The 55,922-nt window shown below is 70.0% G+C and carries 54 protein-coding genes (1 of these 54 cut by a window edge); 32 read left to right on the forward strand and 22 right to left on the reverse strand.

Annotation, left to right across the window (positions count from 1 at the left end):
• A protein-coding gene (locus tag ABFX55_RS20980) for a TetR/AcrR family transcriptional regulator (protein ID WP_346123447.1) crosses the window boundary here: on the reverse strand, positions 1 to 23 show its start. 568 nt of this gene lie to the left of the window's left edge; the window shows 23 of its 591 coding nt (coding positions 1-23); the start codon lies at positions 21 to 23; its stop codon lies beyond the left edge, outside the window.
• 87 nt (positions 24 to 110) lie between these two features.
• On the opposite strand from ABFX55_RS20980, the gene ABFX55_RS20985 reads away from it, so the two are divergent.
• Both ABFX55_RS20985 and ABFX55_RS20990 read left to right on the forward strand, forming a co-directional pair.
• Complete coding sequence (locus ABFX55_RS20985; RefSeq protein WP_346123449.1) at positions 111 to 1,145, forward strand: saccharopine dehydrogenase NADP-binding domain-containing protein; 1,035 nt, start codon at positions 111 to 113, stop codon at positions 1,143 to 1,145.
• The gene (locus ABFX55_RS20990) at positions 1,142 to 1,975 is read left to right on the forward strand and encodes an NAD(P)H-binding protein (RefSeq protein ID WP_346123451.1); all 834 of its coding nucleotides are present in this window, start codon (positions 1,142 to 1,144) and stop codon (positions 1,973 to 1,975) included. The genes ABFX55_RS20985 and ABFX55_RS20990 overlap by 4 nt, the downstream gene beginning before the upstream one ends.
• On the opposite strand, the gene ABFX55_RS20995 is transcribed toward ABFX55_RS20990, so the two are convergent.
• Positions 1,915 to 2,868, reverse strand: a complete 954-nt coding sequence (locus ABFX55_RS20995; protein ID WP_346123453.1) for a LysR family transcriptional regulator — start codon at positions 2,866 to 2,868, stop codon at positions 1,915 to 1,917. The genes ABFX55_RS20990 and ABFX55_RS20995 overlap by 61 nt on opposite strands.
• Before the next feature lie 72 nt (positions 2,869 to 2,940).
• Here ABFX55_RS20995 and ABFX55_RS21000 point away from each other — a divergent pair, with 72 nt between their 5' ends.
• On the forward strand, positions 2,941 to 3,786 hold the full coding sequence (locus ABFX55_RS21000; RefSeq protein ID WP_346123454.1) for an NAD-dependent epimerase/dehydratase family protein: 846 nt from the start codon (positions 2,941 to 2,943) through the stop codon (positions 3,784 to 3,786).
• Entirely contained in the window at positions 3,777 to 4,619 is an 843-nt protein-coding gene (locus ABFX55_RS21005; protein WP_346123456.1) for an aldo/keto reductase, read from the forward strand. Before ABFX55_RS21000 ends, ABFX55_RS21005 begins: the two co-directional genes overlap by 10 nt.
• Positions 4,620 to 4,658: 39 nt before the next feature.
• Here ABFX55_RS21005 and ABFX55_RS21010 read toward each other — a convergent pair whose 3' ends face one another.
• Positions 4,659 to 5,024, reverse strand: coding sequence for a YybH family protein (locus tag ABFX55_RS21010; protein ID WP_346123458.1), 366 nt, complete (start codon positions 5,022 to 5,024; stop codon positions 4,659 to 4,661).
• Positions 5,025 to 5,095: 71 nt separating this feature from the next.
• Between ABFX55_RS21010 and ABFX55_RS21015 the strand changes: the two genes are divergently transcribed.
• The gene (locus ABFX55_RS21015; RefSeq protein ID WP_346123460.1) at positions 5,096 to 6,013 is read left to right on the forward strand and encodes a LysR family transcriptional regulator; all 918 of its coding nucleotides are present in this window, start codon (positions 5,096 to 5,098) and stop codon (positions 6,011 to 6,013) included.
• Between the two features lie 285 nt (positions 6,014 to 6,298).
• Here ABFX55_RS21015 and ABFX55_RS21020 read toward each other — a convergent pair whose 3' ends face one another.
• Positions 6,299 to 9,439: a discoidin domain-containing protein gene (locus tag ABFX55_RS21020; RefSeq protein WP_346123461.1), complete on the reverse strand. Its 3,141-nt coding sequence runs from the start codon at positions 9,437 to 9,439 to the stop codon at positions 6,299 to 6,301.
• A gap of 207 nt (positions 9,440 to 9,646) precedes the next feature.
• Between ABFX55_RS21020 and ABFX55_RS21025 the strand changes: the two genes are divergently transcribed.
• The 3 genes from ABFX55_RS21025 (at position 9,647) to ABFX55_RS21035 (ending at position 12,792) form a co-directional block, all read left to right on the forward strand.
• A complete protein-coding gene (locus ABFX55_RS21025; RefSeq protein ID WP_346123463.1) occupies positions 9,647 to 11,428 on the forward strand; it encodes a DUF5107 domain-containing protein in 1,782 nt (593 codons plus the stop codon).
• A gap of 174 nt (positions 11,429 to 11,602) precedes the next feature.
• Positions 11,603 to 12,664, forward strand: coding sequence for a magnesium and cobalt transport protein CorA (locus tag ABFX55_RS21030; RefSeq protein ID WP_346123465.1), 1,062 nt, complete (start codon positions 11,603 to 11,605; stop codon positions 12,662 to 12,664).
• The gene (locus ABFX55_RS21035) at positions 12,661 to 12,792 is read left to right on the forward strand and encodes a hypothetical protein (RefSeq protein ID WP_346123467.1); all 132 of its coding nucleotides are present in this window, start codon (positions 12,661 to 12,663) and stop codon (positions 12,790 to 12,792) included. The genes ABFX55_RS21030 and ABFX55_RS21035 overlap by 4 nt, the downstream gene beginning before the upstream one ends.
• A gap of 39 nt (positions 12,793 to 12,831) precedes the next feature.
• On the opposite strand, the gene ABFX55_RS21040 is transcribed toward ABFX55_RS21035, so the two are convergent.
• Positions 12,832 to 13,806 (reverse strand): VWA domain-containing protein, encoded by a 975-nt coding sequence (locus ABFX55_RS21040; RefSeq protein ID WP_346123468.1) that lies wholly within the window; start codon positions 13,804 to 13,806, stop codon positions 12,832 to 12,834.
• 179 nt (positions 13,807 to 13,985) lie between these two features.
• Here ABFX55_RS21040 and ABFX55_RS21045 point away from each other — a divergent pair, with 179 nt between their 5' ends.
• The 5 genes from ABFX55_RS21045 (at position 13,986) to ABFX55_RS21065 (ending at position 18,282) form a co-directional block, all read left to right on the forward strand.
• Complete coding sequence (locus ABFX55_RS21045) at positions 13,986 to 14,243, forward strand: hypothetical protein (protein ID WP_346123470.1); 258 nt, start codon at positions 13,986 to 13,988, stop codon at positions 14,241 to 14,243.
• Positions 14,244 to 14,658: 415 nt separating this feature from the next.
• Complete coding sequence (locus ABFX55_RS21050; RefSeq protein ID WP_346123472.1) at positions 14,659 to 15,078, forward strand: YciI family protein; 420 nt, start codon at positions 14,659 to 14,661, stop codon at positions 15,076 to 15,078.
• Positions 15,075 to 16,358 (forward strand): RNA polymerase sigma factor, encoded by a 1,284-nt coding sequence (locus tag ABFX55_RS21055; protein WP_346124105.1) that lies wholly within the window; start codon positions 15,075 to 15,077, stop codon positions 16,356 to 16,358. Before ABFX55_RS21050 ends, ABFX55_RS21055 begins: the two co-directional genes overlap by 4 nt.
• Positions 16,359 to 16,548: 190 nt before the next feature.
• On the forward strand, positions 16,549 to 17,622 hold the full coding sequence (locus ABFX55_RS21060; RefSeq protein ID WP_346123474.1) for a lytic polysaccharide monooxygenase: 1,074 nt from the start codon (positions 16,549 to 16,551) through the stop codon (positions 17,620 to 17,622).
• Positions 17,623 to 17,712: 90 nt separating this feature from the next.
• Positions 17,713 to 18,282, forward strand: a complete 570-nt coding sequence (locus tag ABFX55_RS21065; protein ID WP_346123475.1) for a hypothetical protein — start codon at positions 17,713 to 17,715, stop codon at positions 18,280 to 18,282.
• A gap of 577 nt (positions 18,283 to 18,859) precedes the next feature.
• On the opposite strand, the gene ABFX55_RS21070 is transcribed toward ABFX55_RS21065, so the two are convergent.
• Entirely contained in the window at positions 18,860 to 19,762 is a 903-nt protein-coding gene (locus ABFX55_RS21070) for an RNA polymerase sigma-70 factor (RefSeq protein WP_346123477.1), read from the reverse strand.
• 90 nt (positions 19,763 to 19,852) lie between these two features.
• Entirely contained in the window at positions 19,853 to 20,458 is a 606-nt protein-coding gene (locus ABFX55_RS21075) for a response regulator transcription factor (RefSeq protein ID WP_346123479.1), read from the reverse strand.
• 32 nt (positions 20,459 to 20,490) lie between these two features.
• Here ABFX55_RS21075 and ABFX55_RS21080 point away from each other — a divergent pair, with 32 nt between their 5' ends.
• A complete protein-coding gene (locus tag ABFX55_RS21080) occupies positions 20,491 to 22,392 on the forward strand; it encodes a sensor histidine kinase (RefSeq protein ID WP_346123481.1) in 1,902 nt (633 codons plus the stop codon).
• A gap of 36 nt (positions 22,393 to 22,428) precedes the next feature.
• Here the strand turns inward: ABFX55_RS21080 and ABFX55_RS21085 are convergent, their stop codons facing one another.
• On the reverse strand, positions 22,429 to 23,766 hold the full coding sequence (locus ABFX55_RS21085; RefSeq protein WP_346123483.1) for an MFS transporter: 1,338 nt from the start codon (positions 23,764 to 23,766) through the stop codon (positions 22,429 to 22,431).
• A gap of 335 nt (positions 23,767 to 24,101) precedes the next feature.
• Between ABFX55_RS21085 and ABFX55_RS21090 the strand changes: the two genes are divergently transcribed.
• Positions 24,102 to 24,272, forward strand: a complete 171-nt coding sequence (locus ABFX55_RS21090) for a CGNR zinc finger domain-containing protein (protein ID WP_346124106.1) — start codon at positions 24,102 to 24,104, stop codon at positions 24,270 to 24,272.
• 630 nt (positions 24,273 to 24,902) lie between these two features.
• Here the strand turns inward: ABFX55_RS21090 and ABFX55_RS21095 are convergent.
• On the reverse strand, positions 24,903 to 26,006 hold the full coding sequence (locus ABFX55_RS21095; protein ID WP_346123485.1) for an epoxide hydrolase family protein: 1,104 nt from the start codon (positions 26,004 to 26,006) through the stop codon (positions 24,903 to 24,905).
• Entirely contained in the window at positions 26,003 to 27,085 is a 1,083-nt protein-coding gene (locus tag ABFX55_RS21100) for an alpha/beta fold hydrolase (protein WP_346123487.1), read from the reverse strand. The genes ABFX55_RS21095 and ABFX55_RS21100 overlap by 4 nt, the downstream gene beginning before the upstream one ends.
• A gap of 169 nt (positions 27,086 to 27,254) precedes the next feature.
• On the opposite strand from ABFX55_RS21100, the gene ABFX55_RS21105 reads away from it, so the two are divergent.
• From ABFX55_RS21105 to ABFX55_RS21115, 3 genes are all read left to right on the forward strand, one after another.
• Positions 27,255 to 28,688 (forward strand): vanadium-dependent haloperoxidase, encoded by a 1,434-nt coding sequence (locus ABFX55_RS21105; RefSeq protein ID WP_346123489.1) that lies wholly within the window; start codon positions 27,255 to 27,257, stop codon positions 28,686 to 28,688.
• A 112-nt stretch (positions 28,689 to 28,800) separates the two neighbouring features.
• Positions 28,801 to 29,595 carry an SAM-dependent methyltransferase gene (locus ABFX55_RS21110; protein WP_346123491.1) on the forward strand — a complete coding sequence of 265 codons (795 nt, stop codon included), beginning with the start codon at positions 28,801 to 28,803 and terminating at the stop codon, positions 29,593 to 29,595.
• Between the two features lie 47 nt (positions 29,596 to 29,642).
• On the forward strand, positions 29,643 to 30,107 hold the full coding sequence (locus ABFX55_RS21115; protein ID WP_346123493.1) for a GNAT family N-acetyltransferase: 465 nt from the start codon (positions 29,643 to 29,645) through the stop codon (positions 30,105 to 30,107).
• A gap of 102 nt (positions 30,108 to 30,209) precedes the next feature.
• Here ABFX55_RS21115 and ABFX55_RS21120 read toward each other — a convergent pair whose 3' ends face one another.
• Positions 30,210 to 31,817 carry a 5-guanidino-2-oxopentanoate decarboxylase gene (locus ABFX55_RS21120; RefSeq protein WP_346123495.1) on the reverse strand — a complete coding sequence of 536 codons (1,608 nt, stop codon included), beginning with the start codon at positions 31,815 to 31,817 and terminating at the stop codon, positions 30,210 to 30,212.
• A 41-nt stretch (positions 31,818 to 31,858) separates the two neighbouring features.
• Between ABFX55_RS21120 and ABFX55_RS21125 the strand changes: the two genes are divergently transcribed.
• The 4 genes from ABFX55_RS21125 (at position 31,859) to ABFX55_RS21140 (ending at position 37,063) form a co-directional block, all read left to right on the forward strand.
• Positions 31,859 to 32,737 carry an Lrp/AsnC family transcriptional regulator gene (locus ABFX55_RS21125; protein ID WP_346123496.1) on the forward strand — a complete coding sequence of 293 codons (879 nt, stop codon included), beginning with the start codon at positions 31,859 to 31,861 and terminating at the stop codon, positions 32,735 to 32,737.
• A gap of 88 nt (positions 32,738 to 32,825) precedes the next feature.
• Positions 32,826 to 34,430: an amidohydrolase gene (locus tag ABFX55_RS21130; RefSeq protein WP_346123498.1), complete on the forward strand. Its 1,605-nt coding sequence runs from the start codon at positions 32,826 to 32,828 to the stop codon at positions 34,428 to 34,430.
• A gap of 29 nt (positions 34,431 to 34,459) precedes the next feature.
• On the forward strand, positions 34,460 to 35,737 hold the full coding sequence (locus ABFX55_RS21135; protein WP_346123500.1) for an MFS transporter: 1,278 nt from the start codon (positions 34,460 to 34,462) through the stop codon (positions 35,735 to 35,737).
• Positions 35,738 to 35,893: 156 nt separating this feature from the next.
• Entirely contained in the window at positions 35,894 to 37,063 is a 1,170-nt protein-coding gene (locus tag ABFX55_RS21140) for an amidohydrolase (protein ID WP_346123502.1), read from the forward strand.
• 59 nt (positions 37,064 to 37,122) lie between these two features.
• Here ABFX55_RS21140 and ABFX55_RS21145 read toward each other — a convergent pair whose 3' ends face one another.
• The gene (locus tag ABFX55_RS21145) at positions 37,123 to 37,500 is read right to left on the reverse strand and encodes an STAS domain-containing protein (protein WP_346123504.1); all 378 of its coding nucleotides are present in this window, start codon (positions 37,498 to 37,500) and stop codon (positions 37,123 to 37,125) included.
• A 269-nt stretch (positions 37,501 to 37,769) separates the two neighbouring features.
• On the opposite strand from ABFX55_RS21145, the gene ABFX55_RS21150 reads away from it, so the two are divergent.
• From ABFX55_RS21150 to ABFX55_RS21160, 3 genes are read left to right on the forward strand one after another with little or no spacing between them, the layout of a single operon-like run.
• Complete coding sequence (locus ABFX55_RS21150) at positions 37,770 to 38,144, forward strand: hypothetical protein (protein WP_346123506.1); 375 nt, start codon at positions 37,770 to 37,772, stop codon at positions 38,142 to 38,144.
• A 6-nt stretch (positions 38,145 to 38,150) separates the two neighbouring features.
• On the forward strand, positions 38,151 to 38,333 hold the full coding sequence (locus ABFX55_RS21155; RefSeq protein ID WP_346124108.1) for an ANTAR domain-containing protein: 183 nt from the start codon (positions 38,151 to 38,153) through the stop codon (positions 38,331 to 38,333).
• A gap of 17 nt (positions 38,334 to 38,350) precedes the next feature.
• On the forward strand, positions 38,351 to 39,088 hold the full coding sequence (locus ABFX55_RS21160) for a GAF and ANTAR domain-containing protein (protein WP_346123507.1): 738 nt from the start codon (positions 38,351 to 38,353) through the stop codon (positions 39,086 to 39,088).
• Between the two features lie 104 nt (positions 39,089 to 39,192).
• On the opposite strand, the gene ABFX55_RS21165 is transcribed toward ABFX55_RS21160, so the two are convergent.
• The 3 genes from ABFX55_RS21165 to ABFX55_RS21175 all read right to left on the reverse strand — a co-directional run bounded on the left by ABFX55_RS21165 (position 39,193) and on the right by ABFX55_RS21175 (position 42,240).
• Positions 39,193 to 39,699, reverse strand: a complete 507-nt coding sequence (locus ABFX55_RS21165; RefSeq protein WP_346123509.1) for a DUF4097 family beta strand repeat-containing protein — start codon at positions 39,697 to 39,699, stop codon at positions 39,193 to 39,195.
• A gap of 328 nt (positions 39,700 to 40,027) precedes the next feature.
• A complete protein-coding gene (locus ABFX55_RS21170; RefSeq protein WP_346123510.1) occupies positions 40,028 to 40,396 on the reverse strand; it encodes a hypothetical protein in 369 nt (122 codons plus the stop codon).
• The gene (locus ABFX55_RS21175) at positions 40,393 to 42,240 is read right to left on the reverse strand and encodes a hypothetical protein (protein ID WP_346123512.1); all 1,848 of its coding nucleotides are present in this window, start codon (positions 42,238 to 42,240) and stop codon (positions 40,393 to 40,395) included. Before ABFX55_RS21175 ends, ABFX55_RS21170 begins: the two co-directional genes overlap by 4 nt.
• Before the next feature lie 215 nt (positions 42,241 to 42,455).
• On the opposite strand from ABFX55_RS21175, the gene ABFX55_RS21180 reads away from it, so the two are divergent.
• Positions 42,456 to 43,391, forward strand: a complete 936-nt coding sequence (locus ABFX55_RS21180; protein ID WP_346123514.1) for a TrmB family transcriptional regulator — start codon at positions 42,456 to 42,458, stop codon at positions 43,389 to 43,391.
• Between the two features lie 454 nt (positions 43,392 to 43,845).
• Positions 43,846 to 44,793 carry a sulfotransferase domain-containing protein gene (locus ABFX55_RS21185; RefSeq protein WP_346123516.1) on the forward strand — a complete coding sequence of 316 codons (948 nt, stop codon included), beginning with the start codon at positions 43,846 to 43,848 and terminating at the stop codon, positions 44,791 to 44,793.
• A 670-nt stretch (positions 44,794 to 45,463) separates the two neighbouring features.
• Here the strand turns inward: ABFX55_RS21185 and ABFX55_RS21190 are convergent.
• Entirely contained in the window at positions 45,464 to 46,033 is a 570-nt protein-coding gene (locus tag ABFX55_RS21190; RefSeq protein WP_030925166.1) for a dihydrofolate reductase family protein, read from the reverse strand.
• Between the two features lie 1,072 nt (positions 46,034 to 47,105).
• Between ABFX55_RS21190 and ABFX55_RS21195 the strand changes: the two genes are divergently transcribed.
• A complete protein-coding gene (locus tag ABFX55_RS21195; protein ID WP_346123518.1) occupies positions 47,106 to 47,831 on the forward strand; it encodes a GNAT family protein in 726 nt (241 codons plus the stop codon).
• A gap of 31 nt (positions 47,832 to 47,862) precedes the next feature.
• Here ABFX55_RS21195 and ABFX55_RS21200 read toward each other — a convergent pair whose 3' ends face one another.
• Complete coding sequence (locus tag ABFX55_RS21200) at positions 47,863 to 48,054, reverse strand: hypothetical protein (protein ID WP_346123519.1); 192 nt, start codon at positions 48,052 to 48,054, stop codon at positions 47,863 to 47,865.
• 295 nt (positions 48,055 to 48,349) lie between these two features.
• Between ABFX55_RS21200 and ABFX55_RS21205 the strand changes: the two genes are divergently transcribed.
• Positions 48,350 to 48,961, forward strand: a complete 612-nt coding sequence (locus ABFX55_RS21205; RefSeq protein WP_346123521.1) for a DUF6461 domain-containing protein — start codon at positions 48,350 to 48,352, stop codon at positions 48,959 to 48,961.
• A gap of 379 nt (positions 48,962 to 49,340) precedes the next feature.
• On the opposite strand, the gene ABFX55_RS21210 is transcribed toward ABFX55_RS21205, so the two are convergent.
• Entirely contained in the window at positions 49,341 to 49,871 is a 531-nt protein-coding gene (locus ABFX55_RS21210; RefSeq protein WP_346123523.1) for a hypothetical protein, read from the reverse strand.
• Between the two features lie 248 nt (positions 49,872 to 50,119).
• Between ABFX55_RS21210 and ABFX55_RS21215 the strand changes: the two genes are divergently transcribed.
• Positions 50,120 to 50,326 (forward strand): hypothetical protein, encoded by a 207-nt coding sequence (locus ABFX55_RS21215; RefSeq protein ID WP_346123525.1) that lies wholly within the window; start codon positions 50,120 to 50,122, stop codon positions 50,324 to 50,326.
• Positions 50,327 to 50,333: 7 nt separating this feature from the next.
• On the forward strand, positions 50,334 to 51,371 hold the full coding sequence (locus ABFX55_RS21220; protein WP_346123527.1) for an AbiJ-related protein: 1,038 nt from the start codon (positions 50,334 to 50,336) through the stop codon (positions 51,369 to 51,371).
• 112 nt (positions 51,372 to 51,483) lie between these two features.
• On the opposite strand, the gene ABFX55_RS21225 is transcribed toward ABFX55_RS21220, so the two are convergent.
• Together ABFX55_RS21225 and ABFX55_RS21230 are read right to left on the reverse strand one after the other, a co-directional pair.
• Positions 51,484 to 53,109, reverse strand: coding sequence for an FAD-dependent monooxygenase (locus ABFX55_RS21225; protein ID WP_346123529.1), 1,626 nt, complete (start codon positions 53,107 to 53,109; stop codon positions 51,484 to 51,486).
• 83 nt (positions 53,110 to 53,192) lie between these two features.
• A complete protein-coding gene (locus ABFX55_RS21230) occupies positions 53,193 to 53,792 on the reverse strand; it encodes a TetR/AcrR family transcriptional regulator (protein ID WP_346123531.1) in 600 nt (199 codons plus the stop codon).
• Between the two features lie 106 nt (positions 53,793 to 53,898).
• On the opposite strand from ABFX55_RS21230, the gene ABFX55_RS21235 reads away from it, so the two are divergent.
• Positions 53,899 to 54,267: a DoxX family protein gene (locus ABFX55_RS21235; RefSeq protein ID WP_346123533.1), complete on the forward strand. Its 369-nt coding sequence runs from the start codon at positions 53,899 to 53,901 to the stop codon at positions 54,265 to 54,267.
• Between the two features lie 156 nt (positions 54,268 to 54,423).
• Here the strand turns inward: ABFX55_RS21235 and ABFX55_RS21240 are convergent, their stop codons facing one another.
• Together ABFX55_RS21240 and ABFX55_RS50140 are read right to left on the reverse strand one after the other, a co-directional pair.
• Positions 54,424 to 54,585 carry a helix-turn-helix domain-containing protein gene (locus ABFX55_RS21240; RefSeq protein ID WP_346123535.1) on the reverse strand — a complete coding sequence of 54 codons (162 nt, stop codon included), beginning with the start codon at positions 54,583 to 54,585 and terminating at the stop codon, positions 54,424 to 54,426.
• 753 nt (positions 54,586 to 55,338) lie between these two features.
• The gene (locus ABFX55_RS50140) at positions 55,339 to 55,848 is read right to left on the reverse strand and encodes a hypothetical protein (protein ID WP_487047398.1); all 510 of its coding nucleotides are present in this window, start codon (positions 55,846 to 55,848) and stop codon (positions 55,339 to 55,341) included.
• Positions 55,849 to 55,922 lie beyond the last annotated feature (74 nt).

The following is a 55,922-nucleotide window of genomic DNA, read 5'->3' on the forward strand; positions in this document are numbered from 1 at the left end:
TCGGCCTGGGTGCGGCGGCCCATCGTGCACTCCCCCATTGACTTACGTACTCGCGGTACGTAACTTCGACAGAAGTTACATACCCTCAGTATGAAACATGGAGGTGAGTTGTGTCCTCACCGCACATCGCCGTCTACGGCGCCACCGGTCACACGGGACGTCTGGTCGCCGCCGAGCTGCGCGCCCGAGGCAGGGAGGTCATCCTGGCCGGTCGCGACGGCGCGGCGCTCAAGGCGCTGTCCGACGAGCTCGGCGGCGCCCGCGTCCACCAGGCGGCTCTGGACGACCCCGCCGCGCTACGGGCGCTCGCGGCGCAGGCGTCCGTCCTGATCCACTGCGCGGGTCCCTTCACCGAGACGGGCAAGCCTGTCGCGCAGGCCGCGGCCGAGGCCGGCTGCCACTACGTCGACCACGGCCTGGAGCAGCACCACACCCGCTGGATGTTCGAGGCCATGCGGGAGCCCGCCCAGCGCGCGGGCATCACCATGGTCACCGCGATGAGCTTCTACGGCGGGCTGGGCGACCTGCTCGCCGGCGCCGTGGCCGAGGGCCTGACCGGCATCGAGCGGGTGACGGTCGCCTACGCGGTGACCGGATGGCGGCTGACCACGGGGGCGAAGAAGACCGCCGAGCTCCTGTTCGCCGACACCCAGCGGATCACCTACACCGACGGCGCCTTCCACATCGGCTACGTCGAGCCGCGCAACGCGGTCTTCCCCTTCCCTCCGCCGCTCGGACCGCGCACGATGATCGCGCCGCTCCCATCGTCCGACGTGGTGACCATCCCCAGGCACGTCGAGGCGCTGCGCGTGGAGGCGCAGCTGACCGCCGACACCTTCTCCGAGGAGCAGGTCTTCAGCAGCGAGCACATCGACGCCGAGACCAGAGCGGGCTCCGACTTCACCGTGGCCGTCCAGGTGATCACCGCGGACGGCGGCAGGGCGGGGCAGGTGCGCGGGCACGACCTGTGGCGCGCCAGCGCCGTCGCCTCGGTGGAGGCGGCCCTGCGCCTGGCCGAGGGACGGGGTCCCGGGTCGAGCGGCGTCCACGGCCCCGCCGAGGCCTTCCCCGCCGAGCCGTACCTGCGCGATCTCGAACGGCTCGGCCTGTTCACTCTCAGCATTCAGGGAAGGGCGGAACGATGATCCTCGTCACGGGCGCGGCAGGAGGGCCGCAGGGCTCGACAGGACGGCAGGTCGTGGAGCTTCTGCTCGAGCGGGGCGAGGCCGTGCGGGCGTTCGTCCACTCCGACGACCACAGGGCGGAGGAGCTGCGCAAGCTCGGGGCCGAGGTGGTCGTCGGCGATCTGCGCGAGATCTCCTCCGTACGGCCTGCAGTACGCGGGGTGCGGCGAGCCTTCTTCACCTATCCGGTGACGGCCGGCCTCCTGGACGCCACGGGCGTCTTCGCGGCGGCGGCCAGGGAGGAGGGCGTGGAGCGGGTCGTCGAGGTGTCCCAGCTGGACGCCGGCCCCGAGGCCGGCACGCCGCGGATGCGCCGCCACTGGGTGTCGGAGCAGGTCTTCGACTGGGCGGGCGTGGGCGCGGTGCACCTGCGGGCGGCGGTCTTCTTCGAGAACCTGGCCGTCGTGGCCGCCGCGGGAGAGGGCGGGGAGCTGGCCCTTCCGCTGGGCTCGAGGGACACGCTGCTGCCGCTCGTCGCGGCCGCCGACGTGGCCAGGGCGGGGGCGCGTCTGCTGCTCGAGCCGGGCCCCGTCGACCCGATCTGCCTGCTCACCGGGCAGATGGCGACCATCGGCCAGGTGGCGGACGCCATGGGCCTGCGCTACGTCGATCTCCCTCCAGAGCAGTGGGAGGAGCGCGCGATGGCCGTCTACGGCGACCCTTACGCCGTCGAGCACCTGTCGCACCTGTGGGCGATCTTCAGGTTCATCGGCTCGGCCGACCACCCGCTCTACCGGGTCACCATCGAGCGGCCTGTGACCCTGGAGGAGTTCGTCCGCTCCAGCACCTGACGCTCCACGATCTGCCGCGCGGCCTCGCGCAGCGCGCCGGTCATCGCCTCGACCAGCGGCGAGGGGTGCCTGCGCGAGGCGGCCACCCCGACGTACCTGGCCGGGCGGGGCGGCCTGACCGGCACGAGGGTGAGGTCCGCGGCGCCGGGATCGAGCCCGAGCTCGGGGACCAGGGTGACGCCCAGCCCCGCCGCGACCAGGGCCTGGGCGAAGAAGTAGTCGGTCGTGCTGCCCGAGACCCGCAGCTCGAACCCTGCCATGGCCGCGTAGCGGCGCAGGAAGCCCTCGGTCCTGGTGCATCCGATCACCCATGATTCGGTGGCGAGCTCGGCCAGGTCGAGCTCGTCTCGCCTGGCGAGCGGGTGACGGGGCGGGAGGACCACCGACATGGGATCGTCCATGAGCGGCGTCCACTCCAGGCCGGACGAGTCGGGCAGCGGCCCGTCGAAGTGGTAGGCGACCGCCAGATCGGCCCTGCCCTCCCGCACCAGCGACAGGCTGACCTCGGGCTCCCCCTCGACGACGTTGACCTCGACCTCGGGATGGGCGGCGACAAAGCCTTCCAGCGCGGACGGCAGCAGGCGGCGCCCGCCGCTGGTGAAGGTGGCGACGGTCAGCCTGCTGCGTCCTGTCGTGAGCCTGCTGATCTGCTCGCGGGCCCTGTGGAGCTCGGCGAAGATCGCCTCGGCCGACTCGACCAGCAGCCGCCCCGACTCGGTGAGCACCACGCCGCGGGTGCTGCGCTCGACCACCGGCGCGCCGACCGCGCGCTCCAGCGCGGAGATCTGCTGGGAGACCGCCGACGGTGTGAACAGCAACGCCGCGGCGGCCTTGCTGAAGCTGCCCTGCCTGGCCACCTCCCGCAGCACCCGCAGGCGCGCCACGTCGATCATCAGTTCTCCTTAAAGCGGGTTAAGCAGGCTGCCACTTCTGCTTAAGACCATAGCCGGGCAGGCTCGGTGCCCATGAGAACCGTCTGCGTCATCGGGGGCAGCCGATACTTCGGCCGCCACCTGATCGAGTCCTTGTCCGCCGTCGCGGAGGTCACCCTGGTCAACAGGGGGTCCATGCCGGCGCCCCCCGGGGTCGAGCACGTGGTCGCCGACAGGGACTCCGCCTCCGCCATGACGGCCGCTCTGGGAGCCCGCGCGTTCGACGTGGTGATCGACCAGGTCTGCTACACCCCCGACCAGGCGCGCACGGCCCTCGAGGTCTTCGCGGGCCGTACCCCTCGCTACGTGATGACTTCGACGATCGAGGTGTACGCCGACCTGGAGCACAGCGGGCCCGTGGCGGAGACGACCGTGGATCCGCTGGCCGTGCCGGTACGGCACGGCCAGCGGGAGTACGCCTACGGCGACGGCAAGCGGCAGGCCGAGGCGGTCCTCGCCCGACAGTCCGCCTTCGACTTCGTCAGCGTGCGCAGCACCCACGTGCTCGGCGGGCATGACTTCACCGGACGCCTCGCGCACTACAAGGAGCGCATCGCGGACGGCAGGCCGGTCGCCGTCCACGCCGACCCGAAGCCGACCTGCTTCGTCAACGACAGGGAGATCGCCGCCGTGCTCGAGTGGGCGGCGGGCGCGGACTTCACCGGCGCCGTCAACGCCTGCTCCCACGGCGAGCTGGACATCCTCGCCCTGTGCGAGGTCATCGCCGCGAAGGTGGGCAGGCGGCCGGTGTACGAGCGGGGCGAGTCGCCGTACTCCTTCCAGCGCTACTACGCGATGGACAACAGCCGCGCCACGAGCCTCGGCTTCACCTTCTCGCACGTGAGCGACTGGCTGGAGGAGGCCGTGGCATGCGCCTGATCGGTCAGCACGAGGTCAGCGCGATCGGGATGGGCGCCATGCCGCTGTCCATCGAGGGACGTCCCGACCGCGACAGGGCCCTGGCCACCGTCCGCGCCGCGCTCGACGCGGGGATCACCCTGATCGACACCGCCGACTCCTACCACTGGCACGCCGACGAGGTCGGCCACAACGAGCGGCTCCTCGCGGGCTTCGCGCGGGAGGCGATGATCGCCACCAAGGGCGGCAGAGGCCGTCCCGGCGACGGGTCGTGGACGGTGAACGGCACGCCCGGCCACCTCGTCCGCGCCTGCGAGGCCTCACTGAGGCGGCTCGGCGTCGAGGCCATCGACCTGTACCAGCTGCACAAGCCCGATCCCGAGGTCCCGTGGGCCGACTCGGTCGGCGCCCTGCGCACGCTGCTGGATCAGGGAAAGATCCGCATGGCGGGCATCTCGAACGTGACGGCCGAGCAGATCCTGACGGCCCGCGAGATCCTCGGCGAGAGGCTCGTCTCGGTGCAGAACCGGTTCTCGCCCGCCGCACGGGACAGCGAGCCCGAGCTGCGCCTGTGCGCGGACCTCGGTCTGGCGTTCCTGCCGTGGAGCCCGCTCGGCGGCATCTCCCGCAGTTCGCTGGACGGGCCTTCGGCCGACGAGGGCTCTCGCACGCCCTTCCACGAGATCGCCCGCGAGCGCGGGGTGAGCCCGCAGCGCGTCTGCCTGGCCTGGCTGCTCACCCTGTCGCCCACGCTCATCCCGATCCCCGGCGCCAGCCGCCCGGAGACCATCCGCGACTCGGCCGCCGCCACGACGCTCACCCTGACCGAGACCGAAATCGCGCGCCTCACGTAGCGGGCCTGGTCCACATCGGGTCGCCTGGCCGTCGGGAAATCAGCGGGCAGGGGGTGTGAACTCGGGCTGATCGAGGAGGCGTAGCCAGCTGCCGTCGGGCTGGCGGCGGACGACCTGGGCGCGGGCGCCCGCGCCGTCCCTCGGCGGGGTCGAGGTGAGGGCGAGGTCGCCGCTGATCAACGTCGGCAGCGGCTCCTCCGGCTCGAAGCGGGGACGGTTGGCCAGCACCTTCGCCCACAGCTCGCGGATCGCCTCACGACCCACCGTCTGGCTGCCCGGCGGGTAGGCCAGCACCGCGTCCTGCTCGTACAGCGCGGCGACTCCCGCCGCGTCACCCGCGTTGGACCGTTCGACGAACAGCCTGGTGATGTCCTCGGGCCTCATGGCCTTCTCGTATTCCGTCATGTCTCCAGCCTCGCCCCTCTCCTGGCCAGAAGTCCAACAGATAGAACTGCTGGGAACTAGAATCTGTGCTTATGGAACTGCGGCAGCTGGAGTACTTCGTCGCCGTCGCCGAGGAGCGGAACTTCACCAGGGCGGCCGAGCGGGTGCACATCAGCCAGTCGGGCGTCAGCGCCCAGATCCGTCAGCTCGAACGCGAGCTCGGCGCCGAGCTCTTCGACCGGTCGGCGCGCACCGCGACCCTCACGGTCGCAGGCAAGGCCGCGCTCCAGCACGCCCGCGCCGCGCTCGCCGCCGCGGGCGCGCTCGGCCAGGCGGTGGACGAGGTGAGCGACCTGATCAGGGGCAGGCTCACGGTCGGCATGGTCATCGGCTGCACGATCACGCCGCTGTTCGACGCCCTTGCGGCCTTTCACCGGGCACATCCGGGTGTGGAGCTCTCGCTGCTGGAGGACAACTCCGACCGGCTCGTCGAGGGGGTCCGGGCGGGCGCCCTCGACCTGGCTCTGATCGGCGCCGCGACCGCCACCCCCGAGGACCTGGAGGCGCTGACGATCATCGATGAACGCCTCGTGGCCGCGGTCCCCGCCGGGCACCCTCTGGCGGAACGGCAGGCGATCAGCCTGCGTGACCTCGGCGCGTACCCGATCGTGTGCATGCCGCCAGGCACCGGCCTGCGCACGGTGTTCGACCGCGCGTGCGCCGCGCAGGACCTCCACCCCGCGATCGCACTGCAGGCCAGCGCCTCGGACGCCATCGCCGACCTCGCCGTCCGAGGGCTCGGCGTCGCCGTCCTCAGCGAGTCGATGGCCGCGCACTACCGCGACCGGCTCACCGCCCTGCCCCTGGACGACGTCGAGACGCCCGCTCTGCTCGCCCTGGTCTGGAAGAGCGCCCACGGCCCCGCGGTGCGTGAGTTCCTCCGGTACGGCAGGCGGGCCTTCGCAGGTCCGGGCGCTGCCGATCGCGCCGGCCGAGAGGCCTCGTCATGAACTCCGTGACCGGTCTGCTCGGTGACCAGGAGCTCGAACGCTCGTCGGTCGTGGCCAACTGCCTGATGAACCGCGAGCGCCGCCTGCCCGGCTACAACCGCGAGCTGGGTCTGGACATCGCCGGCCACCTCCGCGCCCGAACCGCCGAACGGGCCGCACCGCCGCCGATCCCGTCGCGCCGCCGGCTGGGGCTGCTGACCGGGCGCGGGCGGCTCTCACCTGCCCGCGCCCTGGGCTCACATCGACCAGTAGGCCATCGCCGTGCACGTCCTGTTCATGGTTCTCCTAGTGGACCTCGAGCTCGGCGAGCTGCATGTGGTACGGGGCGTCGCGGTGACCGGTGCCGACGACCCTGACGTGCCGCGCGGTGACGGGCGCGAAGGAGAAGGCCTGCGCGCTCGCGCCTGGCCTCGGGTACCCGGTCCTGGTGGCGACCGTCGTCCAGGAGGAGCCGTCGGCCGAGACCTGGACCGTGAAGTCCGTGGGGAAGCCGTTGCCGGTGTTCTCGCCGTCCGACCTGGCGTGGAGGTCGACCCTGGAGACCAGGCTCGGGCCGCCGAGGTCGACGGCCGCCCATTCGGTACGGCCGGCCGTACCGGGCAGGCTGCTCCAGCCCATCGAGTACCAGAGCGCCGAGCGCGCGCCGTCGGTGAGGTTGGTCCGCAGCCATCCCTCGTCGGTGTACTCCACCGAGCTGGACGCGGTGACCGGGCGGCCCGCCGCGAGGTTGCCGCCGACGGCCTCGATCTCGGCCAGCTGCATGTGGTGGTTGCCGTGCTGGTCGGGCCTGAGGTTCGTCCCCGTCACCCTGATGTGGCGGACCGAGGCGGTGGGGAAGGGGAAGGTCTGCGCGCCCGCGCCGGGCCGGGGGAAGCCCGTCCTGGTGGCGACCGTCGTCCAGGAGGAGCCGTCGGCCGAGACCTGGACCGTGAAGTCCACGGGGAAGCCGAGGCCGGTGTTGGAGCCGTCGGACCGGGGATGGAGGTCCACCCTGCTCAGGGGTCTGGCGCCGCCGAGGTCGACCTGGATCCACTCGGTGTGGTTGCCGCCCATGTTCGCGGTGGAGCTGCTCCATCCGATGCCGGCGCGGGCGCCGTCCACGACGGCGGGGGTGGTCCAGCCGTCGCCCTCGTAGGAACTGGAGACGGTCACCGTACGGCCCTCGGCCGGGTTGGTCTCCGGGTTGACCCGCACGTTGTCGAAGCGGGCGCTCGCGCCGCCGGTCACCAGGGCGAGGCCGCCCACGGGGTAGGCGCTGTCGGTGACGGTGAGGATCTTCCTTGCTCCCGCGTGGACGGTGAGGGTCCCGCCGCGCGCCGCCACCCGCAGCCTGGTCCACTGGCCCGAGACGTAGCCCGGCACGGCGGCCGAGCCGAGCGTGACGCCGCTGCGGTAGACGAAGACCTGGCCGTTGTCGCGCAGCGCGACCAGGTAGCCGGTGTCCATGTCGGTGGCGTTGAGGTTACGCACCATGAGCCCCGCCCAGTTGGTCCTGCCCCCGCTGGCGTTCACCCCGGTGATCCGCAGGTCGACGCCCGCCACCACGTCGCGGTAGGCCCTGCCCTCCAGCGCGGCCGTGATCCCCCAGTTGGCGGAGGAGTCGGACTGGACGTACTCGCCGCCGCTGACCGACCAGGTGTCGGCGCCGTGCCGCCAGCTCTTCTCGCCGGCGGCGAAGTCGTCGGCGTAGGGGAAGCTCAGGTCGGGCCCCTGCGAGACGAGCGCGTCGAGGATCTGCCTGTGCCGGTTGTCGACCTCGAGGCCGGACTGCTCGTAGGAGGTCGAGTCGGTGATCAGGGTGTTGGCGATGGCCCGTGCGGTGACCGGCTTGGTCCTGGCCAGCAGGTTCAGCAGTTCCACGTCCTCGAGGCCGTCGAGCTGGGTCTCGCTCCTGACGCTGTCGTAGATGTCGTAGGCCGCCTTGTTCGGCCTGACCAGCCAGTTGTCGCCGGTCTGCCAGTCGTCGAAGGTGTCCGATGGCCGGTTGAGGTCGCTGAAGTCCCACCAGAAGTTCCAGCCCCAGTGCAGGTAGCCGGTCCCGCCGATCTTCCAGGTGAGCCAGGGGGTGAGCCTGGTCGAGGCCAGGTGGTAGGAGATGAAGCGGTTCATCCGCTTGTCCTGCGGGACGATGCAGTTGTAGAGCCACAGGTCGGCCCCGCTCAGGCGGCGGCGCTGGTAGTAGCCGACGTTCCCGTCGTAGAGGCCCGTGTACGGCGTCGCGGTGGTGAGGTCGCCCTCCATCGCGGGCAGCACGGCCAGGTGCGCCTCGTTGGTCAGCGGGTTCGGGAAGTACTCGCGGTACTTGGCGTAGACCCACTTGGCGGCGTTGACCTGGTTGGCGGTGGACGGCTCGTCCAGCGCGCTCATGTAGAACAGGTCGGTCCACCCCTTGGCGTCCAGGTGGGCCTTGAGCGCGGGGAAGAGCTGGGCGAGGTAGGCGTTGGTCTCGGCGGTGTCGGGGTCGGCCAGGACCCGCTGGACGACGCCGTTCACCTTCTTGATCATGTCGAGCTTGACGACGTCGTTCGGCAGGCCCTCGAGCAGGTGCGGGGTGTAGATGTACTGCATCGCCCCCGCGTCGACGAAGGTCTGGACGAACCTGTCGAACGTGGCCCAGCCGAAGGTGTAGTCGCCCGCCGCGTCCACGGTCGTGTCGGGGATGAGCAGGGCCTGGAAGTCGGCGAAGATCACGTTGTTGCGGTGCTTCGCGTGGTTGGCCGCGATGTTCTCGATGACCCGCCACCAGTTCGCGTCGAACATCTGCACGCCGTACTGGGCGGGGATGGCCCTGACCGTGCCGTTGTAGTCCCAGCCCGCCGAGGTGAACCAGTTGTTCATCTTGAAGGTGGACCGGTTGGCGGGCGGGATCGTGACGCCGTAGACCGTGACCGCGACGTTCACCACGACGTCGCCCGCGCCGCTCTTGACCGTGGCGGTGCCGGTGTACGTGCCGGGAGCCTGTGAGGCGGGGACCCTGACGCTGTAGTGGTAGGGCAGGGTGAGGTTCGCGGCGAGAGTCTGCGGCGTGTTCTCCACCAGCGCGTCGTAGTAGGCGGTGCCGCCGTCGGGCGGGCTCTGGTGCACGCCCACCTTGGAGATGCGCGGGTGGTTGTACTCACGCCTGACGGTGACGGCCGACGCGGGGATCACCGCGCCCCCGGGGCCGCTCAGCGCGCCTGCCGTGACCTGGACGCCGGTCAGCGGCGTGTCCGACCTGACCAGGATCTGGGCGGCCTCGGTCTCGCCGCGGGCCGCCCAGAGCGCGACCGAGGAGGAGGCGCCCGACGGTCGGACGGTCGAGGAGAAGGCCCGTTCGGCCGCGCTCTGCACCCAGACGGACAGCGCGGCCGCATGAGCGGGAACGGCCAGGAGCGTGGAGATGATGAGAAGGGTTACCGCTGCTGACAGGGCCGGTCTGATTGCCATCCAAGGCTCCTCACGAGATCCCCCGAGGACGCATATAAAACGTTTCAAACCGCTGGACCGGACGGTAGACCTGCGCAGAGCTGTGGTCAATAACCCGTCTTCGGACCGTTATACGCACCGCTGACCCCGTTGACAGCGCCCCGTCCGATCCTTAGCGTTCGCGGCAGCGTTGCTTAAAACGTTCTCCACGAAGGAGCCGGGACCGGGATGAAGCTCGTCATCGCCGACGCGGGGCCGGTCAGCCCGCTGCCGATCCTGCGGCCCCCCGCCGTGCCGATCACCGACTTCGGCCACCCGCCCTCGCTCCTCCCCTACGGGGCCCGCGACTCCTACAAGCGCGACCCCGTCGAGCGCGAGGTCCCCGCGATCACGCTGGAGAACGAGCACCTGAGGGCGGTGTTCCTGCCGGGGCTCGGCGGCCGCCTGTGGTCGCTGGTCGACCTGTCCACCGGCAGGGAGCTGCTGCACCGCAACCCGGTGATCCAACCGGCCAACCTCGCCCTGCGCGACGCGTGGTTCGCCGGCGGCGTGGAGTGGAATCTGGGCACGACCGGCCACTGGGCCCTGACCTGCGATCCCCTGCACGCGGCCTGGGTGGACGCGCCGTACCCCGTGCTGCGGCTGTACGAGTACGAGCGGATGCGCGGGCTGGTGGTCCAGATCGACGCCGCCCTGCCGCCGGGCTCTCGCGCGCTGGTGGTGTCGGTCGCCGTGCGCAACCCGCGCCCGGAGAGTGTCCCCGTCTACTGGTGGTCCAACATCGCCGTCCCGCAGACCCCCGGCACCCGCGTCCTCGCGCCCGCCGCCCTGGCCGACCACTTCGGCTACGCCCACCGCCTGACCACCGTCCCCTATCCGGGCGATCCCGACGTCAGCCGCCCCGGCACCTGGGGGGCGGCCGCCGACTACTTCTTCCACGTCACGTCGGAGACCCCCTGGATAGCCGCCGTCGACGCCGAGGGCCATGGCCTGCTCCACACCTCCACCCCCAGGCTGCGGGGCAGGAAGCTGTTCGGCTGGGGCACCTCCCCCGGGGGCGACCACTGGCAGCGCTGGCTGTCGGGCCCCCGCTCCCCCTATCTGGAGATCCAGGCCGGCCTGGCCAGGACCCAGCTGCAGCACCTCGCCCTGCCCGGTCACACCACCTGGACCTGGACGGAGGCCTACAGGCCCCTCGCCCTCCCCGAGCCCGACGCCCCGTACGACCGGGCCCGCGCGGCCGTCGACGCGCTGGTCCAGGCCTCGGGACAGCCGGCGACCGGCCCGTGGACCGAGCGCCCCGTCACGGACGTCATCCACCGAGGATCCGGGTGGGGCGCGCTGGAACGCAGGGCAGGGGGGCTGCCCGCGTCGGCGGCCACGCCCTTCCCCGACGACACGCTCGGCGCGGAGCAGGCCCCGTGGCTGGCCCTCCTGGAGGAGGGCCGGCTACCGGGCGAGGCGGAGTGCGTCGTCGGAGCGCGCTGGCTGGCCCTGCTTCGTGAGGCGGCGGACCCGCACAGCCGCTACCACCTCGGCCTCAACCTGTGGTCCACCGGCGACAGGGCCGCGGCCCTGGACGCCTGGGGCAAGGCGCTGGCCGAACGGCGCGACCCCCTCGTGCTGCGCGCCGTCGCCGAGGCCCACAGGATCGACGGCGACGATGCCACGGCGGCGGCGCTGCTCCTCGAGGCGCACGCGCTGGCGCCGGCCGTGCGCCCGCTCACCGTCGAGACCCTCGCCGCCCTGCTCGCCGCCGGCCGTCCCGCCGACGCTCTGACGCTCATCGACCGCCTGACTCCTGGCGATCGCGCCCACGGCCGCATCCGGCTCCTGGAGGCCAGGGCCGCCCTGGCCGCCGGCGAGCGCGACAGGACCGGACGCATCCTGCGGGAGGGCCTGGTCGTCCCCGACCTCCGGGAGGGCGAGGACGCCCTGGACGAGCTGTGGTTCGCCTACCACGGCGAGGAGCGCGACCTGCCCGCGGAGTACGACTTCCGCATGAGCTGACGGCAGGTGGGCCAGGGGTGCGTCCACGCGGCCGCCCGCCGCGACCCGCGACCAGACGGGCTGACGAGCATGCCCGGTCCGGCCCCGTCCTCTGCCCGAGGAGGACGCCATCATGGCCTCCCGGTGGTGCCCCCTGCCAATTCCCGGGTGTCGATTCCGCCCCATGCGTGACAGGTGTTCGAGCGCCTTCCGCATCGGCCGCAGGAGGACGAGGGAGGGGGCGGGTGCGCGAGAATGCCGGATGTGATTGTGGACAAAGCGATCTACTGCGACAGCGTGCGCGAGACCATCAACGGCGACATCAGCGATGCGGTCACCGCCGCCCGTGCCCGGGGCGACTGTTTCCTGTGGATCGGCCTGCACGAGCCCACGCAGGAGGAGTTCGACCTGATCACCAGCGAGGTGAAGCTGCATCCGCTGGCGGTGGAGGACGCCATCCACGCCCACCAGCGACCCAAGCTCGAACGCTACGACGACACTCTGTTCGTCGTGCTCAAGCCGCTGCTGTATGTGGAGGAGAGCTCCGACATCGAGGTCGGCGAGATCAATCTGTTCCTCGGCCACGACTTCGTCATCAGTGTCCGCCACGGCCAGGCCAACCCGCTGAGCGGGGTACGCCGCCGCATCGAATCCGACCCCGATCTGCTGGCCGCGGGCCCGGCCGGCGTGCTGTACGCGATCTGCGATGAGGTCGTCGACGCCTACTCGCGCATCTCCCACGAGGTCTCAGGCGATCTCATCGCTCTGGAACACCGGGTGTTCAGCGGCGAGCACGCCGATGTCACCGCCGACATCTATTCACTCAAACGCGAGGTGTTGGAGTTCCGCACCGCCCAGGACCCGCTGATCCCGGTGCTGGAAGAGATCGTCAAAGGCCGTGTGGAGCTGTGTACAGCCAACCGGGAGCAGTTCCGCGATGTTCTCGATCACCTGCTGCGCGTGGATGCCCAGGTCGATGAGCACAACGAGCTGCTCACCAGCGCCTTGAGCGCCCATCTGGCCTTGGTGGGCCGTGAGCAGAACACGGTGGCCATGCAGCAGAACGCCGACATGCGCAAGATCTCGTCGTGGGCGGCCCTCATCGCCGTCCCCACCATGATCGCGGGGATCTACGGCATGAACTTCGACTACATGCCCGAGCTGAACTGGCTGCTCGGCTATCCCTTGAGCCTTGCCGTCATGGTCGTCGCCGTGCTATTCGTCCACCGGCTGCTGCGCAAGAGCGGGTGGCTGTGAGGATCTCCAGGTTCTTCTCCCGCAGGCTCTCCCCGAGCAGGCTCCTGATCGCCGTGATCACCGCCTGGATCATCCTGCTGACCATCATCATCTTGGTCGACCCCCGCGGCTCCGGCCCCGGTCGATGAGGTCACCGCCGAGGATCGGAGGTCGATGTGAGGCGTGCATCAGTCGTCACGGGCAGGGCGGCGGAACCTTGTCAGCGTGATCGGTGCCAGCAGCGACAGTGCGGCCAGCGCGAACGTCGGCACCAGCGTCCAGCGCAGCACCACGTAGCCCACCTCCTGGACTTTCGTCATGGTGCCGAGCGAGCTGCCGATGCTGCGATACACCTCATTCAGGGAGCCGGAGCTCTGGGCGTTGTAGGCCCGTCCAGCGGTGCCCTCGGCCAGGGTGCGTAGCGTTTCGGCGTTCGGCGGGACCGGTATCGAGCGGCCGTCGATCTCCACGACGCCGTCCGGGGTGCCGAAGGCGATGGTGGAGACCGGCACCTTGCTCTGGGCCGCCTCCTGGATGGCTTCGAGGACCGTGCGGCCGGCAGTGTTGTCGCCGTCCGACAACAGCACGATGGCCGCGGGCGGTGGATCACTGGCCGCCTGCTGGTCAAAGGAGCGAAGAGCGTCCAGGCTGGAGAAGACCGCCTCGCCGATGGCGGTGCCGGCGGCCGGCTGGAGCGCGTCGATCGCGCGTGCCACCGCCTGGTGATCCGCCGTGGGTGAGACCCTCACGGAGGCGGAGCGGGCAAAGGACACCAGCGCCACGTTGAAACGTTCGGGCAGGCGGGTGATGAACGTCTTGGCCGAAGCCTTGGCAGCCTGCAGCCGGGACGGCGGGATGTCGGTTGCGACCATGGACAGCGACACGTCGATCGCCACGATGATCGTCGCCCGATCCCTGGGTACCTGGACCGTCGTGGCCGGGCGCGCGGCGGCCACGATGAGCAGCCCCATCACCAGGGCGAAAAGCCCTGCCGTGAGATACCGTGCCCAGGTCGCCCGGTTGGGCGCGAGCAGATCCAGGAAGCGCAGGTCCGTGAAGCGCGCGGCATAGCGGGGCCGGAAGAACTGGGCGACGACGTACCCGGCCACGGCGACGGCCAAGACCACGAACAACCACAGCCATTCGGCTGCCTGAAAGCGCACCTGCCCTCCCCCGAAGACAGCACCGGCAGCGCCGGGCACTCACCCCCGAACTACTCCTTGGGCGCACCTGTGACGTACCGGACAGCCGCAGATCTACCCATCGCTCAGCGCCCGCATGCGCACCCTCGGCATGCCTGCCGATCGCCCACACGTTGCCGGGACCGTGGGCGACGACCCGGGTGAGTCTGATCGACGGGATGCTCGGCCAGGGGCAGCACGGCGGCTGGGGCTTCGGGATGACGGTGCGCACCTACCGCGGCGACTACGCCCCCATCGGCCAGTTCGGCTGGGACGGCGGAGCCGGCACCACCACCTACGCCGACCCGCACAACCAGCTCGTCGGCATCCTGCTCACCCAGACCGGGATGTCCACCCCGGATTCGGCGCGGGCCATCCACGACTTCTGGACCACCCTCTACCAGGCAATCGACGGCTGACCCTCCTACCTGGTCGAGGCCGGTCCGGCCTTCGAGCGCCCACCCTCGTTGATCGTGTTCGGGAAGGGGTCGATTCTCGACATGATCAACAAGGTCTCCGTCAGGCGCCGCCGAGCGAGCCGAGAGCACCGATGCTCAACCGGGCGCTCAGATCGACGCACCTCGCCGTAGGGGCGGACGTGCAGTCAGAACAGCGGGCGCCCTCGGCCTGCTGACTCCCTTCCCCCCCTGAACGAGGCCGCCCCAACTTCTGAACATGGCCGCCTACGCGTGCGCGGTGTGCAGGGCGCGGTGCAGACTCTTCTTCTCTACTTCTTTTCGGATTTCTTGCCCGCGATGTCGATCCGGCGGTTCCGCCGTTCGACCCATGGGTGAGAGGGTCCGGACGGGACCCGCGACACCGCAGGAGAAGACCGTGAAGTACATGCTGATCATGCGCGCCAGCGACGAGGCCTACGCCGCGTTCCAGGACGTCGACTTCAACGAGATCATCGAGTCCATGGGCCGGTACAACAACGAGATGATCTCGGCCGGCGTGCTGGTCGCCGCCGAGGGTCTCGATGACGCGTCACAGGGTGTCGTCGTGGACTACTCCTCCGAGCCTCCCGTCGTCACCGACGGACCTTACGGTGAGACCAAGGAGCTGTTCGGCGGCTTCTGGATCCTCGACGTCGCCTCGAAGGAGGAGGCCGTCGAGTGGGCCAAGCGGGCGCCGATGAGCGGTCCAGGGATGAAGGCCGAGATCCGCCGCGTCACCAGTATCGACGAGTTCCCGCAGGACAACGAGTGGATCCAGAAGGAGCGGGCATGGCGGGTGGCGACCGGCCAGCTGTGAGCGATCCGTACGGCGGTCGCCAGGCAGTCGTGGCGGTGTGGCGGATCGAGTCCGCGCGCATCGTCAGCACACTCGCCCGCTTCACCGGTGACTTCGCGCTGGCCGAGGACCTGGCCCAGGAGTCACTGGCCGAGGCGCTCGTGGCCTGGCCGCGAGACGGCGTCCCGCGCAATCCCGCGGGGTGGCTGCTCACCGTTGGCAGGCGTCGCGCGATCGACGCCTTCCGCCGCCGCTCGGCCCTCGACGAGAGATACGCCGCCCTCGCCCGGCACCTGGGCGAGGGCGGCGTCACCTCCGGCCATCCGGTGGACGCCGCACCGGACACCGACCTGCTGTGGGATCCCGACCACGTCGATGACGACCTGCTGGCGCTGATGTTCATCGCCTGCCACCCGGTGCTGTCGCGCGAGGCCCAGATCGCGCTCACGCTCCGCGTCCTCGGCGGCCTCACGAGCGACGAGATCGCCAGGGCCTTCCTCGTGCCGACCGCCACGGTGCAGGCGCGCATCATCCGGGCCAAGAAGACGCTCGCGGCCGCGCAGGTGCCGTTCGAGGTGCCGCCGACCCACGAGTGTCGCAAGCGGCTCGGCCCGGTGCTCAGTGTGCTGTACCTGATCTTCACGGAGGGCTCGACCGCCTCGTCCGGACGGGAGTGGATCCGCCCCGACCTGGCTCGCGAGGCGGTAAGGCTGACCCGGATCCTGGCGCGGCTGGTCCCTGACGAGTCGGAGGTGCACGGCCTGCTCGCGCTCCTCGAGCTCACCGCCGCCCGCTTCCCCGCGCGCCTGGACGACGACGGGGAGCCGGTCCTGCTGGAGGATCAGGACCGCCGGCGCTGGGACCGGGCGGCGATCCGGCGCGGGCGGGCGGCCCTGGTTCAGGCAGGGCGGGTCGGCCGTGGGCTCGGCGTCTACGGCGTGCAGGCCGCGATCGCCGAGTGTCATGCCGTCGCGCCGTCCGTCGAGAAGACGGACTGGGAACGGATCGTGCTGCTCTACGAGGCGCTCGGCAGGCTGGCTCCCTCGCCTGTCGTCGAGCTCAACCGGGCGGTCGCGGTCTCCATGGCCCAAGGCCCTGCGGCCGCGCTTCCCCTCGTCGACGACCTGGTCGCGGCGGGCGGCCTGTCCGGCTCTCATCTGCTGCCGAGCGTGCGCGGCGAGCTGCTGCGCCGCCTCGGCAAGCTCGACGACGCGCGGCGTGAGATCGAGCTCGCCATACGGCTCTGCGCCAACGAGCGCGAGCGCGGCCTGCTCCAGCGCAAGCTCGCCGCCCTGGCCTGACCGCCGGTCAGACACCCGCGCCATGCCTGCCGCGCACGGCCGGACCAGCGCTGGCCGATGAAAGTTTCACCGCTCGTTGTCGGCGAGCGTGAGGCGTGTTTCAATTCCACCGCGAGTGCCGTGTGGCCCTGACACACCGGGCTGTCGCCGTGCTGTCCGACGGCGTCGCACTCGAAAGGGCATCTCAGTCTTGCGGAAACTCCGGCACCTGGCCGCACTGGCCTGCACCGTCCTCCTGGCCTCGTTCCTGGTCGGCTCCTCGCCGGCCCAGGCCCACGGCGTCACCATGTTCCCCGGCAGCCGTACCTTCCTGTGCTGGCAGGACGGCCTGCGGGAGAACGGCTCGATCCAGTCCTACAACCCCGCCTGCGGCGCGGCCGTGGCCCAGAGCGGCACGACACCGCTGTACAACTGGTTCGCGGTCCTGCGCTCCGACGGCGGTGGCCGTACCACCGGTTTCATCCCCGACGGCCAGATCTGCAGCGGCGGCAGCGGCGGCCCCTACGACTTCACCGCCTACAACGCCGTCCGTGACGACTGGCCGCTGACCCACCTCAGCGCCGGCTCCACCATCCAGGTACGGCACAGCAACTGGGCCGCCCACCCCGGCTCGTTCGTCGTCTCCATCACCAAGAACGGCTGGAACCCCGCCGCGCCGCTGAAGTGGTCGGATCTGGAGGTGCTGACCAGCGTCGCCAACCCCCCGCAGTCGGGCGGGCCTGGCGGGCTGAACTACTACTACTGGGACCTGCGACTGCCCTCGGGCAAGAGCGGGCGGCACATCGTCTTCACCCACTGGATCCGCGCCGACAGCCAGGAGAACTTCTACAGCTGCTCGGATGTGGTCTTCGACGGGGGCAACGGCGAGGTCACAGGGGTGGGCCCAGGCCAGACCCCCTCACCCCCGCCGACGGTCACTCCCACGACGACCCCGACGCCCACGCCTTCGCCCGGCGGCTGCACGGCCACCTGGCGGGCCGTCGACAACCCGGGCTGGCCCGGCCACTTCCAGGCGGAGGTCACGGTGAAGAACACCGGATCCAGCACGTCCAACGGCTGGCGCGTGCAATGGGCCTATACCGGAGGACAGGGCTTCGAGGGCGCGCCTTGGAACGGCGTGCTGACCTCGCAGCCGCCTGACGTCTCGGTGAGCAACGCCTCCTACAACGGGCGGCTGGCGCCGAACGCGACGGCGGCGTTCGGGTTCAACGCGACGGGCGGCGTTCCGTCACCCGCTCCCGCCCTGACCTGCACCACCTCCTGACCCGGCGTCCCGTGGGCCCCCTCCCCCGGGGCCCGCGGGACCGCGGGACCGCCTCCCCGTCAGTTCAGCCGCTCCAGCAGTGAGGATCACATGAGACGAACCCTCCGCCTGCCGTACGCCGGGCAGGTCAGGACGCGGGCCGCCGCGCTGGCCGCGGCGTCGGCGGCCGTCCTGGTCGCCGTTGCCGTGACCGTCGTGGCGCTGGCCGTGAACGCGGGCGAGTTCGGCCCGCCCGAGCTGAAGCGGGCCCTGGCGCTGCGGGTGACACAGGTGCTCGAACAGGCCACGCTGCAGGAGCACCGCGAGCACGGACACCACTTCGGCGAGCACGACGGGCAGGTGGTCTGCGCGGTCGCGCCGTTCGGCGTCCACCCCGAGGGCGCGGTGAAGGTGGCCGAGGTGCGATGGGTCTACGCGCACCACATGTGCGCGGTCACGGGCGCGCGCCAGTCGTGGGCGACCTCGGTGCGCGCCGCGGGCCCCATCGCCGTACGGCTGGCGGGCCGGCCCACGGTACGGGTGCCCGCCTCGGGCGGGGACTACGCCGATCAGGTCAGGGCGCTGGTGCCCGAGCGCTGTCACGAGGCGGCGCTGGCCGGGTTCGCCGACGACGAGGCGATCGAGGAGGCGCGGCGCAGGTTCGACGGCAGACGCGGCTGACCGCCTTCGCGGTCAACCGCGCCCCGCTCCCGGGTCCTGGTGCGAGTGCTGTGGCCGCGGCCCTCCCTTCCTCCTTGTGGGAGCGATCCCATAGAACCGCCGGGAAGGGCAGGAACGTCAACCCCCGGCCGAGAAACCCGCCGTCCGCCGTGAATCTTTCAGCGGGGCGAAGGGCGCCTATCCCGCGAGCACCGGCAACAGGACCTGTGACCAGATGGCCACCGACTTCTTCCAGTTCACCCTTCCTGGCGGGCTCTCCATCGCCCTCAACAAGTACGCGGGCCATGGAACAACGGCTCACCGCTGCCCCGGCACTACATCGTCATCCACGGCTACGGCGGCCGGCAGCACCCTGACGCCGGCGGCTACCTGGCCTCGAACTTCAAGGTCCTGGACCCATGGGACGGCGTCGAGCACGAGATGTCCCTCGACGACCTCATGGCCGCCACCCACCTGGCGGTCAGCCAGGGCGACTATTTCGTGGCCAGGACCTGACCCACGGGCTCGCGGCAGGGCGAGGGTGTCCGGCACCCACGCCCTGCCGTCCCAGGGCCCTGCGGCGGCGAGCCGCCTGCGATCATGCGGATCGTTCGGGCCCCTCAGGGATTCGGGAGAGCTTGTCGGGGTTGCTGACGACGTAGATGTCGCGCACCTGCTCGCCGTCAGGGGTGAGGTCGACGACCATGACGGCGAACGGCGCGTTCCGGGCGAAGACCACCGCGGACGGGTCGCCGTTGACGTCCCTGTACTGGATGTCGAGACCCTCGGCCTGTTCGGCGGCGCTGGAGACGAGGAGCCTGGCGACCTTGTCGCGGCCCTTGACCGGCCGTGGACCCGCCGCGCTGGACCTGCCTCCGCCGTCGGACCACAGCGTGACCTCCGGCGCGAGCATCTCCATGAGCGCGTCGAGGTCGCCGCCGAACGCGGCGGCCACGAACCGCTCGGTGACCTGCCGCTGCACGCGCGGGTCGACGTGGTGGCGTGGCCGCCGGGCCTGGACGTGCCCCCGGGCGCGGTGAGCCAGCTGGCGGACCGCCGAGGGGCTGCGGTCGATCATGTCCGCGATCTCGGTGTGGGCGTAGGCGAACACCTCGTGCAGGATGAACACCGCGCGCTCCAGCGGGCTGAGTGTCTCCAGCACCACCAGCATCGCCATCGACACCGACTCCGCCCGCAGGACCTCCTCCGCCCCGTCGGCCACGTCGTCGGCGGCGGCGACGAGCGGCTCGGGCAGCCACGGACCGACATAGGCCTCGCGGCGGCGGCGCAGCGCGCTCTGCTGAGCCAGTGCCTGGTTGACCGCGATGCGCACCAGGTAGGCGCGCGGGTTCTCGATCCGGCTCTGGTCTCTCGAGGCCCACGACAGCCAGGCCTCCTGCAGCACGTCCTCGGTGTCGGCGACGCTGCCGAGCATGTTGTAGACGATGGAGAAGAGCAGTTCACGATGGTCGGCGAAGACCTTGGTCGGGTGGTCCGGCATCGTGGCCCTCCTCAACTGTCGCGGACATCCCCCTAAGAGCCGCGAAAGGCCTGCCGATGTGACATCGACCCCGAAAGTGTGAGCCGCGTCTCAGAGCCAGCCCGCCTCGGTGGCGATGCGGACCGCGTCCATGCGGGTGCGGGCGTTCAGCTTGGTCACGGAGGAGGCGAGGTAGTTGCGCACGGTGCCGTAGCTGAGGTGCAGGTCGCGGGCGATGTCGCGGGGCGTGGCACCCTCACCCGTCAGGCGCAGGACCTCGGCCTCGCGCTCGGTCAGCGGGTTGCCAGGGACGTCGAGCGCCGCGTAGGCGAGCTGCTGGTCGATGACCAGGCCGCCGGCCGCGACCGTGCGGATGGCCTGCACCAGGTCCTGCGGCCTGGAGTCCTTCAGCATGAAGCCGGAGACGTGCGCCTCGACGCCCCGCCGCAGGTTGCCGGGCCTGCCCAGCCCGGTGAGGATCAGCACGCGGCATTCGGGCAGCCGCTCGTGCAGCAGGGCGGCGGCGCTCAGCCCGTCGAGCGCGGGCAGCTCGATGTCGAGCACCGCGACGTCGGGCCGGTGCTCCAGCGCCGCGCGCACGATCGCGTCGCCCGACTCCACTTCGGCCACGACCTCGATGCCCTCCTCGAAGCCGAGCAGGGCGACCAGCGCCTCACGCAGCATCCGGACATCCTCCGCCACAAGCACACGAATCACAGCTTGCATGCTAGGCGTGATAGACAACGCACGTGACGGCCAAGGACGTGAGCGGACAAGCGTGGACAGGCTGGGCGCTGGTGTTCGGGTACATCGCCCTGCTCGTCCCCGCGCGCTTCACCATCTTCCAGGTCATGGCCCAGGGGGAGCGGTCCTCGCCGCTCACCTCGGCGGTCGGCCTGGGCCTCATCGTCTCCGTCATGGCGCTCTTCGCCGTGGTGGCCGTGGGCGGGCGGTGGGCCCTCCCTCTCCTGGCGGCCGTGACCTTCGGAGCCTACGTGCCGTTCGCGATGCTGTGGGGACCGATCGCGGGGCCGCTGGCCGCGGCGATGCCGTTGACCGTCGCGGGCCCGGCGGGATGGGTGCTGTTCGCGGCGGTGATAGGCGCCGACACGCTGGTGTCGATCGTGCTCCACGCCCCGGCCGTCTTCACGGTGACCACCTTCTCGATCATCGACCTGAACACCGGGCTCACCCTCTTCGCGCTGGTACGGCTGGCCGTCCTGCTGGCACAGACGCACGCGGCCAACCGGCAGGTCGCCGCGCTGGAGGTGGCCGGCGAGCGCCTGCGCGCGTCCGACGACCTGCGCAGGGCCATCGGCGCCAGGCTCTCCGCCGTCCTGACACTGTCGCGCAGGGCTCCCGTCACCGCCGACGTGCTCGCCGACATCGCGCGGATCTCGCGGAAGGCGGCGGAGGAGGCTCGGGCGGTCGCCGACGTCCGCAGGGAGCCGCTACCGCTACCCGCCCACACGGCCGGCCTTCCTGACGCGTCGACCAGGCTCGCCCGCTGGTCCATGATCGCGATGACTTTCAGCATCTCTACCATCACGCTCAACAACGTCGGAGAGTCCGGCTCCACGGACCAGCGGGTATGGGCCGTCGCGCTTCTCGTGACGGTGCTGACGGCCGTCCTTCAGCTCTACCACGGCGTTCCCCGCGCCTCCACGCCCGCGGCCTGGCGCTGGACGGTCCCTGCGCAGATCCTGATCACCGTCGCGGGCGCCGTGTACGTGGGCCACGGCCTGTTGGGGGCGCTGGTGGCCCTCGCGGTCAGCAACACGCTGCTGTGGCTGCCCCCACGGTGGTCGGTGCCCATCGTCGTGGTCGCCGCCGTCGGTGAAGGGCAGTTCCTGCGGCTCTACCCCGAGGTCGGCGGCTACGCGCTCTACCAGACCGCGTCGCTGCTCGTCATAGCCATCGGCGTGTACGCCTTCAACCGTCTGCCTCAGGCGGCCGCGCGCCTGCGCGCTCTGCGCCGCCAGATCGCCAGGAACGCCGTGATCGCCGAGCGGCTGCGGGTGGCCAGAGACGTGCACGACCTGCTCGGCTTCACCCTGTCGGCCATCACGCTCAAGGCCGAGCTGGGCCTTCGCGTGCTCGGCGACGACCGGGTCAAGGCCGAGTCGCTGCTGAAGGAGGTGGGCCCGCTGGCCGTCCGCGCGCTCGCGGACGTGCGCTCGATCACCGAGGAGGGCGCCACGCTCAGCCTGCGCGAGGAGATCGACTCCGCACGCGTCCTGCTGGCCTCCGCGGGCGTGGACGTCCGGGTGGACATCCGCGCCCCGGAGGAGGACCCTGTGCTCGCCACGGTCCTTCGCGAGGCCGTGACGAACGTCGTCAGGCACGCGGTCCCGCGCTCGTGCACGATCGCGGTCGCCAACGACGGGCACGAGGTCCGGCTGAGCGTCGCCAACGACGGCGTCGCGCCGGCCCTTCCCGCGGCAGGCAGGGGGCTGGCCAACCTGGCGGCCAGGGTCGAGGAGGCGGGCGGCACGTTCTCGGCCGGCGACCAGGGCGACGGCACGTTCACCCTGGTCGCGACCGTCCCCCCAGAAGAACGACGCCGCCAGAACGACGCCGTCAGGACGGCGCCATCAGGACGGCGCCGCCAGGACAGCCCCGCCAGGGCGCGTCCGGTCGATCACGCATGAGATCGGTCGGGTTGAGCCCGTGGCCAGTCGTTGATCTCAGCGGTCGTCCGGCTCGACAGGCGCGCCAGGCAGTTCGGGCGAACACGTCACGATCGCTCGTGGGTGAGCCCGGCTGTGCCAGGCGAAGCCGAGCGCGGCAAGCACCTGCGTCCCGGCCGCGGTCAGGAGCGCTCCGGAAGGCGACCAGTCCGCGACCGGTCCCGCGATGCCCGCGCCCAAGGCGAAACCCGTGATCTTCAGGCTTGCGCCCGTGGTGAAGATCTGACCCCGCAGATGGCCGGGCGCTTCACGATGACGTATCGCGAACAGGGCGGTGAGCTGGGGGCCCTCCCCGATGCCGGCGAGCACCATCGCGGTGATGAGCAGAGCCGGCCGACCGGTCGCGAGGAGGACAAGGGCGACAGCGAGGACGATCGTGCTGCACCAGATGATGGTGTCCGGGGACAGAAGCCGGGGGTGGCGGGCGAGTATCGCGTTGGCGACGAGCGCGGAGGCGGCGGTAACGGAGAGAAGGATCGCTCCATATCCGGCCACGCCGAGGGACTCTCCGAGCAGCGGGATACACGCGATCAACATGCCCTGGCCCGCGCAGGAGATCACCGAGGTGGTAGTCGCCCTGGCCAGTTCCCTGCTACGGACGATGGCGCGGATTCCGGCAGCGAGAGCGGAGGCGACCGAGGGGCTCGGCCGGCTGTTGGCCTTCGGGATCGCGGGCAGCGTCAGCGCCGAGGGCAGCGCTGAACAGATCAGCGCCGCGGACACGACCACACCAGCTGAGGCACCCCACACTCCCGCGACGATCCCGGCCAGCGCCGGGCCCACCAGACTCGCCAGGTTGAACGTCATCGCATCGAGCGCGTTGGCACGGGGCAGCTGCTCACCGGTCGCGACTCGAGGCAACTGGGAGGTCCATCCGCCGGACAGAGCCGGTCCCAGCAGCCCGACGCACACGGCGATGAGGATCGTGACGACGACAGGGAGGCGTCCCAGACTGGCGAGGATGGCCGCCAGGCCCGCCGCGTAGACGCCGAGCGCCCAGGCAAGCAGACGGCCCGGTCTGGTCGCTCTGTCGAGCAGTACGCCGAAGACGGGGCCGCCGATCGCCGCCGAGATCATGATGCCTGCCAGCAGCGAGGAGGCCGTGGAAACCGATCCGGTGATCGCCACTCCGGCGAGCAGCAGGGCCGGCCCTGACATCTCGTCTCCCGTGCGGGCGGCAGTCGCCCCAACGGCATATCCCCCCATGGCGTAACGCTTTTTCACGAAGGTCACGTTACGTAGGTAACTCAAAACTTGACTAGATGCGTTACATTCGACCGGTGACCCCTTCGAGCGATGAATGGTCCACCCGTCATTCGGTACAGGCCGTCGCACGGCGGACCGCCGCCCTCGTCAACGCCCTGTCCGACGAGGACCCGGCCCCGGGTGTGATCACTGAGCTGCTCAGGGAGCACGGAGAGGTCGGCGCTGTCGATCTGTCGCCGGGTGATGTCGCCGAGATACGTGCCGCCGCCGTGCTCCTGCGGGAGGTCTTCGCCGCCGCTCACGTCGACGCCGCCGCGTCCCTGCTGAACCGGCTTCTACGGCAGAGCCTCGGAACCGTCCGCCTCACCTCGCACGGCGGCCTCACCCCTTGGCACCCTCACCTCGACAGCGACGACGACGCCGCGTGGGGGGAATGGTTCCTCGCCTCGTCGTGCATGGCTCTGATGGTTCTGATCTGGGATCATCAACGTCCACCTGGCGGTCTGTGCGCATCCCCCAGCTGCCAGAACGTCTATCTCACACAGGGAAGCGGCCTGCCGCGCCGTTACTGTTCACGCCGCTGCGCGACGCGTGAACGGGTGGCGTCCCACAGACGCTCGCGAGCAGCGCGGTGACCACCGCGCTCCGCCCACAGCGCGGTTCTGCGGGACGGTGGAGCAGGTCAGTACGCATCGAACGCGTACGAGCAAGCATCGAGCAGCCATCGACTGTCGACATACCGGCGACATACCCGTGATCAGTACGCTGACGGACCCCCTCACATGATCACTCTGTTGCTGTCGATGATCCCCGGCCCCTCCCATGCCCCCGGCGTGGTGGGTACGGCGGCCAACCTCGTCCGTGAGGTGGAGCCGCGCGCCGACGGGATGGGATGATCCGGTCCGGGACACGTCGTGGTCGTGGAGCCTGTCTTCCCAGGTCAAGCAGATCGCCAAGCGTCTTCCCCATACCGACGTCTACCTGATGCCGTATGCCTATCCCCTGAGCCACGCTGCCCAGAAACCGACGTCGCCAGGCTGTACGCCGCGGGAACCTCCTGACGGCAGTCGCCGAGATCACCGGATCCGACGAGACCGCCCACCTGCTCCGGTGACGGAGCGCCCACCCCCTCGAACAGGCACTCGCCCCGGCCCAGCCCGACCGGGGCGATGTGCAGCCGCAAGCTCGCCGCCCGCTATCACGCCACTCCGACCATCGCCTGCCTGCTGCCATGGCTCAGACGAGCTCCGCAGAACACAGCGCCGCTAGGACAGCGCCGTGAAGAAGCGGCGGATGTCGGCCACCAGCGGCTCGGGCGCCGCCATCGCCAGCATGTGGCTGGGGTGCTCGAGATTCTCCCAGTGGATGATGTCGTTGTGCCGCTCGGCCAGCCGTCGGAAGGCCGACGAGCCGCCGTGCGAGACCCCTGTCGGCACCACGCTCTGGTCGATCGGCATGCCGGCGGCGTTCTCGTAGTACGTCCACGACGACGAACCGCCTGTGTTCGTCAGCCAGTACAGGCTGGCGTTGGTGAGCACCAGGTCACGCTCGATCGGCTCGTGATCGGGCTGCCAGCCGTCGAACTCCCTGAAGCGCTCCACGAGATAGGCCAGTTGCGCGACCGGCGAGTCGGACCAGCCGAAGCTGAGCGTCTGCGGACGGGCGGCCAGGTAGGGCGCGTAGCCGCTGCCGCCCGACCCCGCCAGCATGTCGGCCAGCCAGGCCACGCTCGCCCGCTCCTCCTCCGACAGCCCTTCCAGCTCGCCGGGGGCTCCGGTGGGCATGCCGACCCCTCCCGTGATGTGCACTCCTACCACGTGCTCGGGGAACAGCGCCCCGAGCTGGGGCGAGACCAGCGCGCCCGCGTCGTTGCCGTGCGCGCCGTACCTGTTGTAGCCGAGCCTGCTCATCAGCTCTGCCCAGGTGCGGGCCACCCGTTCGACGCTCCACGGCCGCTCGTCGGCAGGCTCGGGGAACGGGGAGAACCCGAATCCGGGCAGCGAGGGCGCGACCACGTGGAAGGTCTCGGAGAGCGGGCCCAGCAGGTTCAGGAACTCGGCGATCGAGTTCGGCCAGCTGTGTGTGATGATCAGCGGGAGAGCGTCCTCGTTGGCCGAGCGCACGTGGAAGAAGTGCACCTGCTGACCGTCGATCTCGTCGACGAACTGCGGGAAGGCGTTCAACCGCCGCTCCCATTCCCTCCATTGGTAACCGTCCCGCCAGTGGGCCACCAGGTCCCGGAGATAGGGCACGGGCACTCCCCTGCTCCACTCCTCACCGGGCAGCGCGGCGGGCCAGCGGGTACGGCTCAGCCGATCCCGCAGGTCGTCGAGGTCGGCCTGCGGGATGTCGATGGTGAACGGTCTCATGCGGTCACCTTGACGAAGAACTCGCGGACGTCACTCGCGTAGACGGCGGTCTCCATGTGCGCGGCGTAGTGCCCGCCGCGCTCGTAGGTGTGCCACTGCACGATGTTCTCGTGGTCGCGTTCGGCGAAGCGCCGGATGGACTGGAAGTCGCCCTTGGCCGAGGCCAGCCCGATCGGCACCGTGGTCGGTCCGGCCGGCGGCTGGCCCGCCTTGGCGTTCTCGTAGTAGAAGCGGATGGAGGAGCCCGCCGTACGGCTGAGCCAGTAGACGGCCGTGTTGGTGATCACGAACTCGTCGTCGAGGTCCTCGTCGAAGAGCTGGGCGTTCCAGCCCAGCAGGCCGACGGGCGAGTCGGCAAGGGCGTGGGCCAGCGTCTGGGGCTGCTGCGAGTGCAGGAGGTTGAAGGCGCCCTTCTCCTCCCAGAACCACTTCAGCACCTCCATGGCGGCCAGTTCCTCCTCCGTCATGCCCTCGAACTCCGCAGGGTCGCCGGAGGGGAAGGAGAAGATCTGCGTGACGTGCACGCCGACGACGTTGGCGGGGGCCAGGCGGCCCACCTCCGGCGAGACCATGGACCCGCCGTCGTTGCCGACGGCGCCGTAGCGCTCGTAACCGAGCCGCGCCATCAGCTCCACCCACGCCTTGGCGGTGCGTACGGTGCCCCAGCCGCCCTCGGTGGTCGGCCCGCCGAAGCCGAACCCTGGAAGGGAGGGGATGACCAGGTGGAAGTCCTTCGACAGCGGCTCGATGGCGTCGACGAACTCGACGAACGAACCAGGCCAGCCGTGCGTGAGGATCAGCGGCAGCGCGTCCTGCCTGTCCGAACGCACGTGGAAGAAGTGGATCGTCTGCCCGTCGATCTCGGTGGTGAACTGCGGGTAGGCGTTGAACCTGGCTTCCCACGCACGCCAGTCGTAGCCGTTCCTCCAGTGGTCGACCAGCCGCCTCACACGCTGGACGCTCACGCCGTAGGCGTCGGGGAAGTCGTCGGTGAAGCGGGCGAGATCGAGCCGCGTCTGCAGGTCGTCCAGGTCTGCCTGGGGGATCTCGATACGGTAGGGAGTGATGTCCGAACTCATGCCTTCATCCTGGTGAAGGCATGAGTTCGCTGGTAGTTCGCCGTGCACCGGTTCGATGTGCAGATTGCACACGGACTTCTTACCTCCAAGCCAGTCGAAAACCTGTTCGACGCATGGGATCTTCTTCGGGTCGGGCACACGGGGGCCCGCTGGAGCGAGGAGATCTGTCATGCCCGTCCGAGGATCCTTACGCGCGCTCGCGCTCGTCCTGGTGTCCGCCACCGCGCTCGTCGCGCCGGCCGCGCCCGCCCATTCGGTCGCGCCGGTGGAGCGCAACGTCGTGCTGCGGTGGAACGAGGCGCTGCTGTCGGCCGTCCGCTCCGGCACGCTCGGCCCTCCGATGGTGGCCAGGGCGCTGGCCGTCGTGCACACCTGCGCCTACGACGCGTGGTCGGCGTACGACGCCGTCGCGATCGGCACCCGGCTGGGCGGCTCACTGCGGCGGCCCGAGACCGAGCGCACGGAGGCGAACAGGGCCGAGGCCATCAGCTACGCCGCCCACCTGGCGGCAGTCGATCTCTACCCGGCGCAGCGGGCCGGGTTCGACGCCCTCATGACCGAGCTGGGCTACGACCCCGCCGCTCCGACCAGCCAGCCGGCCCGCACCGGGCTGGCCGCCTGCCAGGCGGTCCTCGACCACCGCCACGGCGACGGCTCCAACCAGCTCGGCGGCTACGCCGACACCACCGGCTACGCGCCCGTCAACGCGCCGATGGTGGTCGCCGACCCGCTGACCTCGGTCGCCGATCCGAGCCGCTGGCAGCCGCTCACCTATCGCAACAGGGCCGGCGTGCTGGTCACCCCGCCGTTCCTCGCGCCGCACTGGGGCGGGGTCGCCTCCTTCACCGGCCGCGCCCGCGACCTGGCCGACGCCGTGCCCGCGCCCGCGGCGTACGGCACGCACGCCTACCGCGCCCAGGCCGCCGAGATCGTGTCGCTCACGGCCGGCCTGACCGACAGGCGCAAGGCCATCGCGGAGTACTGGGCCGACGGCCCGAGCAGCGAGACCCCTCCCGGCCACTGGAGCCTGTTCGCCCAGCGGGTGTCGGCCCGCGACGGCCACGGCCTCGACGAGGACGTGAAGATGTTCTTCGCGCTGGCCAACTCCGTCATGGACGCGGGCATCGCCTCGTGGGAGGCCAAGCGCGACCACGACTCGGTGCGCCCGATCACCGCGGTGCGCTTCCTCTACCGGGGCAGGCAGATCCCGACCTGGGGCGGCAGGGTGATCGACGGCGCCACCTGGACGCCCTACCAGGCGCCGACGTTCCCGACCCCACCGTTCGCCGAGCACGTCTCGGGCCACAGCACGTTCAGCGCGGCGGCGGCCGAGGTGCTGCGCCGCTTCACCGGCGGCGACGCGTTCGGCGGCGAGGCGGTGATCGCGAAGGGGTCCTCGCTGGTGGAGCCCGGCGTCAGCCCCGCGCACGACGTGACGCTGCGCTGGCCCACCTTCACCGAGGCCGCCGACCAGGCCGGGCTGTCACGCAGGTACGGCGGCATTCACTTCCTCGCGGGCGACCTGCAGGGCCGCGCGCTCGGCAAGGCGGTCGGCGCCGCGGCGTGGGAACGCGCGCAGGCCTACTGGTCGGGCCGAGGCTGAGGCCCCGTACCCTTCGATGCTGCGCCCGCTTCGCGCCATTCGCGTGGTTCCCGGTCGCCGGGCGGCCTATGATCATTTTCACCGCCCCGGCTGAGAGGATCTTGTGGTCGACATGGCAGACGAGTGGAACAGCGCGATTGACACGAGCAGGCCCAGCATCGCCAGGGCCTACGACGTGGTCCTCAACGGCAAGGACAACTTCGAGGTCGACCGGAGCTTCGTCTCCGAGATCGTGAAGGTCGTCCCCGAGATCTACGACGTGGCGGCCTACAACAGGCAGGTCCTCGGGCGCGGCGTGCGGTTCCTCATCGACCAGGGCATCGACCAGTTCCTCGACCTGGGCTCCGGGCTGCCGACGGTGGAGAACACCCACCAGGTGGCCCAGCGAGCCAACCCCGACGCGCGGGTGGTCTACGTCGACAACGACCCGATGGTGCTGGCTCATGGCAGGGCACTGCTGGCGGAGAACGACCGCACCGCGGTCGTCACCTCCGACCTGCGCGACCCCGCCGCGATCCTCGGCGACGAGGCGGTCAAGCGGCTCATCGACCTCGACCGCCCCGTCGGCGTGATGCTGATCGGCATCCTGCACCACCTGCACGACGACGAGGACCCTCGCGGCATCGTCGAGGCCTACATGGCGGCGGTCCCTTCGGGCAGCTACCTGTTCGTCACGCACTTCTGCGACTCGAGCCAGGACTCCCGCGACGCCGAGAAGAAGTTCCTCGCGCTGCTGGGCACCGGCCGGTTCAGGACCGTGGAGGAGATCACCTCCTTCTTCGACGGGTTCGAGCTGGTCGAGCCCGGCGTGGTCCCGCTGCCGCTGTGGCGGCCCGACGGCGACGTTCCCGGGGAGCTGACCGTGGGCCAGCGCCTGATGTACGGCGGCATCGCGCGCAAGCCGTAGGAGCCGGGGCACAGAACTGTCGGTGCCGCATGCCAGACTCACTCGGCATGAGCGACGACGTGCGGCTGAGGGATGTCGTGGTGGCCGATCTGGAGGTGTTCCTGGCGCAGGAGCACGATCCGGAGGCCGTCCGGCGGTCGAGGTTCCCGCCCCGCGAGCGGGAGGCGTTCCTCCGTCACTGGACCACGCGCATCCTCGGCGATCCCACCGTCTTCGTGCAGGCGGTCACGGTGGACGGCGTCCTGGCAGGGAATCTCGTGGCCTGGTGGGAGGGCGACAGACGCTTCCTCGGCTACTGGCTCGGCCGTGAGTTCTGGGGCCGGGGCATCGGCACGAGGGCTCTGGGGCTTTTCCTGCGGCTGGAGAAGGCTCGCCCCCTTTACGCCGACCCCTTCCACGCCAACACCGCCTCGGTGCGGCTTCTGGAGAAGCACGGCTTCCAGCCGAGCGGCACGGTCCTGCACGGCGAGGACGAGCACATCCTGCTCGTCCTCCACGACCCTGCGACGTAGCCCAGGCCTCCAGGGGGCAGCGGTCAGGTCGTCGGGCGTACGGCACGCCCGCGCCCGCAGGCGCCATCCCGGGCTGGGTGGGGCGGCCGCCACCCGGCCCGATCACGACACGCCCTGGCCGCCCACGGTCACCTCGATCACCGTGGGCCCGTTGACGTCGAGCGCCCGCTTCAGCGCGGCGGGCAGCTCCGCCAGGTCGGCGACCCGCTCGCCTCGCCCACCGAAGGCGCGGCCGAGTGCGGGGAAGTCGATGCCGTCGATGTCCACGGCGACCGGCGAGATGTTCCTGGCCAGCATCTCCTCGCGGATCTCCGCGTAGCCGTGGTTGTTCATGACGATCACGGGCAGGCTCAGCCGCAGCTCGGCGGCCACGGCCAGCTCCTGGACGCTGAACAGCGTGCCCCCGTCACCGGCCAGCGCGATCACGGTCGCGTCCTGGGCCGCCAGCTTGGCGCCGATCGCGGCGGGCACGGCGTAGCCGAGCGTGGCGTACCCGGTCGGGTATACGAACCTGCGCGGCGCGTCCATCGGCCAGAACGGCACGGTCCCGAAGTAGGACACCTGTGCGCTGTCGCCCGCGACGATCGTGTCCTCGGGCAGGCAGTCGCGCAGCACCTCCTGCACAGGCCGCCAGGCGGCGCCCACGGACATCGCGGCCTCGGCGGCGGCGGCACGCACCCGCGCGGCGCGCTCCCCACCGGCGGGGCCGGGGGCACGATCATTCAGGGCGTCGGCCAGCGCGCCGAGCACCGTGGCGGCGTCACCGTGGACCGCGATGTCGGCGGGCACGTTCTTGTGCAGCTGGCGCAGGTCCACATCGACCCTGATGACGGTGCCGCGCGGGTGGAGCCGCACTCCCCACAGGTCCGAGTCGGCCAGTTCGCTGCCCGCCACCAGCAGCACGTCGGCGGCCTCGATCGCCTCCTGCACCGGGCCGAGGCCGACGCCGGCGCCCAGCGAGAGCGGGTGACTCTCCGGCAGCACACCCTTCCCGCTCACGCTGGTGGCCACCGGAGCGCCGAGCAGCTCCGCGAGCCGTACGGCCTCGGCGCAGGCGTCGCGCGCGCCGCCGCCGAGGACGATCAGCGGGGTGGAGGCGCCGCGCAGCGCGGCGGCGGCCGCGGCGAGCACGCCGGCGGAGGGCAGGAGGGCCGCGCTCTCCAGCGGCCCTGGAGCTGCGCCGTCCCACGGCGACTCCAGCACGTCGAGCGGCAGTTCCAGGTGGACGGGGCGGGGGCGCTCCACCCGCCAGCGGGCGAACGTCTCGTGGATCACCGCGGCGGCCTGCGCGGGCGAGGAGACGCGGACGCTGCGGTCGTAGAGCGCGTCCATGGCGGCCCGCTGATCCTTGACCTCGTGCAGCCAGCCGACGTCGGCGCGCTCCTGCCCGAGCGGCGCACCCGGCGAGATCACCAGCAGCGGCACCGAGTCCGCGTAGGCCGTGGCCGCGGCGGTGGCGATGTTGGTCAGGCCCGGCCCGCTGGTGGTGACGCACACTCCTGGACGGCCGCTGACCCTGGCGTAGGCGTCGGCCGCGTAACCGCCGCCCTGCTCGTGCCTGGGGGCGACGTGACGGATGTCCGAGCTCGTCAGCTGCCGGTACAGCTCCAGGTTGTGGGTGCCGGGGATGCCGAAGACGGTCTCGACGCCGTTGCCGCGCAGCGCGCCCACCACGGCTGCGGCACCGGTCAATGATGATTCGGTTGCCATAGTGCGGTTGAGCCTACGTTTCGCCCGTTACCTTTGTCTATGTGGATCTGGATCGCACCGACCTTGAGATCGTCAGGCACCTGCAGGCCGACGGACGGATGACCTTCGAGACGATCGCGCAGCGGGTGGGCCTGTCGCGGCCCGCCACCCGCACCCGCGCGCAGCGGCTGCTCACCTCGGGCGCGCTGCGGATCGTCGCCATCGTGCACCCCGCGGTCAAGGGGCTGACCGCCATCGCCCACGCCTCCATCAGAGTGGACGGCCCCGCCCGGCCCGTCGCCCACTCGATCGCCGAACTGGCCGAGGCCCCCTTCGTCACGCTGACCGTCGGCGGCCACGCGGTCGTGGCCGAGGTGCGCGCCCCCGACTTCGCCGCGCTCGCCGCCTCCATCGAGCGGCTGCGCGGGATGCAGGGGGTGCGCGGGGTGGACACGCTGGTCTACACGCGGGTCCTCAAGGACTCCACCGCACTGTCGGAGCCGCGCGCCGAGCTGCAGATGGACGAGATCGACCACCGCATCCTGGCCGAGCTCCAGGCCGACGGCCGGATCGCCTTCGCCGACCTGGGCGAGCGGGTGGGGCTGTCTCCCGGTGCTGCCAGGGTACGGGCGCTGCGGCTGCTCGACGCGGGAGTGGCCAGGGTGGTGGCGCTGGTGCGTCCTGACGTGCTGGGCATGGGACAGCTGTGCGGGTTCGCGCTGACCGTCGAAGGGGACGCCGCGCCCCTGGTCGAGCGACTGTCGTCGTGGGAGCGCGTGTCCTACCTGGCCGCGTGCATGGGCCGGGCCGATCTGGTCGGCACCGTGGCGGGCGAGACGTTGCCCGAGGTCATCACGCTGCTCGAACAGGTGCGGGAGATGAAGGGAGTGAGAGAGCTGACTTCCTGGGTCCACGCCGAGCTCGTCAAGGAGCGCTACTGACGATTCGTTTGTCAGATGGCGACTTGACAAACGAGTCGTCCGTTACGCATGCTCCCTTCAATCGAAACCGCTCGAGGGGAGAGTGCGCATGGACACCCTGCTGGTCGCCGGGGCAACGGTGATCACGCCGGACGGGCACGCGGAGGCGCTTGCCGTACGCGGCGGGCGGATCGAGCACGTCGGGACCGTCACCGAGTGCCGCGAAGCGCTCGGCCGGGTGGACGAGGAACTCGCCCTGGACGGCGGGGTCGTGCACCCCGGCTTCGTGGACGCGCACTGCCACCCCGTCATGTACGGCCAGGCACTGGCGTGGGTCGACTGCAGGCCGGAGGTGGCCCCCGACCTCGACACGCTGGTGTCGCTGCTGGCGGAGACGGCCAGGCGGCTGCCGCCCGGCGCGCCGGTACGCGGCTTCGGCTACGAGCACAGGCGGCTGGCCGAGCGCCGCCACCCGACCGCTCACGACCTCGACAGGGTCGCGACCGATCGGGAGGTCTATCTGATGAACGCCTCCGGTCACGGTGGCGTGGTCAACACCTACGCGCTGCGGCAGTACGGCATCACCGCCGGCATGCCCGACCCGGTGGGCGGGCGGATCGGCCGCTTCGACGGCGGCGAGCCCAACGGCGAGCTGTGGGACGCCGCCTGCGACCTGCTGACCGGCCTCGACGGCGTCAAGATCCGCAACCACGGGCCCAACTTCCACCTGTCCGAACCCGCCGACATCATGATCGAGCACGTCAGGCGGGCCCAGGAGGTCTTCCTGGCGGCGGGGGTGACCAGCGTCGGCGACGCCCAGGTGTCGCGGCGCGAGCTGGAGACCTACCTCTGGGCCAGGGACGAGGGCGCCCTGCGGCTGCGGGTCTCGGCCTATCTCACCTCCGCCCTGCTCGATACCGCCGCCGACCTCGGCCTGGCCGGCGAGCTGGGCGACGACCGGCTGAGGATCGCGGGGGTCAAGTTCTACGCCGACGGCACCCTGGGCGGCTGGACCGCCTACTTCCCCGACGGGTACGCCGCCGACTGCTGCCACCACGGCCAGCTCTACCACTCCCCCGAGGAGTACACCGAGCTGATCGGCCGCGCGCACCGGCTCGGCCTGCAGACCGCCACGCACGCGCAGTCGCCCTACGCGATCGGCATGGTGCTCGACGCGGTGGAGAAGGCGGGCCCGCCGTACGGCATGCGCCACAGGATCGAGCACTCGGGGCTGCCCACCGACGAGCAGATCGGCCGCATGGCCGAGCTCGGCGTGATCCCCGTCATGCAGCCCCAGCACCACCTGCGCACCGGCGACGGCACCATCACCGCGGTCGGCGAGCTCGGCCACCGCTACAACCCTGCGGGGCTGTGCGCCGCCGCGGGCGTGCCCGTCGTCTTCAGCTCCGACGCGCCCGTCGCCCAGCCCGATCCGCTGGAGGCCGTCGCCGCCGCCGCCACCCGCACGACCGTTCTCGGCACCGTGCTCGGCGGCCCCGAGCTGCGGATGTCCGTGCCCGACGGCCTGCGCGCGCACTCGATCGCGGCGGCGGGGGCGCTGCGCCGCGAGCACGCGGTCGGCTCGCTCGAGCCCGGCAAGCTCGCCGACTTCGCCGTCATGGACGGCGACCCCACCACGGCCCAGCCCGCGGAGCTGAGCGCGATCCGGGTCACGCAGACCTGGATCGGCGGCCGCATCGCCTGGTCGGCCTGACCCCCATCCCGCCCTGGAGGAACCCCCCCATGACCAACAAGAGCAGGTCGGCGCTGGCGGCGCTGGTCGGCACCTCGATCGAGTGGTACGACTTCTACGCCTTCGCCACGGCCGCCGCGATCGTCTTCAACCAGGTCTTCTTCCCCCCGGACATGTCGCCCTTCGTCAGGACGGTGGCCTCGTTCGGCACGTTCGCGGTCGGCTTCCCGCTCAGGCCGCTCGGCGGGATCATCTTCGGCCACATCGGTGACCGCATCGGGCGCAAGAACACGCTGGTCACCACGCTGCTCATGATGGGCGTCGCCTCGTTCGCGATCGGCCTGCTGCCCACGTACGCGCAGGTCGGCGCATGGGCGCCGCTGATGCTGGTGGCGCTCAGGCTGGTGCAGGGCATCGCGCTGGGCGGCGAGTGGGGCGGCGCCGTGCTGGTCGCCGTGGAGAACGCGCCGCCAGGCCGGCGCGCCTTCTTCGGCTCCTTCGCACAGCTCGGCTCCTCCGTGGGAGCACTGCTGTCCACGGGCGCCTTCAGCCTGATGAGCTCCTTCGGCGACGAGGCGTTCGTCTCGTGGGGCTGGCGCGTGCCGTTCCTGCTGTCGGCCGTCCTGGTCGTCATCGGCCTGGTGATCAGGCTGAAGCTGGAGGAGTCGCCCGCGATGAAGCAGGTGCGCGCGGAGCGGGCCGTCGCCGACACGCTGCCGGTGCGCGAGGTGCTGCAGAAGTCGTGGCGCACCGTGCTCCTCGGCGTCTTCGCCCTGGCCACCGCCACCGGCGGGTACTACGTCACGACCACCTTCCTGCTCACGTACGGCACCGGCACGCACGGCCTCAGCGAGGCCATGCTGCTCAACGGCCTTTCACTGGCCGCCTTCCTCGAACTGCTGGTCACGCCGCTGCTGTCGTTCTACGCCGACAAGGTCGGGCCGCACCGCATGGTCATCGCCGGGCTGATCGGCGTGATCGCGCTGTCCGTCCCGCAGTTCCTGGTGCTCGGCTCCGGCAGCGTCGCGCTCATCTACCTGGCGATGCTGGCCATGCGGTTCGCCATGTCCGCGCTCTACGGGCCGGTCGCGACCGTCCTGGCCGAGGGCTTCGCGGCGCGGGTCCGCTACACCGGGATCTCGCTGTCGTACCAGGTCTCCACCATGATCTTCGGCGGGCTCTCCCCCATCGCGGCGACGGCGCTGGCGGCGTGGGCGGGCGGCAGCTTCTGGCCGGTCGCCGGGCTGCTGATGGCCATCTCGCTGATCGGCGTGTACTGCACGGCCCGCCTCAAGCACCACGAGAGGCTGGTCGCCACAGCAGCCTGATCGGGCGGCCGGTCCTCGGGCCTGTGACACCAGCTCGTGTGCGAGCGGATCGTCCAGGCCGAGGCCCCGCCGACCTCGACGGTGGGCGAGCTCGCCGCAAGATCGACTTGTTCGGCTATGGGTGCCGGAAACGTCCGAGGCCTTTAGAGTGCGGGCATGACCGACATCCTCCTGCGCGGCGGCCGTCCGTGGCGGCTGCCCGCGCCGGCCGATCTCCTGGTACGCGACGGCGTCATCGCAAGGGTCGGTCAAGGGCTCGACGCCGGCGGAGCCCGCGTCGTCGACGTCTCGGGCCGGCTCGTGCTGCCCGGCCTGGTCGAGGCCCACTGCCACCTCGACAAGACCCTTTACGGCGGAGCCTGGGTCCCGCACTCGGCCGACGACACGCTCACCGGCCGCATGTTCAACGACCTGGGGCGAAGGGCCGAGCTCGGAGTGCCGAGCGTCGAGCGGATCACCGCGCTGCTCGAGCGGATGAGCTCCTTCGGCACCACCCACGTCCGCACGCACACCGACATCGACCCCGCGGTGGGGCTGCGCGGCGTGGAGGCGGTCGGCGAGGCCGCGGCGGCGCTGACCGACCGGATCTCGGTGCGCCAGGTCGCCTTCCCCCAGCACGGGCTGCTGACCAACCCTGGCACGGCCGAACTACTGGAGGAGGCGCTCAAGAGCGGCGTCGAGGCGATCGGCGGCATCGACCCCGCGGGCATCGACCGCGACCCGGTGCGCCACCTCGACACCGTCTTCGAGCTGGCCTCCCGCTACGGCGCCGCCGTCGACATCCACCTGCACGACGGCGGCACGCTGGGCGCGTGGGAGCTGGAGCTGATCATCGAACGCACGGCCGCGCTCGGCCTCGGCGGGCGGGTCACGGTCAGCCACGCCTACGCGCTGGGCCAGATCGACGGGGCCCACCAGGACCGCCTGGCGAAAGGCCTGGCCGAGGCGGGCGTGGCGGTGGCCACGGCGGCCGTCTACAGCTTCCCCGTGCCGCCGGTCAGGAAGCTGCGCGAGGCCGGCGTCACGGTGGCGTGCGGCCACGACGGCATCCGCGACCTGTGGGGCCCCTACGGCAGCGGCGACATGCTGGAGCGGGCGATGCACCTGGCCTACCGCAGCACCTTCCGCGCCGACGCCGACATCGAACTCGCACTGGAGGCGGCCACCTATGGCGGAGCCCGGGCGCTGGGCCTGCCCGGTTACGGGCTGTCGGTCGGCGACCAGGCCGACCTCGTGGTCGTCCCCGTGGGCGGCGCCGCCGAGGCGGTGGTCGCCCATCCCCCGCGGTCACTGGTGATGAAGCGCGGCGTGCTCCTGTCCGCATGACGGCTGAAGGAGACCGCGCCTGGGTGCTCGCCCCCCGGCGTGGCCGCCCAGAACTGGTTCTACGGCTGATCGGCGCCTTCGCCGAGGCGGACTGCGGCGTCGAGCCGGAGGTGGGGAGCTGCGTGCCAGCGCGTGACCACCAGTAGCCACCGGAGTCTCGGAGGGGGGTGCCGTAGCGTCAGGACGTGGTGGCCGGTCAGCCTCGCGGCGGCGTCGACCAGGGCGCGCAGGCAGCCGACGTCGATGAAGTCCAGGCCGGTCAGCTCGATGTCGGCGCCGATATCACCGTCGTCCGTCGTCACGGCCAGCGCCCAGGCCAGGGCGGGCAGCGCGGCCAGGTCGAGCTCTCCTTCGATGCGCACCTCGACGGGATCGAGCGCCTGAGTGATGCGCAGATGCCGGTGGCTGATCGTGAACGGCCTGCGTGCGACATTCATGCCCATTCCTCTCACAGAGGGGATGCCGGACGTGGTGCCGCGAGGTCCGGACGGCATGAAGACGTCTCTCAATGATGTCACCTGTCCGCGGTATTGGCCCCTGCCTCCGCCAAACCCGACTGGACGCAAATAGCGAAATTTATCCCGCTTTATGGTGGCGGATGGGGCACATTGGGCGAAGTTCCTGTCCGGGCTTGTGATGTCGTCCTGCCCCGCTAGCGTGGCCCGTGAGGCCACGTCGCGACAGCACCGTGGCGAGGCGGTGGCCGGTGGACAAGGAACGGGCTCGGCGGGTGCGGCAGGCGATCGATGCCCGCGCTCTGGCCGACGGCACGCCGCCGACCGTGCGCCATGTCTGCCTGGCCTGCGTCGACTCGCTGAAGATGAACGGCGCGCTGCGTCGCTGGCCGATGTTCGCCGCGCAGGCCGACGCGCTCGGTGTGCGGGCGGTGTTCGTCTTTCCCCTCGCGATCGGAGCGATCTCCGTGGGCGTGCTGGAGGTCAGCAGAGACACTCCCGGCTGGCCGGCGCCGGAGAACACTACCGACGCGCTGCTGTTCGCCGACGCCGCCCTGATGGTCATCTTGGAACCGGGCTACAGCGCCACGGCGGCCGCCACCGGCGACGGGCTCCTCGAGAGGTGAGCGGAGATCCATCAGGCGACCGGCATGATCTCGGCTCAGCTGGAGGTCGGCCTGGCCCAGGCGTTTGTGCGGTTGCGCGCGTACTCCTTCGCCCATGAGCGGCGACTGGGCGAGGTCGCCGGGGACGTCGTCGCCAGGCGGCTCAGACTCAAGCGGGACCGCCAGGCCGGACCGGACTCGACACGTTGAAAGGGCAGGTGGCAGCGGTGTTGGAACGGCGCATGGCCGAGACGTTCGTGGAGCTCGCCGACACGTTGGTGGTGGGGTTCGACGTCATCGACCTGTTGCACACGCTGACCGAGCGCTGCGTCGAACTGCTCGACGTCGACGCGGCCGGAATCCTGCTGGCCGACCAGAGGGGCACGCTCAACCTGGTCGCCGCCTCCACCGAGCAGGCCCGACTGCTCGAGCTGTTCCAGCTGCAGGATGAGGAGGGGCCATGTCTGGACTGCTACCGCACAGGATCGCTGGTCGACTGCCCCGACCTTTCCGCGATTCCGCAGCGCTGGCCCCGGTTCACCGTCGTCGCCCGCGCGCAGGGGTTCGCGGCGGTCATCGCCGTGCCGATGCGGCTGCGTGATGAGGTCGTCGGCGCGATGAACCTGTTCCGCGTCGAGTCAGGGGACCTGCCGCCCGGCAGTGCGAGGATGGCCCAGGCGCTGGCCGACATCGCCACCATCAGCATCCTGCACGAACGCGCCCTCACGCAGCGCGGCGTGCTGGTCGAGCAGCTGCAGAGCGCGCTCAACAGCCGGATCGTGATCGAGCAGGCCAAGGGCATCCTGGCCGAACGCGGGCAGATCACCGTGGAGGCCGCGTTCCTCCACATGCGTGCCCACGCGCGCGCTAACAACCGAGGGCTGTCGGAGATCGCCCGCGCCATCGCCGACCGTACGCTCGACATCGAGGACCTGCTGCCGCCCCGCGCGCCCGTGGCGGAGTGACCCGCAGGCCGGCTGGAGGAGCCGCGGCCGGCCGGACCGGCCGAGACCCCGCGGAGAGGGCCGCCGGCTCGCGGCGCGGCCGTGCAGCATCCAGGAGGTGCCCGTCAGGGTGTCACGACCTCCAGATCCCCCGAGTCGCTGGACAGCTCGATCGAACGCGGGGCCGAGGGGGCGCTCGCGGCCTTGATGTCCTTGGTGCCGGAGTCCGTCTGGGCCACGATGTTGTACGGCCCCCGCGGCACATGGATCACGGTCCTGCCCGAATCCGTGGTGGTCGTGACCTGGTCGGGCCGCCCGGCGAAGGCCAGGTTCATGTCACCCGAGTCGGTCCCCGTGACGACCTGTCGGCCCGTCAGCCCGGTGGCCTCGATCGCCCCTGAGTCGGTGGTGGCCTCCACGTCGCCCGACAGGTTCTTCAGCGTCAGGCCCCCCGAGTCGGAGCCCACCTTGACGCGCAGCCCCTTGGGCACCTCCACCTGGTAGCTCACGTCGCAGGAGGTGCCGATGGCGGCCCACCCCCACGTGGTGGGACAGGCGAACGCCAGCTCCAGCGTGTCACCCTGAACCTTGTGGCTGGACTCCGGCGGGAACCGCTGCCGGGAAGCCGTCACGGGCACATCGTAGGAGCGCGGCGTGCAGGCCCTGCCCGCCTCGTGTGGAGATCCCGTGAAGATCGGCTCGGCGGCGGCACAGACGGCATTCCTCTCTGGGAGATGACCTCTGGTCATCGTGCGGGGGGTGCACCACCTCGGCTCGGACAGGACAACCTGCCCGTGGTCATGTGAAGCCCGATTCCGAAGAGGGGGTAGATCTGGATTTCCACTCCAGCTTTCGCGGTGCGTTCACCCCTGGTTCAGCTTGGCCGCATTTCGTCAGAGCAGCGGAATTGGGGTGAGGCGAACCGCGCCCGCACCCCATCCGATGAACCGATCCTGAACCTCAGCCGTTTGAGCAGGAGAGCACCGAACCGTCCGCGAACTCCGCCGTCGATCGCACGCACACGATGACATCGGAGAAGTCCGCGCAGGCATATGCACTGCTCGCACCCATGAACGTCGCGCCACACAGCGCGACTACCGCCAAAGCCCGGCTGATCATCTTCTTCATTTCCGCTTCCTCCCAGAAGGATTTATTCGCGCTGAATGTTTCGTTCAAGGATGGCGTGAGCGATGGGCAATTTGAAGATCGACGAGTGGCAAGATACTGCGGAACAGAAGGCAGCATCATGCAAGGGAGGCCGGCCGAACCGGACTTGTCGCAGTGGGCGATGCGGCCATCCCTGCCGCCGGCAACGTCTCGGTGAGTCACGAATCCTCGGTGGACAGCAGCCGGCCCAGCGTGTCCAGACCGTGCTCGAGCCGGCGGAAATAGGTGGCCCTGCTGATGTGGAGTTGCAGGGCGAGTTGCTGGTGCGTCCGCGGCCGCCCCAGGTAGTAGTGCCCCAGAATCCACCCCGCCTCGGCGTCCTCAGGCGAGTCGCCGTCCTCCAGGATGCGCACGGCATCCCGTAGCCACTCCTGGAGGTCCATCACTGTCGCCGTGCGTGCGCAAGCCAGTAGCGGACTGTCCGCAAGTCTGGCCTCGTCACGGATGTGGGCCAGGGCCCAGCCCACATCCCGGCCCGTAGGGCCCTGGGGGGCGACCCCGTCCGAGACCGGGACGAGCCGCTCCACCCAGTCGGGCAGCACGTCCTGGCCGAAATCCTGGCTGTAGATCTCGGGCTCGCGTCCGCACCGGTAGATGTCATCGGTGGTCGTACCGTGCCGCTGGAACCGCAGACCACGCAGCAGCCGCTGGTAGTCGGGGTTCGGAGTGGACACCGTCAGCAGCAGGCTGCGCGACCGGACCTGGTGAAGTAAGTGCCGCAGGAGGAACGCGTGCAGGCCCCGGTCGGGGCAGTAGGCGGCCCCGAGGACCAGGCTGCCTGTGCCCCGAGGCCGGCCGAACAGCCCGTCGGGATGCTCCTGGAGCAGCGACTCCACGCTGGTCGCGGTGTGCTCGGTGACGTGGAGCAGGCCGATGAGGCCGGCGGCTCGGCCATCGCCGTCCCTCAGCAGTTGGAAGCCCGAGGGATCGTCGCGCAACCATTGCTCCACCATGCGGTCCGTCCGCCGGGCGTCCAGCCCTCCGTGACGGGCCCACCGGTGCATCAGCTCGCCTATGTCGTCCGCGTCCCCCGGCTCGGCGGTATGGACCAGACCCGTGGAGGAGTTCGCAGGGAACAGCGTCTCGCGCACGGCGTCGTCATCGGACAGGGCCATGACGCCCTCGGCGAGGCGACTGCGGTGCTCAGCGCTGGGCTCTGTGGCCAGCAGGCGCTTGCGGTAGGCCAGCGCCCGGGTCCGCGTGGCGCGGTGGGCGGTCGGCTGCCGCCACCGGTGAGCCAGCTCGATCACGCCGCGGAACGGCTCGACCACGGCGAGCCCGAGTTCCGTGCGGGTCACGAGGCTGAGCCCGCGGAGGGCATCGAAGAGTTCCGGGGCGGCCTTCAGCAGCGCCTCGTCGCCCGACCACATGGTGGCCAGCTGGTCCAGTGCGCTTCGCCACCGGTGGGCGGGTAGTTCGCGGGAGAGCCGCTCGACGATCTCCTGAGTGATCTGGTCGGCCACCGGCCCCGGAACCTGCGGCGACGCACCCGCGTGCAGCGCCCGGCACGCCGCGCCGGCGATCAGCGGATTGCCGGCGGCGAGGCGGACGACCAGGTCCCGGCTCTGCGGGGCGTGCAGCTGTGCGTCCGCTGCCAGCTTCCTGATCCGCTCGTCCGCCCATGCGGAAACCCTGAGGACCGTGGCCCCCGACAGGGTCCACCCAGGGTGGGCCAGCAGCGAGCGTCTGCTCACGACCAGCACCGGCCTGCCGTCCTCCTGCCGCCGGGTCCGGACGGCCTCCAGCGTGGACAGCGCTTCCGGGCTGTCCACGCTGTCGAGGGCCAGCGGCGTCCTGGTGTCCTCGGCGAGCGCGGCCGGTACGGCCTCCCGGGCGCCCGGCTGCGACAGGTCCAGAACGGACACCGAGGCCAGGCTCGACACGAGCCGGGACTTGCCGATGCCGAGGGGGCCCGTGAGATTGACGAGCGGATGCCTGTCCACTGCCTCCCGCAGTACGTCCGGGCTCACCCGCGGCGCCGGCCCGGTGGCTCGTGTTTCTCCCATCAGATCTCCTTGCCTTCTCCGGCGAACGGCCCATCGCCGCACACGGCGAACATGTCATCGACTGAGTGACGCGACGAGGAAAGCGGTCTGCCGCCCTCCGCTGAGACTGTGAGACTCCCGTGAGACTTGGTTTGTTTGCTTCCCGGCTAGTTTGTGCTCCGTGGTCACCAGGCACCGGGACCGAACACGCGGGGGGAGACATGCAGGGCCGCACTATGTCCGTACTCGGCCTGACCGGCACCGAGGAGGACGTATACCGCTACTTCCTGCGGAATCCACGCACACCCGCGCACGATATCCACGGAGTGTTCTCCTTCGGGCAGGAGGGAGCGACGCTGGCGATCTCGCGCCTGCGTGACCTGCGGCTCCTGCACGGGGACGACGAGAGCACGTGGGCGACAGAGCCCGGTGTGGCCGTGCCACGGCTGATGGAGAAGCAGTTGGCGGCGATGCACCGGACGATACGTCAGCTCACGAAGCCTTGGCCCATACTGCGCTCGCTGCAGCGCGACCGGCAGGACCCGCTGCCGGAGCTCTCCGGGACGGCCGACGGCGCGGGCGCAACGCTCCGCCGGCTGGAAGACCTTCGGGAGGTACGCGCCCACATCGACGAACTGGCCTTCAGTGCCCAGCAAGAGGTACTGGCGGCCGAGCCCTACGACACGCTGCCGCAGGAGGACATCGCGCACGGGCGGCCCGTCGACGTCCGCTGTCTGCGGCGCGGCGTACGCATCCGGAATCTCGTGCGCACGTCCGCCCTGGAAGATCCGGAAAGCCTGAGCCATCTGCGAAAACTGCACGCCAACGGTGCGCAGATCAGGGTCGCGAACGAACTGTCGCAACAGATGCTGGTCTACGACCGCCACACGGCCCTGCTCCCGATCGACGTCCACGACACCGCCCGGGGTGCCCTTCGCATCGAGGAGAGCACTCTGGTGGGCGGCGTCGTCAGCCTCTTCGAGAGGCTGTGGGCGGCGACGACGGACTTCGCCACACTGACGGCCCCCGGTGCCGGGCGGATCACCCGGCTCTCCGAGACGCAGCAACGTGTGCTGACCTGTATGTGCACCGTGAGCAAGGACGAGGTGGGCGCCCAGCGGGCCGGTATGTCGCTGCGCTCGGCGCTGGTAACCGCGCACAAGCAGCGTTGACGGCGCGCGAGCGGGGCTGGGTGTGATCGCATGCGGGGCCTTGTACATCGTTCCCCGCAGAGGCTGTGGCCGGAGCTCGGCGGGAGGCCGGCATCGTCGAATCGGAAGTACACCGCCGCGTGCACCTCACCGCGCATGCCGTTCTTCGTGTGTTGAGCGCGGGGAAAATGTCCATCGCGCAGATCTAATGTCAGTAGGAGCAGGGCTCTTAAACCGGTCGTGAAGAATTGGCTCTGTCTCACTCAATGGGGTCGAGCTGGCGGAGGTTACGGCCGGCATCGGATTCGAGGTCCTACCCACAGCTATCCGGACCGTGCTCGACCGTCGCGATGCTCACCGCTACTCGGCGCTGACCGTCTCTACCAGCGGCTGGCTACGACGGCTTGACTGGCCCCGCTCGGGCGGCTTGATCTGACGGTTGACGGCCCGATCTGGCTGCTGCCACTCTCCCCGCATGGGCTTGGGGGAACGCGTTCGCTACCAGACCTCCTTTACGGACTCGGCCCGCTGGGATGGGTTCGTGTTCCGTCCCGGCGACATCGTGATCAGCACCCCGGCGAAGTGCGGCACGACCTGGCTGCAGATGATCTGCGCCCTGGAGATCTTCAAGAGCGCGACATTCGACCGGCCGCTCGACCAGATCTCGCCGTGGCTGGACGTCCTGCTGCGCCCGCTCACCGGAGTGCTGGCCGACCTCGAGGCACAGGCGCACCGGCGGATCATCAAGACCCATACGCCCCTCGACGGATTGCCCTTCGACGACCGGGTCACCTACCTCTGCGCAAGCCGGGACCCCCGGGATGTGGCCGTGTCCTTGGACAACCATGCCAGCAACACCGACCGGGCCGTGTCCCTCGCATTGCGGGAGGATGCCGTGGGCGCCGTGGTCCTTGACGAGTTGCTGGCCGCCGCTCCGTCCCTGCCGAGCGGGACCGCGCGCGAGCGCTTCTGGTCCTGGGTCAATCCGGCCGCGCCCGGGAAGGCTGTGTCCGACCTGGAGATCATGCTCCACCATCTAGACACGTTCTGGCAGGTCCGCGACCAGCCGAACATCGTGCTGCTGCGCTACGAGGACCTCCTTGATGACCTCGAAGGGCAGATGCGCTACATAGCAGCCCGGCTCGGGATCGCCATCACCGAGACAGCCTGGCCGGACCTAGTCCAGGCCGCCACGTTCGCGGTCATGAAGGGCCGGGCCGTCGAGCTCGCGCCCGAAGCCAGCCACGACGGCTTTTATCACGATCGCAGCCAGTTCTTCCACAGCGGATCAACAGGCCAGTGGCGGCAGGTCCTCAGCGAGGAGGAGCTTCCCCGGTACGCTGCCCGAGTCGCCGAATGCGCGCCCGCGGACCTTGCCGCCTGGATCCATCGGCCCGCGCTGCCGGCGGCAGGCAACCTCTAGGGGCGCGGTGCATGAGTGATGACGCGCCGGAGCTGACCGCGGAACTGGTGGCGGACGGCGTCGTGCCGTCGCAGCCGGTGATCTCGCACGACGGGTGCCAGTACAGCCTGCGCCTGACCCGCGGCGACCCCCTGGCCGATCCCCGGCCGGCGCCAACTCGAGCGCGTCCACGAACTCGGTGGCGATCTGCACCCACTGCCCATCGCTCAGCAGCGGATCGGCGGGATGCAGGTGCAACCCGCAATGCCAGACCGGCCGGTAGGGAGGCCGGACCCCCGCGAGTACCGGCTGGTCCAGCAGCGTGGCCAACCGCAGCACCGAGAACCCGCCGCCTGGCTATGTACGTGAGTTGCGGAGGCGTTTGTTGCTGGGGCAGGGAAGGCGGCTTCGTGTGGTGAGGGGTGATGTCGCCGAGTTTTGACGGCAGTGGGGTTCTTGCGGTGGGAGAGTCGGTGTGCTTCTCCCGTTTGGGGCCCCATGCGCATATCGGCGACCAAGGTCGAGCTGTATACGGCGATTCGCAACGTTTGCCCTGTCCGCTACCGGCACCTCGGGGCGATGTCCCCCGTCGATATGTCCGCGCGTTCGGGGGCACGGCCAGCGCGGCCAACGCGACTCCGAGCCGTCGTTCCGTCGCGAGGGAGCGGCCAACGTGCCAGGATAAATCACGTCAAGCCGTAACTCGCGTGGGCCGGTATCGCAGGGCGACCGCCCCCGACCGGAACTCACGGCGGTCCACGGGCTCGAGCTGGATGCGCTCGCGCAGACCGGCGAGCAACGTCGGCCCGTGTCCGGCAAGGACCGGCTGCACAAGGAACTCGTACTCGTCGATCAGTCCCAGATCTGCCAACGCCAGGGGGAGCGTCACGCCACCCACCCACAGGCCCTCGCCTGACTCCTGCTTGAGCCGCTGAACCGCTTGCCCGAAGTCGCCTCGCACCAGCTCGGCATTCCAATCGACCGCGCTCAGCGTGCTCGACACAACGTACTTCTTCGCCCGGTCGATGGTCTCGGCGAACGGGATCTGCCACTCATCCATCCAGTCAGGCCACGTGTCCGTGGCCGGCTTCCGCCACGCCGACTCCATCATCTCGTAGGTCACCCGGCCGAATAGCAGGGCATCGGCTCGCTCCATCTCAGCGGTCCAGTAACGCATCGACTCCTCGTCCGGGGGGAGCCCTGCCTCGTGATGGCAGCAGCCGTCGAGCGTGACGTTGATCGAGTATCGAAGTGGTCTCATCTCGTTGCTCTCCCTTGATGCGCGCAGCGCGTTTTCACCGGACGTCTACTTAGACGACTGTCGGCGCCATTTCTCATCGGCGCCCGATCCCACCTACTCAACACCGTCGTGATGCGAACCAGACCGCAGACTGAGCGCGCGACCGATTCGGGCGCTCGGGGCGTTCAGGTTCGCAACGGGACGGCGCTCATAACGCTCGACTTCGATGCACGGTGCCACGTCACCTACCGTCGGCTCAGGGCCAACGACGAACGTCGCAAACGTTGCCTGACGCGGCACTAGCTGCGATAACGCCAGCTTCTACACACTTCTCGGCATCCGCGAGGCCATCCACCACGCCGGCGGCAGCCTCATCCTGGCCAATCCCAGTCCACCCGTCGAACTCGCACTGTCTCGAAGCGCCCTGCGAGACCTACTGCCCCTCCACGACATCCTCGCCAAACAGCCACCGCCCGGCCACCCAGACAGCCCGGAGTGACGTCAAAACTCACCGACATTGATCAAGGAATCGGCCCCCAACCGCCTCCCGAAGTCAGCGACAAACGCCTCCCGAAGAACCCAACACAGCCACGCCGCCGGGCTGCCGAGCCGGTTGCAGGCTGGCAAGTCCCCCAACCGCCGACCCGGCCCAGGCCGCTACCAACCGGTGCCCATGGTGCTCGCCATCATCGCCAGGCCCGAACAGATACCGCAGGACCTCCCCAGGGTTCCTGCTGCGCGCCTTCACCCGAGGCCTCACGAACGCCACCTCCGCAGCCGTCCATGGATCTCACCGGCGAGCTCGTCCAACCGCGCGACCGCCGCGGCGCACTCGGCAGTGCTCCCGCTGGCACCTTCCAAGGCCGTAGCCGCCGCAACCAGCGCCGTTCGCGCCGCGAACAGTTCCCGCTGTATCCGGGCCAGCCCCACCCTGCCCGCCTCACCCTCGGTACCGCCGTCTGTGACTGTTGGGCGCGGCGAGATTGGCAGCAGGTTACGCGGAAATAGTGGCAGCAGAGTCTGGTCTTGCGGATGATCGCAGCTCGCGGACGCATCATGATCGACTGTCTCTGTCTGAGGTTACGGTGCTCGTATGGTGTCCTCCTTACTTCTCGACCCCCTGCCCGCCTCTTGGCCCTGCCAGCCTGCCCGACCGGGTGGTCTGAGCGGCCTGATCGCTCAGGCGCGGGAGATCATCACCACCTTCCGCGGGGAGGATTTCGTCCAGCGACTCAACCGGGCAGCGATGCAGAGGGTCGTCTGTGAGGTCTTTCAGTTGGCGCTGGATGAGCAGGAAACCGAACGGCGCAAGCCGGTCGAGTTCGCCCAGGCGTGGAAGGGTCGCCTGGCGGCGATGCTGGCGAGCGAGACCATCCAGCTGTCGGGGCGGCGGCAACCGGTCTCGGTCGCCGATCTCGACGTGGATCTGGGGTGGAGCTTGTATGCCGCGGTCGATCAGGAACGAGCGGCCGCGATCGCCAATGCCACAGCAACGCCCAGCAGCCGTCGCGAGTGGCAGGGTTCGCCGGCCGCGTTCTACGAGTTCTGGGTGGTCGGCGGCCAGGAGCGGCTGGGTCGTGTCCGGTACGCCACGTGCGAGGGCTGCCAGGCCGGCCTGATCCGTAAGATCAGCTTCTCGCTGGAGTGGCAGTACTGCGGGCTCGGCACGCGTGCGCTCGACGAGGTTCAGGTCCGCCATCCGGGACTGGCCTGGTACACCACCGACCAGTACGGCTCGGCCCTCGGCTTCTGGGAGCGTTACCGGCAAAGCGGCGACAGCCCCTGGACCGACCGCGGCTGTCCCTGCCCGCACTGGTAGCCGGACGGCAGACGGCGGTCACCGTCGGCGGTCAGGGCGTGGGTGGCGCGAAGGGCTCCCTCCTCGCCTGAAGACAGCTGGTCACGGCCACTGCGGGAGTGCCCGCCAGTCGAGGGGCCTGGTTGAAGTCGACCGGCAGAGTGTTGCCGGGCTCGAGCAGGGGCAGCACGAGCCAGCGACCGATCTCGGGTGTCTCGTTGTCGTTGGCCTCGTCGCTGAACACCACCAGGCGCTGGCCGGGGAAGTCCTGGAGGACAGCCAGTACGTATTCGGTGCCGTTGATGGGTCACGACGAGGTCGACGGGGGCCAGGATGGCCTCGGTGCTGCGCGGGATGGTCAGCCGCCCCACATCTACACGCCGTCCGCGGCCGTGGCCGTCACGGTCAGTAGTCGGTGTGACATGCCGCCTCGAGGTGATGCCGTGGGTCAGAATCCGCAACGGCGCACCACCGTCATAACGTCATAGCCGGGAGAGGGCCTCGCCCTCTCCCGGCTCCTCCCCCATCGGAAGGTGAGCATGCAGTCGCCGACGCACCTGCACGATCTCCTAGTCTCGACCATCTTCACCGAGGGACTCGATGACGAGATGGACCTCTGGACGCTGGGATTCAGCGCCCTCTGGGTCAAAGGAATGGATCGCGACGCCGTCGCCGAGGCCTTCTCCCTGGACCTCGTCACCAGCACGCCGAGCCACCTGAACGAATTGCTCGACAACAGTGAGGAAGGCGGGCCCACCTGGGTGGGCGAGGCCGGAGGGTGGACCTGCATCATTCCGGGGCCGACCGACGACGATTTCCTGCTGCCGTTGACGGCGGGCGGGCGGGAGGCGCTCTGCTTCAGTATGGATATGGGCGGCCATGACCATTTCAAGTATCTGAAGGACGGGGAGGTGGTTGTCGCCTTCCAGCCCACCTGGCCCGACCCCGTGCACGGGAGCGATCCGCACGCGCTCGACCACCTCATGGAAGGGCTGCGCTTCCAGACCAGCGGCGACGACGTCATCGAGGATCGCGTGGACGAGGGCGAGAGCATCAGCTCCGTCCTGACGCTGATCGGCCGGATCACGGGGACGGACATCGCCGCTGACTGGCTTGAGGCGACGCACTCGCTCATCTACCCTCGCTACTAGCCCCGTGGCCACCTGGGCAGCGGCCAGCTGGCTGCGCGCCTGCTGGAGGTCCTCGCGGGTGAGCTGGAGCCGGGTCTCGGCGGCCGCCACGGCGGCTGCGGCCGCGGTTTCGGCCTTGGTTCGGAGCGCCTGGTCGTCCTGCTCGCGCAGCCGGTCGGGCTCGTCGGCGAAGCGTTGCCGGTCGGTGGTGAGCTCGCCGCGTAGGCCGTCGGCGGCCGTCTTGGCCTCCTGGAGCTGTCCTGGGTGCTGGCCAAGCGCTGGTCGGTCTGCTGCAGCCGGTCGGTCAGGCGGCGATTGTCGCTCTGGGCGTGGGCCAGCTCTTCCTTGCGGGAATAGGCGACCTCGCCAGTACCGAGGCCCGTCCCATTCCTGCCGGGTGTCAGGTGCAGGTGGAGGCGCAGGCAGCACAGAGCAACCGCACCAGGTGATTGGGACGGAACACCACGGCTGGAGCCCGGCACGTGGCAGTGAACCGACCGTAACGGTCGAATGCAGGCGGCCTCTGACAGAAGTCGAGGTCGTCCTTCTCGATGTCGCCGGCGTCGATCACGACGGGCTTCCCCCCGATAACCCGATAGTTCGTGTCATCGAGCTGGTTGTTGGTCTGCATGCGCATGAGCGCCATCGCCTCGGGGTCAGGGGCGCTGCCGTCGTTGACGAAGTACGGCATGGCCATCACGTACCGCTTGCGGCCGTTGCCGTCCTCGAGTTCGAACAGGGCAGACGGCGGCGCCCATGGCATCCCAGCGTGGCGGGAGAACGCGGTCAGGTCCGCATCGGCCCGCCATGGATACACCCGTTCGCCAGCACACGGCCGCGCCCGGTACTCGTCCCTGCGCGGTGACCGGTCCCCCGGCGGCTCCGCGATGTCGCCGCGGTGGTGTTTCCTGGACGCCGCAGCGTCAGTCATGGGGAGTCTCTCCTGAGGGGAGCGTGCTGGTTCTGATCTCATTGTGACCGCTCGCCCTCGCCGTGTTGTTCCACCGCCGGCCGCGACCGCGAGCAGGGCCACACCGAGCCCGGTCACCTGGGCCGGAGAGTGGCGGGCGTCGCCAAGCGGGATCGGCTGGCCACGGCGGTACACCTTCACCACCCCCGTTCTCCATGGTGACCGCCTGAAAGGCGCCGTCGCCCAGCAGCACGGCGGGCCGCCCGTTGATGTTGGCCAGCGCCTGGGAGCGCCACCTGGGCGACCTCCAGCCGGGCGTAAACGACGGCCGCCTCGAGCGCCGCGGCTGCGGCCCGACCGCTCTCGTCGCGGGGCTGCGCGCGCAGCCGGTCGGCCTCTTGGCGGACAAGACTCGCACCACCAAGGGCAAGGTCGCCACGGAGTTGCTTCCCGAGATCAGAGTGGCCAGGGGATAATGAGGCGATGCTTCCCGGTAATCCCTTCCTGAAGGGTTTCAGCCAGACGCCGAACGGGACGATCTTCGATTCCGCGCGTGTGGAGCAGCTGCGCAAGGGGCCGTTAGGCGACCTCGCCGACGTGGACGCCGCGTCAGCGCTGGCCCGTCTGAGCTGGGACGAGCTGCTGGACTACGGCACCGAGCAGAAGAACCTCCGGCTGGACAACGCCGAGATCGCCGTCGCGTTGAGGGCTCTGCGTGCTGTCCTGGGGCGTCTTCGTATCGTGTTCGACCCGCCGTTTCGCGACCAGTTCGGTTTCCATCAGTACTGGAAGAGCCGGGGAATGTCGGATGCGGGAGGCTGGGCGAAGCGGCGGGCCTACCTCACCGGCCTGTTCGAGCCGGTGCTCGCACAGTTGGAGACCATCGAGGACACGCAGACCGGGCAGCAAGCCGACCGCGATGGCGCTGCTAGCAAGATCACGGAGGTCACCCGCCGTAGGCTCATTGACGGTCTCGACGCGGTCCGCAAGAAGATCATGGATGAGCTGGCGGAGGCGGGTGCCCCGATTGAGCGCCCGGATCTGTTTTGGTGGGGCACGCTCGACGAGGTCGCCTTTCTCGACCGCTTGTACAACCTGGACCAGATGCCGAGCCGCGACCCCCGATACGCCACCGCCCGCTTGGACCTCATCCAGCACTGCATCAACAACGACGACTTCCCCGCCGACTGGATCTACCGGGACGAGCGGTTCGGCATCGGCGCGCACGATGGGCGGCTCCTACGGTTCCTGGCCGAGACCCTTCACCCCGTGGTGCGTCCTGAGCAGGTCGAGGTCCGGCATCTGCACGCCTTCTACAACTCCGTCCTTGCCCATGACGGGTACGAGCTCGTTCAAGTCGGCCAGATCAGCGGGGCGCCGATCTTCGCCGGCCGCAGAATCGGCGGTGGTGTCTCCGGGACGATGAAGAACATCATCTTCGCGGCGGACGGGCCCAAACCCAAGATCGTGCTCGGGGACGCGGTGAACAACGACATCAGGATCCGGGCGGTCGCTCTCTAGGGCGCGCAGGAGAGCTACGCCCAAGGCGGTGGCACCGATTCCGGTCAGGCTCTCGGGGAGAGTCGGTTCTCGTGTCACGGGGTTGTTCAGCTCTCTTTCTCGGTAGGCGGCGTCACGGGCGGGCACCCAGGGCGCGGAAGTAGTCGTTCACGGGTGCGAAGTCGACGTTGTCGCCGCGGTAGCCCACGTACTTGTCCGGCCGGATCACGTACAGGCTGGGGCGGCGCACGCCGTAGCGGTTGTGCGCCTCGCTGCGCAGGTCGGCGAAGACCCCGTCCATGGGGTCGTCCGGCAGATGGCCGCGGGTGATGACATGGACCTCGCCGTGCCCGGCCATCGCCTCGCGTGCGGAGGCTTGCCAGGCGGCCAGGGTGGCGGAGCCGGTCGTATCCGCCGCGAACAGGACGAGGTGGTGGCCCGGCGTCCGGAGGAGGTGCCGAAGCGCCACCGGCCCCTCACGGTTCTCGACGTAGGCGTCCCGTACCAGCTCGCCGGCTTCCGGTCCGGTACAGGCGAGGTCACTCCACGCCCGGGCCTGCGACTCGTGCCAGCGTTCGAAGACGAGGTCACTGTCGCGGTAGTGGACGAGGTGTTCGCCGAAGGCGTTCGACAGCCGCTGCTGCACGAGGTTGAGCCGGCCGAACAGGCGCAGCGCGTGCCGCCTGGCCCTGCGGGCGACCAGCGTGCTGCCGGTGGCGACTTTTGTCGTGGCCGAGGTCGCCTCGACCACGGCCTTGACCACGGGCCACCGTTCGGCCTGATAGCTGTCCAGGAGGGACTCCTCGGCGCGCCCGGCGACGACGAGCGCGAGTTTCCAGCCCAGGTTGTAGGCGTCCTGCATGCCCGTGTTCATGCCCTGACCGCCCACCGGGCTGTGGCTGTGCGCGGCGTCGCCGGCCAGGAGGACCCGGCCCTGGCGAAGCCTGTCGGCCAGGCTCTCGCGGGCCACGAACGACGAACTCCACTGCAGATCGCGTACGCGAGAGTCCAGAGGCGTGCGTTCGGCGACGTAGGCGGCGAAGTCGTCCAGCCCGGGGTCGTCCGGCGGTCGATCGTCCGGCGTGCTGGCCAGGATGCGCCAGTAGCCCCCGATCATGGGGAAGACGGCCACAAGGCCGGACTTGTCGAAGTAGACATGGAAGCGGTCCCGCGTGAGCGGCCAGTCCACGGCGACGTCGCCCAGGATGAACCCCCGCTTCAGGTCGGCTCTCTGCCGGGTGATTCCCGCCCTCTCGCGCACGGTGCTGTGTGCGCCGTCGGCGCCGATCAGCCACCCGGTTTCGCACCGTTCGCCGCGTCCGTCCTCGTGGCTGAGCTCCACACTGACGCCTTTTTCGCTGGCCTGCTGCCCGACCAGGCGGGTGCCCCATTCGACGGTGACCCCTAGCTCCTCCGCGCGCTCGCGCAGCAGCGCGACCGTCTGCCACTGCGGGATGCACAGGTCCAGCGGGAATGGGGAGTCGACGGCTGTCACGTCCATCTCGGCCAGGGTCGTCGTTCCCTGGTAGAAGTTCAGTGTGTGCAGCGGGACGCCTCGTTCGATGGCGGCTTGGGCCAGCCCGAGGTCGTCCAGCATCTCCAGCGATCTGGCCACGATCGACACCGCCCGGCTCTCCCGGTGGTCCGCGCGCGCGGCGTCGATGATCCGTGGGACTATTCCCCGCCGTGCCAGGTCGATGGCCAGTACCAGGCCGGTCGGCCCCGCGCCGACGATGAGAATGTCCGCTTTTGTCGTCACAAACTCTCCCACATAGAACGAATGATCGTTCTTTTTAGAAGAGCACGGTTGAGCCGCGACCGTCAAGAGCGAATGTTCGTTCTCTATCGGACGGCTTGCGCAGGCGCCGACAGCAGGGCTCGCATGCCGTTCCTGAAGGCCGCCGAATCCGCGTGGCCGTACACCGCGCGGCGCACCAGGAACCCGTCGATCAGGGCTATCAGGACATCGGCCACATGCTCGGCCGGGACGTCGGCGGGAAGCAGCCCGCGCTGCTGATGCTGCGCCACGAGAGCGCCGACCACGCCGCTGGCCTGCGCCATGACCTCCTTCAACTTGGCGCTCAGTGAAGGCGAACGCAGGGCCTCCGACCAGACCTGGACCAGCAACTGGGCCGACTCCCGCGACCCGGACAGCGGAAGGCGCTCGACCCCCAGCACGAGATCAACGATGTTGTCCAGGTCCGGCGGCTCGGTGGTGTCGTGCGCCTCGAACGCCGACGCGACCTCGGCGAGAGCCTCGGCCGCGGTTGCGGCGATGATGTCGTCCTTGCTCTCGAAGTAGCGGTAGACCGCGCCGGCCGACAGCGCGGCCTCGGTCAGCACGTCCTGCATGGACGTGGCATGGAAGCCATTGCGGATGAAGCAGCGCCGGGCGGCGTCCAGGATCTGACGGCGGCGGGCTTCCAGGTGCTCCTTGGGCATGCGTGCCATGGGATCCAACGTAGAACGAACGTTCGCCCCTTGACAAATTCACCCTTCCGGGAATAGAGAAGGAACGTTCGCTTTCTATGTTGAGAAGGGTCGTGCCATGTCATTTGCCGCCAACACCTTGAGCGCTCTGGTCGCTCTCGTCTTCCTGCTCGCCGGTGCACAAAAGGTCCGGCTACAGCGTTCGGTGACAGCCAACCTGCTGAGACTAGGAGTCGGCCCGACGATGACCCGCTTGATCGGCGCCCTGGAGGTCGCCGGTGCGCTCGGGCTCGCAGCCGGCCTCTGGCTCAAGCCGCTCGCCGTCGCGGCCGCGACCGGTCTCACACTGCTGCTGATCGGCGCAGTGGGATTCCACGTCCGCGCCCGCGACTTCACGCACCAGCGCCACCGCTCCCACGCCGTAGCGCCCGTGGTGCTGGCCGTGGTCACCGGAACGACGACGGCGTTGTTGCTCGCGTCTTTCTGAGCCAAGAGCGGGCGGCGCCGTTACCTCATGGCGACGTGACGTCAAGGCCTACGAATCCCAAAGCTCCAGCGATCCGTGAGGTAGCCGGGCTCTCGTGGTTGAAAAGGTGGTTCCGGAATACGGCAGAAACGGGCCGCGGGCTGAGGTAGCTGCTGGTCAGCGCTCGGCCAGGGCCGCGTAGGCGGTGGAGCGGCCGATCTTGAGGGTGCGGGCGGCCTCGGTGACCGAGGCGCCGTCGTCGACAAGCCGGCGCAGTGTGGCCAGTTCGGCCGGGCCCAGGACGTTGGGGCGGCCCATCTTCTTCTTGCCAGGGAGCATGGCGCCCTCGCTCTGGCGGCGCTAACGCGGGGGCGATCATCGGCTCTCTTGGTGGGTGCGGGTGGCCATCATCTGGACCAGCCGAGAGCTGCGGAGACGGTCGACGCGACGCGTATGGACAGAGACCGTGTACAAGGTCTGTCAGACTGTGCTCGGAGACCCCTACAGGGGCTCCCACCTGCATATCCGTTGGAAATTCCTTCATTGCTACCGGGACCCCGAAGGGGGTCCTGCGCTAGGCGTCGTCCCCCGTTGTGCGATCTGCCTCTTCCAGCGCCAGTGGCGGCAGGCTCCCCGTTTCGGCGCCCTCATCGTGGCCATGGTGATGCTGCTGACGATAGGCGCGGGCTGGTGAAGACGCGCCCGTGACGGAACCCGATCTCCGTCCGGCGCGTTGGGCTCGGTGATGAACGAGATTCCTGGTTTGACGGAGTTGGTCGCCTGCCGGTCGAGCTGGCGCAGCGCGAACAGGTACGGCACGTGCAGTGTCAGAGCGACGCCGGTAGCGAGCCAGGCGCGGCGGGGGGAACGGCGCATCGGCCACGATGATCAGCGCAGGGCGTGGCAGGTGCCCCGGCCAGGCGGCGATCATGCGGGCAGCGTGCTCGGCGCCCTCCGCCGTGGCCTTGACGACCAGTGCGGCGCTATGTCCGTCGGGAACTGCGCCGGCGAATTCGAACGCGGCAGGGTGAGCCCGTCGGTGATTGAGCAGGTCGATGACCATGCTGGTGCCCGCTCCGCCGTGGGCCCCGATCATGGTCCACCGGGGCTTCGGTACTCCGTGTTTTGACGATCGCACTCTTGCATCCCTTTAGGCAATTCCGCCACATTAGGCACTTGACACACACGTTTACCAGATCTTGACAGGGTTTGGCGATAGGGCGTCAAGGGACGAGAGGGCGAAATGCGAACCGTTGTGCCGATCGCGCTGGCGATCGTGCTGTTCTCCGCCCTCTTGCCGCTTATCGTGCTGCTCGCATCCACCGAAGCCGTCTCGGCCATGCTGCCGACGAGCCGGTCAATCGGGCAGGGCGAGGACCCGATCGACGTCGAGGACATCCCGCCGGAGATGCTGCGGTTGTACGTGGCCGCCACCCGCACCTGCCCCGGGCTGCACTGGTCGGCGCCAGCCGCGGTCGGCAAGATCGAATCCGACCACGGCCGGTCGAGCCTGCCGGGCGTCAAGAGCGGCACCAACAGCGCCGGTGCCGCCGGACCCATGCAATTTTTGATCTCTACCTGGGGCGGCGCCGTGAAGATCAAGGCGGGGACGTTGCTCAACGGGTACGCCGCCGACGGCGACGACGACGGCTGGGCGGACGTCTACAACCCGGCCG

Origin of the sequence: Nonomuraea roseola, assembly GCF_039535395.1 — a bacterium.
GTDB classification, from domain to species: domain Bacteria; phylum Actinomycetota; class Actinomycetes; order Streptosporangiales; family Streptosporangiaceae; genus Nonomuraea; species Nonomuraea roseola.

Bases quoted from the DNA above. Each gene is read 5' to 3' on its own strand.
- ABFX55_RS20990 (WP_346123451.1), top strand. From the start codon at position 1,142: ATGATCCTCGTCACGGGCGCGGCAGGAGGGCCGCAGGGCTCGACAGGA.
- ABFX55_RS20995 (WP_346123453.1), bottom strand. From the start codon at position 2,868: ATGATCGACGTGGCGCGCCTGCGGGTGCTGCGGGAGGTGGCCAGGCAG.
- ABFX55_RS21000 (WP_346123454.1), top strand. From the start codon at position 2,941: ATGAGAACCGTCTGCGTCATCGGGGGCAGCCGATACTTCGGCCGCCAC.
- ABFX55_RS21005 (WP_346123456.1), top strand. From the start codon at position 3,777: ATGCGCCTGATCGGTCAGCACGAGGTCAGCGCGATCGGGATGGGCGCC.
- ABFX55_RS21010 (WP_346123458.1), bottom strand. From the start codon at position 5,024: ATGACGGAATACGAGAAGGCCATGAGGCCCGAGGACATCACCAGGCTG.
- ABFX55_RS21015 (WP_346123460.1), top strand. From the start codon at position 5,096: ATGGAACTGCGGCAGCTGGAGTACTTCGTCGCCGTCGCCGAGGAGCGG.
- ABFX55_RS21020 (WP_346123461.1), bottom strand. From the start codon at position 9,439: ATGGCAATCAGACCGGCCCTGTCAGCAGCGGTAACCCTTCTCATCATC.
- ABFX55_RS21025 (WP_346123463.1), top strand. From the start codon at position 9,647: ATGAAGCTCGTCATCGCCGACGCGGGGCCGGTCAGCCCGCTGCCGATC.
- ABFX55_RS21065 (WP_346123475.1), top strand. From the start codon at position 17,713: ATGAGACGAACCCTCCGCCTGCCGTACGCCGGGCAGGTCAGGACGCGG.
- ABFX55_RS21070 (WP_346123477.1), bottom strand. From the start codon at position 19,762: ATGCCGGACCACCCGACCAAGGTCTTCGCCGACCATCGTGAACTGCTC.
- ABFX55_RS21090 (WP_346124106.1), top strand. From the start codon at position 24,102: ATGGTTCTGATCTGGGATCATCAACGTCCACCTGGCGGTCTGTGCGCA.
- ABFX55_RS21095 (WP_346123485.1), bottom strand. From the start codon at position 26,006: ATGAGACCGTTCACCATCGACATCCCGCAGGCCGACCTCGACGACCTG.
- ABFX55_RS21100 (WP_346123487.1), bottom strand. From the start codon at position 27,085: ATGAGTTCGGACATCACTCCCTACCGTATCGAGATCCCCCAGGCAGAC.
- ABFX55_RS21105 (WP_346123489.1), top strand. From the start codon at position 27,255: ATGCCCGTCCGAGGATCCTTACGCGCGCTCGCGCTCGTCCTGGTGTCC.
- ABFX55_RS21110 (WP_346123491.1), top strand. From the start codon at position 28,801: ATGGCAGACGAGTGGAACAGCGCGATTGACACGAGCAGGCCCAGCATC.
- ABFX55_RS21115 (WP_346123493.1), top strand. From the start codon at position 29,643: ATGAGCGACGACGTGCGGCTGAGGGATGTCGTGGTGGCCGATCTGGAG.
- ABFX55_RS21120 (WP_346123495.1), bottom strand. From the start codon at position 31,817: ATGGCAACCGAATCATCATTGACCGGTGCCGCAGCCGTGGTGGGCGCG.
- ABFX55_RS21130 (WP_346123498.1), top strand. From the start codon at position 32,826: ATGGACACCCTGCTGGTCGCCGGGGCAACGGTGATCACGCCGGACGGG.
- ABFX55_RS21135 (WP_346123500.1), top strand. From the start codon at position 34,460: ATGACCAACAAGAGCAGGTCGGCGCTGGCGGCGCTGGTCGGCACCTCG.
- ABFX55_RS21140 (WP_346123502.1), top strand. From the start codon at position 35,894: ATGACCGACATCCTCCTGCGCGGCGGCCGTCCGTGGCGGCTGCCCGCG.
- ABFX55_RS21145 (WP_346123504.1), bottom strand. From the start codon at position 37,500: ATGAATGTCGCACGCAGGCCGTTCACGATCAGCCACCGGCATCTGCGC.
- ABFX55_RS21175 (WP_346123512.1), bottom strand. From the start codon at position 42,240: ATGGGAGAAACACGAGCCACCGGGCCGGCGCCGCGGGTGAGCCCGGAC.
- ABFX55_RS21180 (WP_346123514.1), top strand. From the start codon at position 42,456: ATGTCCGTACTCGGCCTGACCGGCACCGAGGAGGACGTATACCGCTAC.
- ABFX55_RS21185 (WP_346123516.1), top strand. From the start codon at position 43,846: ATGGGCTTGGGGGAACGCGTTCGCTACCAGACCTCCTTTACGGACTCG.
- ABFX55_RS21190 (WP_030925166.1), bottom strand. From the start codon at position 46,033: ATGAGACCACTTCGATACTCGATCAACGTCACGCTCGACGGCTGCTGC.
- ABFX55_RS21195 (WP_346123518.1), top strand. From the start codon at position 47,106: ATGGTGTCCTCCTTACTTCTCGACCCCCTGCCCGCCTCTTGGCCCTGC.
- ABFX55_RS21205 (WP_346123521.1), top strand. From the start codon at position 48,350: ATGCAGTCGCCGACGCACCTGCACGATCTCCTAGTCTCGACCATCTTC.
- ABFX55_RS21210 (WP_346123523.1), bottom strand. From the start codon at position 49,871: ATGACTGACGCTGCGGCGTCCAGGAAACACCACCGCGGCGACATCGCG.
- ABFX55_RS21215 (WP_346123525.1), top strand. From the start codon at position 50,120: ATGTTGGCCAGCGCCTGGGAGCGCCACCTGGGCGACCTCCAGCCGGGC.
- ABFX55_RS21220 (WP_346123527.1), top strand. From the start codon at position 50,334: ATGCTTCCCGGTAATCCCTTCCTGAAGGGTTTCAGCCAGACGCCGAAC.
- ABFX55_RS21230 (WP_346123531.1), bottom strand. From the start codon at position 53,792: ATGCCCAAGGAGCACCTGGAAGCCCGCCGCCGTCAGATCCTGGACGCC.
- ABFX55_RS21235 (WP_346123533.1), top strand. From the start codon at position 53,899: ATGTCATTTGCCGCCAACACCTTGAGCGCTCTGGTCGCTCTCGTCTTC.
- ABFX55_RS21240 (WP_346123535.1), bottom strand. From the start codon at position 54,585: ATGCTCCCTGGCAAGAAGAAGATGGGCCGCCCCAACGTCCTGGGCCCG.